General features: G+C 71.4%; 52 protein-coding genes (1 of these 52 running past the window's edge). 33 read left to right on the top strand and 19 right to left on the bottom strand.

Going from position 1 to position 56,303, the window contains the following annotated elements:
- Both CXH06_RS16235 and CXH06_RS16230 read left to right on the top strand, forming a co-directional pair.
- On the top strand, positions 1-1,262 hold the 3' portion of the coding sequence (locus CXH06_RS16235) for an aminotransferase class I/II-fold pyridoxal phosphate-dependent enzyme (RefSeq protein WP_114856242.1). The gene continues 73 nt to the left of window position 1, outside the view; only the last 1,262 of its 1,335 coding nucleotides appear in the window; its start codon lies off the left edge, out of view; the stop codon is at positions 1,260-1,262.
- 71 nt (positions 1,263-1,333) lie between these two features.
- On the top strand, positions 1,334-2,563 hold the full coding sequence (locus CXH06_RS16230) for a nucleoside permease (RefSeq protein ID WP_114856253.1): 1,230 nt from the start codon (positions 1,334-1,336) through the stop codon (positions 2,561-2,563).
- A gap of 29 nt (positions 2,564-2,592) precedes the next feature.
- On the opposite strand, the gene CXH06_RS16225 is transcribed toward CXH06_RS16230, so the two are convergent.
- The 5 genes from CXH06_RS16225 to CXH06_RS16205 all read right to left on the bottom strand — a co-directional run bounded on the left by CXH06_RS16225 (position 2,593) and on the right by CXH06_RS16205 (position 7,308).
- A complete protein-coding gene (locus CXH06_RS16225) occupies positions 2,593-3,864 on the bottom strand; it encodes a TRAP transporter large permease (protein ID WP_114856241.1) in 1,272 nt (423 codons plus the stop codon).
- Positions 3,857-4,489 (bottom strand): TRAP transporter small permease, encoded by a 633-nt coding sequence (locus CXH06_RS16220; protein WP_114856240.1) that lies wholly within the window; start codon positions 4,487-4,489, stop codon positions 3,857-3,859. Before CXH06_RS16220 ends, CXH06_RS16225 begins: the two co-directional genes overlap by 8 nt.
- Positions 4,486-5,535, bottom strand: coding sequence for a TRAP transporter substrate-binding protein (locus CXH06_RS16215; protein ID WP_157975785.1), 1,050 nt, complete (start codon positions 5,533-5,535; stop codon positions 4,486-4,488). The genes CXH06_RS16220 and CXH06_RS16215 overlap by 4 nt, the downstream gene beginning before the upstream one ends.
- Positions 5,536-5,695: 160 nt before the next feature.
- Entirely contained in the window at positions 5,696-6,541 is an 846-nt protein-coding gene (locus CXH06_RS16210; protein ID WP_114856238.1) for a sugar phosphate isomerase/epimerase, read from the bottom strand.
- A complete protein-coding gene (locus tag CXH06_RS16205; protein WP_114856237.1) occupies positions 6,538-7,308 on the bottom strand; it encodes an SDR family NAD(P)-dependent oxidoreductase in 771 nt (256 codons plus the stop codon). Before CXH06_RS16205 ends, CXH06_RS16210 begins: the two co-directional genes overlap by 4 nt.
- Before the next feature lie 428 nt (positions 7,309-7,736).
- On the opposite strand from CXH06_RS16205, the gene CXH06_RS16200 reads away from it, so the two are divergent.
- The 8 genes from CXH06_RS16200 to CXH06_RS16165 all read left to right on the top strand — a co-directional run bounded on the left by CXH06_RS16200 (position 7,737) and on the right by CXH06_RS16165 (position 14,869).
- Positions 7,737-8,489, top strand: coding sequence for a FadR/GntR family transcriptional regulator (locus CXH06_RS16200; RefSeq protein WP_114856236.1), 753 nt, complete (start codon positions 7,737-7,739; stop codon positions 8,487-8,489).
- Positions 8,486-9,364, top strand: coding sequence for a transketolase (locus CXH06_RS16195; RefSeq protein ID WP_232820398.1), 879 nt, complete (start codon positions 8,486-8,488; stop codon positions 9,362-9,364). The genes CXH06_RS16200 and CXH06_RS16195 overlap by 4 nt, the downstream gene beginning before the upstream one ends.
- Positions 9,361-10,353, top strand: coding sequence for a transketolase C-terminal domain-containing protein (locus tag CXH06_RS16190; RefSeq protein ID WP_114856234.1), 993 nt, complete (start codon positions 9,361-9,363; stop codon positions 10,351-10,353). The genes CXH06_RS16195 and CXH06_RS16190 overlap by 4 nt, the downstream gene beginning before the upstream one ends.
- A gap of 129 nt (positions 10,354-10,482) precedes the next feature.
- Complete coding sequence (locus tag CXH06_RS16185; protein WP_114856233.1) at positions 10,483-11,475, top strand: Gfo/Idh/MocA family protein; 993 nt, start codon at positions 10,483-10,485, stop codon at positions 11,473-11,475.
- Positions 11,469-12,470 carry a Gfo/Idh/MocA family protein gene (locus CXH06_RS16180; protein WP_114856232.1) on the top strand — a complete coding sequence of 334 codons (1,002 nt, stop codon included), beginning with the start codon at positions 11,469-11,471 and terminating at the stop codon, positions 12,468-12,470. Before CXH06_RS16185 ends, CXH06_RS16180 begins: the two co-directional genes overlap by 7 nt.
- 133 nt (positions 12,471-12,603) lie before the next feature.
- On the top strand, positions 12,604-13,452 hold the full coding sequence (locus tag CXH06_RS16175) for a DUF3100 domain-containing protein (protein WP_114856231.1): 849 nt from the start codon (positions 12,604-12,606) through the stop codon (positions 13,450-13,452).
- Positions 13,449-13,979 carry a hypothetical protein gene (locus CXH06_RS16170; RefSeq protein WP_114856230.1) on the top strand — a complete coding sequence of 177 codons (531 nt, stop codon included), beginning with the start codon at positions 13,449-13,451 and terminating at the stop codon, positions 13,977-13,979. The genes CXH06_RS16175 and CXH06_RS16170 overlap by 4 nt, the downstream gene beginning before the upstream one ends.
- Before the next feature lie 182 nt (positions 13,980-14,161).
- Positions 14,162-14,869: a GntR family transcriptional regulator gene (locus CXH06_RS16165; protein ID WP_114856229.1), complete on the top strand. Its 708-nt coding sequence runs from the start codon at positions 14,162-14,164 to the stop codon at positions 14,867-14,869.
- A 33-nt stretch (positions 14,870-14,902) separates the two neighbouring features.
- On the opposite strand, the gene CXH06_RS16160 is transcribed toward CXH06_RS16165, so the two are convergent.
- The gene (locus CXH06_RS16160) at positions 14,903-15,799 is read right to left on the bottom strand and encodes a hypothetical protein (protein WP_232820397.1); all 897 of its coding nucleotides are present in this window, start codon (positions 15,797-15,799) and stop codon (positions 14,903-14,905) included.
- A gap of 230 nt (positions 15,800-16,029) precedes the next feature.
- Here CXH06_RS16160 and CXH06_RS16155 point away from each other — a divergent pair, with 230 nt between their 5' ends.
- Positions 16,030-16,695, top strand: coding sequence for a DNA alkylation repair protein (locus tag CXH06_RS16155; protein ID WP_114856228.1), 666 nt, complete (start codon positions 16,030-16,032; stop codon positions 16,693-16,695).
- Positions 16,696-16,707: 12 nt separating this feature from the next.
- Here CXH06_RS16155 and CXH06_RS16150 read toward each other — a convergent pair whose 3' ends face one another.
- The 6 genes from CXH06_RS16150 to CXH06_RS16125 form a co-directional block, all read right to left on the bottom strand.
- Entirely contained in the window at positions 16,708-17,469 is a 762-nt protein-coding gene (locus CXH06_RS16150; RefSeq protein WP_114856227.1) for a triose-phosphate isomerase, read from the bottom strand.
- 273 nt (positions 17,470-17,742) lie between these two features.
- A complete protein-coding gene (locus CXH06_RS16145) occupies positions 17,743-18,213 on the bottom strand; it encodes a ribose-5-phosphate isomerase (RefSeq protein ID WP_114856226.1) in 471 nt (156 codons plus the stop codon).
- A 39-nt stretch (positions 18,214-18,252) separates the two neighbouring features.
- Positions 18,253-19,968, bottom strand: coding sequence for a dihydroxyacetone kinase family protein (locus CXH06_RS16140; RefSeq protein ID WP_114856225.1), 1,716 nt, complete (start codon positions 19,966-19,968; stop codon positions 18,253-18,255).
- A gap of 140 nt (positions 19,969-20,108) precedes the next feature.
- On the bottom strand, positions 20,109-21,590 hold the full coding sequence (locus CXH06_RS16135) for an SLC13 family permease (RefSeq protein WP_114856224.1): 1,482 nt from the start codon (positions 21,588-21,590) through the stop codon (positions 20,109-20,111).
- Between the two features lie 65 nt (positions 21,591-21,655).
- Positions 21,656-22,555: a phosphogluconate dehydrogenase C-terminal domain-containing protein gene (locus tag CXH06_RS16130; RefSeq protein WP_114856223.1), complete on the bottom strand. Its 900-nt coding sequence runs from the start codon at positions 22,553-22,555 to the stop codon at positions 21,656-21,658.
- A gap of 76 nt (positions 22,556-22,631) precedes the next feature.
- Complete coding sequence (locus CXH06_RS16125; RefSeq protein WP_114856251.1) at positions 22,632-23,447, bottom strand: sugar phosphate isomerase/epimerase; 816 nt, start codon at positions 23,445-23,447, stop codon at positions 22,632-22,634.
- A gap of 414 nt (positions 23,448-23,861) precedes the next feature.
- Here CXH06_RS16125 and CXH06_RS18735 point away from each other — a divergent pair, with 414 nt between their 5' ends.
- The 12 genes from CXH06_RS18735 (at position 23,862) to CXH06_RS16065 (ending at position 36,879) form a co-directional block, all read left to right on the top strand.
- Positions 23,862-24,638, top strand: a complete 777-nt coding sequence (locus CXH06_RS18735) for a FadR/GntR family transcriptional regulator (RefSeq protein WP_304650813.1) — start codon at positions 23,862-23,864, stop codon at positions 24,636-24,638.
- 280 nt (positions 24,639-24,918) lie between these two features.
- Complete coding sequence (locus CXH06_RS16115) at positions 24,919-25,608, top strand: GntR family transcriptional regulator (protein ID WP_114856221.1); 690 nt, start codon at positions 24,919-24,921, stop codon at positions 25,606-25,608.
- A gap of 223 nt (positions 25,609-25,831) precedes the next feature.
- Complete coding sequence (locus CXH06_RS16110) at positions 25,832-26,830, top strand: 4-hydroxythreonine-4-phosphate dehydrogenase PdxA (RefSeq protein WP_114856220.1); 999 nt, start codon at positions 25,832-25,834, stop codon at positions 26,828-26,830.
- A 227-nt stretch (positions 26,831-27,057) separates the two neighbouring features.
- Positions 27,058-28,026 (top strand): tripartite tricarboxylate transporter substrate binding protein, encoded by a 969-nt coding sequence (locus CXH06_RS16105; RefSeq protein ID WP_232820396.1) that lies wholly within the window; start codon positions 27,058-27,060, stop codon positions 28,024-28,026.
- 24 nt (positions 28,027-28,050) lie between these two features.
- The gene (locus tag CXH06_RS16100; RefSeq protein ID WP_114856218.1) at positions 28,051-28,683 is read left to right on the top strand and encodes a tripartite tricarboxylate transporter TctB family protein; all 633 of its coding nucleotides are present in this window, start codon (positions 28,051-28,053) and stop codon (positions 28,681-28,683) included.
- A 10-nt stretch (positions 28,684-28,693) separates the two neighbouring features.
- Positions 28,694-30,205: a tripartite tricarboxylate transporter permease gene (locus tag CXH06_RS16095; RefSeq protein WP_114856217.1), complete on the top strand. Its 1,512-nt coding sequence runs from the start codon at positions 28,694-28,696 to the stop codon at positions 30,203-30,205.
- A gap of 153 nt (positions 30,206-30,358) precedes the next feature.
- Positions 30,359-31,279, top strand: coding sequence for a sugar phosphate isomerase/epimerase (locus tag CXH06_RS16090; RefSeq protein ID WP_114856216.1), 921 nt, complete (start codon positions 30,359-30,361; stop codon positions 31,277-31,279).
- 48 nt (positions 31,280-31,327) lie between these two features.
- Positions 31,328-32,857, top strand: coding sequence for a GntP family permease (locus tag CXH06_RS16085; RefSeq protein ID WP_114856215.1), 1,530 nt, complete (start codon positions 31,328-31,330; stop codon positions 32,855-32,857).
- Positions 32,858-32,916: 59 nt separating this feature from the next.
- Positions 32,917-33,720, top strand: a complete 804-nt coding sequence (locus CXH06_RS16080; protein WP_114856214.1) for an SDR family NAD(P)-dependent oxidoreductase — start codon at positions 32,917-32,919, stop codon at positions 33,718-33,720.
- Positions 33,721-33,794: 74 nt separating this feature from the next.
- Positions 33,795-35,084 (top strand): alpha-hydroxy acid oxidase, encoded by a 1,290-nt coding sequence (locus CXH06_RS16075; protein WP_114856213.1) that lies wholly within the window; start codon positions 33,795-33,797, stop codon positions 35,082-35,084.
- The gene (locus CXH06_RS16070; protein ID WP_114856212.1) at positions 35,081-36,088 is read left to right on the top strand and encodes a D-isomer specific 2-hydroxyacid dehydrogenase family protein; all 1,008 of its coding nucleotides are present in this window, start codon (positions 35,081-35,083) and stop codon (positions 36,086-36,088) included. The genes CXH06_RS16075 and CXH06_RS16070 overlap by 4 nt, the downstream gene beginning before the upstream one ends.
- Positions 36,085-36,879 carry an SDR family NAD(P)-dependent oxidoreductase gene (locus CXH06_RS16065; RefSeq protein WP_114856211.1) on the top strand — a complete coding sequence of 265 codons (795 nt, stop codon included), beginning with the start codon at positions 36,085-36,087 and terminating at the stop codon, positions 36,877-36,879. The genes CXH06_RS16070 and CXH06_RS16065 overlap by 4 nt, the downstream gene beginning before the upstream one ends.
- A 96-nt stretch (positions 36,880-36,975) precedes the next feature.
- Here the strand turns inward: CXH06_RS16065 and CXH06_RS16060 are convergent, their stop codons facing one another.
- The 4 genes from CXH06_RS16060 to CXH06_RS16045 are packed head-to-tail and all read right to left on the bottom strand — an operon-like array spanning position 36,976 to position 40,618.
- Entirely contained in the window at positions 36,976-37,671 is a 696-nt protein-coding gene (locus tag CXH06_RS16060; RefSeq protein WP_114856210.1) for a GntR family transcriptional regulator, read from the bottom strand.
- A 28-nt stretch (positions 37,672-37,699) separates the two neighbouring features.
- Positions 37,700-38,977, bottom strand: a complete 1,278-nt coding sequence (locus CXH06_RS16055) for a TRAP transporter large permease (RefSeq protein ID WP_114856209.1) — start codon at positions 38,975-38,977, stop codon at positions 37,700-37,702.
- A 4-nt stretch (positions 38,978-38,981) separates the two neighbouring features.
- The gene (locus CXH06_RS16050) at positions 38,982-39,581 is read right to left on the bottom strand and encodes a TRAP transporter small permease (RefSeq protein WP_114856208.1); all 600 of its coding nucleotides are present in this window, start codon (positions 39,579-39,581) and stop codon (positions 38,982-38,984) included.
- Positions 39,582-39,583: 2 nt separating this feature from the next.
- The gene (locus CXH06_RS16045; protein WP_114856207.1) at positions 39,584-40,618 is read right to left on the bottom strand and encodes a DctP family TRAP transporter solute-binding subunit; all 1,035 of its coding nucleotides are present in this window, start codon (positions 40,616-40,618) and stop codon (positions 39,584-39,586) included.
- Positions 40,619-40,767: 149 nt separating this feature from the next.
- Here CXH06_RS16045 and CXH06_RS16040 point away from each other — a divergent pair, with 149 nt between their 5' ends.
- The 3 genes from CXH06_RS16040 to CXH06_RS16030 all read left to right on the top strand — a co-directional run bounded on the left by CXH06_RS16040 (position 40,768) and on the right by CXH06_RS16030 (position 44,758).
- Positions 40,768-41,757: a LacI family DNA-binding transcriptional regulator gene (locus CXH06_RS16040; RefSeq protein ID WP_114856206.1), complete on the top strand. Its 990-nt coding sequence runs from the start codon at positions 40,768-40,770 to the stop codon at positions 41,755-41,757.
- 269 nt (positions 41,758-42,026) lie between these two features.
- The gene (locus CXH06_RS16035) at positions 42,027-43,388 is read left to right on the top strand and encodes a sulfatase (RefSeq protein WP_114856205.1); all 1,362 of its coding nucleotides are present in this window, start codon (positions 42,027-42,029) and stop codon (positions 43,386-43,388) included.
- A complete protein-coding gene (locus CXH06_RS16030) occupies positions 43,385-44,758 on the top strand; it encodes a sugar porter family MFS transporter (RefSeq protein ID WP_114856204.1) in 1,374 nt (457 codons plus the stop codon). The genes CXH06_RS16035 and CXH06_RS16030 overlap by 4 nt, the downstream gene beginning before the upstream one ends.
- Before the next feature lie 86 nt (positions 44,759-44,844).
- Here the strand turns inward: CXH06_RS16030 and CXH06_RS16025 are convergent, their stop codons facing one another.
- Together CXH06_RS16025 and CXH06_RS16020 are read right to left on the bottom strand one after the other, a co-directional pair.
- Entirely contained in the window at positions 44,845-46,119 is a 1,275-nt protein-coding gene (locus tag CXH06_RS16025) for a nitrate/nitrite transporter (RefSeq protein WP_157975783.1), read from the bottom strand.
- 112 nt (positions 46,120-46,231) lie between these two features.
- Positions 46,232-47,218 (bottom strand): LysR family transcriptional regulator, encoded by a 987-nt coding sequence (locus CXH06_RS16020; protein WP_114856202.1) that lies wholly within the window; start codon positions 47,216-47,218, stop codon positions 46,232-46,234.
- Between the two features lie 308 nt (positions 47,219-47,526).
- On the opposite strand from CXH06_RS16020, the gene CXH06_RS16015 reads away from it, so the two are divergent.
- Genes CXH06_RS16015 through CXH06_RS16005 form a run of 3 tightly spaced genes read left to right on the top strand, consistent with a single transcriptional unit; the run spans position 47,527 to position 50,805 of the window.
- Positions 47,527-48,582 (top strand): tripartite tricarboxylate transporter substrate binding protein, encoded by a 1,056-nt coding sequence (locus CXH06_RS16015; RefSeq protein WP_114856201.1) that lies wholly within the window; start codon positions 47,527-47,529, stop codon positions 48,580-48,582.
- Positions 48,579-49,190, top strand: a complete 612-nt coding sequence (locus CXH06_RS16010) for a tripartite tricarboxylate transporter TctB family protein (RefSeq protein WP_114856200.1) — start codon at positions 48,579-48,581, stop codon at positions 49,188-49,190. The genes CXH06_RS16015 and CXH06_RS16010 overlap by 4 nt, the downstream gene beginning before the upstream one ends.
- Position 49,191: 1 nt before the next feature.
- Positions 49,192-50,805 carry a tripartite tricarboxylate transporter permease gene (locus CXH06_RS16005; protein ID WP_114856199.1) on the top strand — a complete coding sequence of 538 codons (1,614 nt, stop codon included), beginning with the start codon at positions 49,192-49,194 and terminating at the stop codon, positions 50,803-50,805.
- Between the two features lie 62 nt (positions 50,806-50,867).
- On the opposite strand, the gene CXH06_RS16000 is transcribed toward CXH06_RS16005, so the two are convergent.
- Complete coding sequence (locus CXH06_RS16000) at positions 50,868-51,629, bottom strand: SDR family NAD(P)-dependent oxidoreductase (protein ID WP_114856198.1); 762 nt, start codon at positions 51,627-51,629, stop codon at positions 50,868-50,870.
- Positions 51,630-51,716: 87 nt separating this feature from the next.
- Here CXH06_RS16000 and CXH06_RS15995 point away from each other — a divergent pair, with 87 nt between their 5' ends.
- From CXH06_RS15995 to CXH06_RS15980, 4 genes are all read left to right on the top strand, one after another.
- Complete coding sequence (locus tag CXH06_RS15995; RefSeq protein ID WP_114856197.1) at positions 51,717-52,763, top strand: zinc-binding dehydrogenase; 1,047 nt, start codon at positions 51,717-51,719, stop codon at positions 52,761-52,763.
- Positions 52,760-53,944 (top strand): L-rhamnonate dehydratase, encoded by a 1,185-nt coding sequence (gene rhmD, locus CXH06_RS15990; RefSeq protein WP_114856196.1) that lies wholly within the window; start codon positions 52,760-52,762, stop codon positions 53,942-53,944. The genes CXH06_RS15995 and rhmD overlap by 4 nt, the downstream gene beginning before the upstream one ends.
- 112 nt (positions 53,945-54,056) lie before the next feature.
- Positions 54,057-54,908 (top strand): fumarylacetoacetate hydrolase family protein, encoded by an 852-nt coding sequence (locus CXH06_RS15985; protein ID WP_114856195.1) that lies wholly within the window; start codon positions 54,057-54,059, stop codon positions 54,906-54,908.
- Positions 54,909-55,177: 269 nt separating this feature from the next.
- Positions 55,178-56,149 (top strand): 3-hydroxyacyl-CoA dehydrogenase family protein, encoded by a 972-nt coding sequence (locus tag CXH06_RS15980; protein ID WP_114856194.1) that lies wholly within the window; start codon positions 55,178-55,180, stop codon positions 56,147-56,149.
- Positions 56,150-56,303 lie beyond the last annotated feature (154 nt).

The following is a 56,303-nucleotide window of genomic DNA, read 5'->3' as shown; positions in this document are numbered from 1 at the left end:
TGGAGCGCGACGTGCTGCAGCCCGGGCAGGTCCTGCCCTCGGTGCGGGCGCTCGCCGAGCAGCTCGGCGTCAACCGCAACACGGCTGTGGCCGCGTACCGGACCCTCGCCCGTTCCGGCGTCGTCGTCGCCCGCGGACGCGCCGGCACCCAGGTGGCACAGCGGGCACGGGTCGCCCAGGAGGGCTTCTCCGCCGCCGGACCGCTGCGGGACGTGGGCACCGGCAATCCCGATCCGGCGCTGATCCCGGACCTGCGCCCCGCGCTCGCGGCCGCGGTCGGCCGCCCCGTGCTCTACGGCGAGCCGGTCATCGACCCGGCCCTCGAGCAGTGGGCGCGGGACTGGGTGACCCCCGAGGTCGCCGCCGCGGCGGAGGACATCGGTCTCACCCTGACCAGCGGCGCCGTCGACGCGGTCGAGCGGCTGCTGGCCCAGGCCCTCCAGCGGGACGACGCCGTCGCCCTCGAGGACCCCTGCTTCCTGGCCAGCATCCAGCTCTCGCGGCTGGGCGGGTACCGGACCGTGCCGGTGCCCGTGGACGCCGAGGGGATGACCGTCGACGGACTGCGTCACGCCCTGGACCAGGGGGTGCGTGCGGTGGTGAGCACCCCGCGGGCGCAGAACCCCACCGGCGCCTCCCTCTCGCCGCGGCGGGCCGCGGAGCTTCGCGAGGTCCTCGCCGAGCACCCGTACGTCCTGGTCATCCAGGACGACTACTTCTCCTTCCTCTCCCGCCGCCCGTACCACGCGATCGTCGGACCGGAGCATCGCCGCTGGGCGCTGATCCGCTCCGTCTCCAAGTTCGCCGGTCCCGACATGTGCCTGGCCGTCACCGCCTCCGACCCCGAGACCGCCTCGCGCCTCGCGCTGCGTCTGAGCCCCGGGACCACCTGGGTCAGTCACCTGCTGCAGCGGCTCACCCATGCCGTGATGACCGATCCGGAGGCCCTCGCCCTCATCGAGCGGGCCGGCGCCCACTACGCCGAGCGGGGAGAGGCCTTCGCCCAGCGGCTGGCCGCCCATGGCCTCGAGGTCCCGACCGGGGACGGCCTGAGCCTCTGGGTGCCCCTGCCCGTCCCGGCTCGGGAGGTCGCCGAGCGCCTCATGCGCCGGGGCTGGCTGGCGCGCACGGGGGAGGAGTTCCGCCTCGCTCCCTCTGCCAGCCCCTCCCAGCACCTGCGGCTGACCGTCCATGACCTCGACGAGCAGGAGGCGGAGGCCCTGGCGGCGGACCTCGCCGCGGCGGTGCGGGCGCCGAGCTGACGGGCCGTCGCGAGACGGTCCGAGGTCGCACCACTGGGCGGTGACATGGGTCACGTACTAGCATGCCGGTCATGCTCGATCCCCTGACGCGTGTGCGCCTGTCCGCGATGATGTTCCTCGAGTTCTTCGTGTGGGGAGCCTGGTTCGTCACCCTGGGCACCTACCTCGCCGCGGACCTCGGCGCCTCCGGCAGCCAGATAGCCCTGGCCTTCCTCACCCAGAGCCTGGGCGCGATCCTGGCGCCGTTCATCGTCGGCCTCATCGCCGACCGCTTCTTCGCGGCCCAGCGCATCCTCGGCGTCCTCCATCTGTTCAGCGCCGTCATGCTCTTCCTCGCCGGGCGTCAGGACGACTTCGGGGCGTTCTTCGCCTTCGCGCTGCTGGCCATGATCTCCTTCATGCCCACGCTGGCGCTGGCCAACTCGATCTCCTTCCGGCGCATGCACAGCCCTGAGAAGCAGTTCCCGGCCGTGCGCGTCTTCGGCACCATCGGCTGGATCATCGCCGGCCTGCTGATCGGCTGGCTGGGCTGGGAGACCGGCGGAGCGCTCGCGAACACCTTCGTCATGGCGGCGATCGGCTCTGCGCTGCTGGGCGTCTACGCCTTCACCCTCCCGCACACCCCGCCCTCGCCGTCGGACGGGCCCGCCACCGTGCGCGACGTCCTGGGTCTGGACGCGCTGGCCCTGCTGAAGAGCCGCTCCTACCTGGTCTTCTTCATCGCCTCGGTGCTGATCTGCATCCCGCTGGCGTTCTACTACAACTTCACCAACCTCTACCTCAACGAGATCGGCGTCTCGGGAGCCGCGGCGGTGCAGTCCCTGGGACAGGTCTCCGAGGTGCTGTTCCTGCTGATCATGCCTTTCATGCTGAAGAAGCTCGGGGTCAAGCGCACGCTGCTGATCGGCATGCTCGCCTGGGCGGTGCGCTACGTCTGCTTCGCCTTCGGCGATGCCGGATCCCTGATCTGGCTGGTGGTCCTCGGGCTGGTCCTGCACGGCGTCTGCTACGACTTCTTCTTCGTGGCCGGGCAGATCTACACCGACCGCTTCGCCCCGGCGAAGGTGCGCTCGGCCGCGCAGGGCCTGATCTCCCTGGCGACCTACGGCGTGGGCCTGCTGATCGGCTCGCTGATCTCCGGGCCGATCGTCGACGCCTTCCTCGCGGCCGACGGCACGCACCGATGGCAGATCATCTGGCTGATCCCGGCAGGCCTCGCCGTGGTGGTCACGCTGTTCTTCGCGGCGCTGTTCCGGGAGCAGAAGGAGGTCGAGGCCGCGGTGGAGGAGCCGGCGCCGTAAGCACCGGCCCCTCACCGCCGGCCCGGGCCTCACACGATGAGCAGCAGCCCCGGCAGGTAGGCGACGGCGAACACCACCAGCAGCCCCAGCCCGTAGAACGGCAGCAGCGCTCGCGCCGTCTCCAGGATCGGCACCCGGCCGATCGAGGCGGAGATGAACAGGGTGGTCCCCACCGGCGGGGTGTACAGGCCCATCGCGAGGGACACCACCATCAGGATGCCGAAGTGGACGACGTCCATCTCGATCGCGGTCGCGACCGGCAGCATCACCGGAGTGAGCAGCAGGATCGCGGGGGAGATGTCCAGGAACATGCCCACCACCAGCAGGATCAGGACCATCGCGAGGACCACGAGCCACTCCGCCTGGAGGGTGGAGGTCAACGTCTCCGCCAGCTGCTGCGGCGCCTCCTGGATGGTCAGCAGCCACGCCAGGGCCGAGGAGAACATGATCAGCAGCAGCACCACGGCGCTCGCCGAGGCGGATCCGATCAGCGCCTTCCTGAACTGCGCAAGGGTCAGGTCGCGGTAGAGCAGCACCCGCACACCGAGCGCGTACAGCACGGCGAGCACGGACACCTCGGTGACCGTGGCGATGCCGGTGAAAAGCACCACGCGGATCAGGACGATCGGGATCAGGATCGCCGGGGTCGCGAACAGCAGGTCGATGAGCAGGCGCTTCGCGGTGAACTTCGCCTTCACCCGCGGGAACCCTGCCTTCCACGCCACCAGCCAGCAGGCGATCAGCAGCAGCGCGGCGCCGAGCAGGCCCGGGCCCAGACCCGCGGTGAACACGGCGGCGACGGACGCTCCGGAGGCGGAGGCGAACAGGATCATCGGGATCGAGGGCGGAAGGATCACTCCGAGCGAGGAGGCGGAGGCGTTGACCGCGGTGGCGTAGCCGCCGCTGTATCCCAGACGCCTGGTCCAGGGGATGACGACCTTGCCGATGCCGGTGGCGTCGGCGACGGCGGAGCCGGAGATGCCGGCGAACACCGCGTTGGTCAGCACGCTGGTCATGCCCACCCCGCCGCGCAGTCGGCCGACGACCCGGGTGGCCAGCCCGATCACCTGGGCACCGAGCTTCCCGCTGAACAGCAGGTCGGCGGTGAGGATGAAGAACGGGATAGCCAGGATGGAGTAGTCCCCGACGGGGCTGAAGGACTGCTGCGCGAGGGCCTCCATGGGCAGGGAGCCCACGGCGAACAGCCCCACGATCGCCCCGGCGATGATCGCGAAGGCGACCGGGACGCCGACCAGCAGCAGCAGGATGAAGACGGCGACGGCGATGAGTGCCTCAAGCATCGTGGTCCTCCTTCGGGGAGACCTGCGTCGGGGTGCCCTCGGCGGGCACGCCGTGGCGGAGGAGGTGGACGGTGCGCGCCCCGGCCTGGAGGGCCATCACCGCGACCATCACGAGGAAGGCGCCGAAGCTGCCCAGCTGGGGCCAGCCCATGATCGGGGTGGACTGGGCCGCCATCGGGGGGATCAGGTACACCGCGAGGTAGGTGAGGTACGCCAGCAGCAGGGTCGAGAACCCCCAGATGGCGATCTGTGCCCGCTGCGCGGCGGTGCCCGTGAGCCGTCCGACCAGGACGTCGACCGCGATGTGCCCTCGACTGCCCTGGGCGACGATGGCGCCTCCCGCGATCAGCCAGGGGAACAGGTAGGTGGGGCCCTCCGCCGCGATCGGAAGGGACGCGTTGAAGAAGTAGCGCATGACCACTGCCACGGTCACCAGCGCGATGATGACCAGGGTCGCGGCGATGGCGATCCAGCCCCCGATGCGGGCGCACAGCGCATTGATCGGTTCCTCGGGACGGGCCTCGTCGTCGTGCCCCTCGGAGGTGTCGAGGGAGGCGAGGTCCTCCTCGGTGATGACCGGGTGGCGCTCGGCTCCCGGCCCGGTGGTGGGGGACGCAGAGGTCATGCTGCACTCTCCTCGTGCGCGGCGCGGAGCGCGTCCGCGGCGGCGGTGATCTGGTCGAAGAACTCCGGATGCTCCTGCTGCCAGCGCTCGTACACCGGGAGGGTGGCCTCGCGGAACAGGGAGCGGTCCGGACGCGTGACCTCGAGGATCTCCTCGAACTCGGCGTAGATCTCCTCGCTCTGCGCGTTCATCAGGCGACGCTGCTCCTGCTGCGCCTCGAGGCCGGCCTCCTCGATCACGGTGCGGATCTCGGGATCGAGGCTCTCCCAGCGGGTGGAGGACATGACGAAGGGGTTCATCTCGTACTTGTGCCCGGTCACGGCCAGGTGCTCCTGGACCTCGTGGAGCGAGGAGCTGTGGATGTTGACCACCGGGTTCTCCTGCCCGTCGACCGCGCCCTGGCGCAGTCCCAGGTACAGCTCGCCGAAGGCCATCGGGGTGGGGTTGGCGCCCAGCTCGCCGAAGATGTCGATCGTCATCGGGTCGTCGGGCGTGCGGATCTTCAGCCCGGCGACGTCGTCCGGGACCTCGATCGGATGCACGGAGTTGGTGATGTCGCGCATCCCGTTGTCCCAGAAGCCGAGCACGTGGAAGCCCTTGTCCTGGGCGAGGGCGGCGATGCTGTCCTGGATCTCGCCGTCGAGCACCTCGTAGGCGTGCTGCGAGGACTCGAACAGGAACGGCAGGCCGATCAGCGAGGCCTCGGGGACGTACGAGGAGAACGGGCCCTGGGAGTTGATCGTCATGTCCAGGGTGCCGGCGGCGACGGAGACCATCATCTCGGTGTCGCTGCCCACGGACTCCTGGCCGAGGATCTGGATCTCCACCTCGCCGTCGGACTTCTCGGCGACCAGGCGCTGGAACACCAGGGCCCCTTCGGAGCGGGGGTTCCCGGGCGCGGCGCCGTGGCCGAGGATGATGCGCACCGAGTCGGTGCGGCGGGGGCCGTCACCGCCGGCGCATGAGCTCAGTCCGGCGCCGGCGAGGCCCGCCAGGGCGACGCCGCGGAGAAGTTCGCGACGGCCCGGGGCGCGGGGAGGGGTCATGGGGTCCTCCTGAGGATCAGGGAGCGACGGTGCAATCCCTGGGTCGGGGGCGTGCCGGGCCGACGGACGTCGGCGCGGCGGGGAACGACGGTGGTCCTCCCGGCGGTCAGGAGCCGGGGAGAGACGGGTCAGGCAGCGTGCGGGGGTGCTGTGCCCGTGGTCAGCGGGTCGCGGAGCCGACGGCCCCGGTGAGCAGTGCGGAGATCTCGGCGTGGCTGCGGGCGACGTCGGCCTCGCGCTCCGCCTCGGCGATGTCGTGCGTCTCCAGCTCGAGGACATAGGTGCCGGTGAAGCCCTCGTCCTCGAGGGTCGAGAGGAGAGCGGGGAAGTCGACGTCGCCGGCGCCGAGGGAGAGATTCAGGTCCCCCGGGGTGGCGTCGCGCAGGTGGACCCGCTCGATCCGGCGCCCGAGCCGTCGAGCCCAGTCCAGCGGATCCTCCGCCGAGGCCACGACGTGCGAGACGTCGAAGAGGACGCCGTACTGCTCGGGCGTCGAGCGCGCCAGCAGCGCGTCGGCCGCGTCGACCGTGTGGACGTAGCGGCGGTGGTGCAGCACCTCGACCAGGAGGCGCACCTCGCGATCGGCGCAGAGCCGGGAGATCAGTCCGAGGTTCTCGGCGATGCGGTCGAGGTCCGCGTCGTGGTCGACCATCGGGGCGTGGTCGGCGCGGCCTGCGGGCACGATCAGCGCCGCATCGAGCGCCCCGGCCAGCTCCACCAGCGGGGCGATCACGGCGGTCAGCGCCTCGGCGGACAGCGCCGGGTCGTTGAGGTCGCCGGGATCGGCGTTCACCGCCCCGGTGCGCAGCCCGGCGGCGGTGATCGCACTCCGGTACTCCGCGACGTCGCCGTCGAAGGGGACGGGCACGTGGTCGGTGACCGCCGGGATCGCGCCGAGATCGATCTCGCGCGCGCCGGTCGCGGAGATCAGGCGCAGCGCCTCGGCCAGCGGGCGGTGACGGAAGGAGATCGTCGAGATGCCGACGCGGTCGGAGAGGGCGGTCATGAGATGTACGCGCCGCCGTTGATGGCCTGGGTGGTGCCGGTGATGTAGCCGGCGTCCTCGCTCGAGAGCCAGAGCACGAGCGCGGCGATCTCCTCGGCCGTGGCCTGGCGTCCCATCGGGATCGAGGCCGAGAGCGCCGCCTCGGACTCCGCGGTGGTGTTGCCGCGGATGTTGGTGTCGGCCGCGCCGGGCGAGATCGCGTTGACCGTGATGCCCTCCGGCGCCAACTCGCGGGCGAGCGAGCGGGTCAGGCCCAGCACGCCGGCCTTCGCGGCGGAGTACGGGGTCTTGGAGAAGACTCCGCCGCCCTGCTGCGCGGAGACCGAGGACATGTTCACGATCCGTCCGTAGCCGCCCTCGAGCATCGCCGGCAGGAAGGCGCGGCAGGTGTAGAAGGAGCCGGTGAGGTTGACGGCGATGATCTTGTCCCACAGCGCGTTGTCGACCTCGAGGAACGGGACGGGCGAGGGGATCCCGGCGATGTTCGCGAGGGCGCCGACGGGCGGGAGCTCGGAGGCGGCGATCTCCGCGGCGACCGCGTCCACGGCCGCGGAGTCGGTGACGTCGAGCGCGAATCCCGCGGCGGCGACGCCGTGCTCGGCGGTCAGCTCGGAGGCCAGGGTGCGGGCGCCCTCCCCGTCGAGATCGAGGATCGCCACAGCCCAGCCCTCGCGGGCGAAGCGGGTCGCGGTGGCGCGACCGATGCTGCGGGGACCTGCTCCGCCCGTGACGACGGCGGTGCGGATCGGGCTGGGCGGTGTGTGCATCGGGGCACTCCCCTCACGTCGGTGTGGTCGGGCCAAGAGCCCCGGAACGAACGGCGCTGACGGTAGTGAGCGCAGGAGTGGTCGGACAACCGTTCGTCCCGAGCGCTTACCCTCCCTCAGGTCATCGGTGCAGTTCAGAGGCATGAAAGGTGCCCATGATTGGTCAGACCACTGCGGCGGCGGTCGTGGGCGGCAGCCTGCACGGCGTGATGCGCAATAATGGTCGACCAATTCTGTGGCGGTGGGAACCGATGATGACCTGCACCGTTCCTGAACGGTCCGCCGAGGACGCGGGGCGTCCCGATTGCCCGCCCCCTCGCCGCGTGCTTGCATCGTCCCCACGCCGACGGCACCGCCGCGAGGGTGCGGCACCCGCCCCTCACCTCGGCCATGCACCGCCCGTTCCGATGCCGACCGAAGGAGGTCAGGTGGACGCCGAGACGCTGGAGTTCCTCGACACCCTCGTCCGTGAGGGGACCGAGGCCGAGGGCGGGACCCTGATCCCCACCGAGAGGCGGCTCGCCGAGGTCAGCGGCATGTCCCGGGCCCGGGTCCGGGAACGACTGTCCGGGCTGCAGATGCTGGGCATGCTGAAGAAGGTGCAGGGCAGCGGGAACCTCCTGGTCGCCCCCTCCTTCGACGGCGGCAGCGGCAACGTGTTCGAGCTGATGCTGCGCGCCGGCATGGTCAGCGTCGCCCAGATCGCCGAGGCGCGCGAGATGCTCGAGGTGGCGATCGCCCCGCGGGTGGTCGAGCGGGTCACGGACAAGCAGATCCACGAGCTCGAGGACCTCGTCTACGCGATGGTCGATGCCTCCGCGAACCGGGACTTCGCCGGCGGACTCACGGCCGACCACGCCTTCCACCTCGCGCTGTTCGAGATCCTCGGCAATCCGATCATGAGCTACGTCGCGGGCGGCATGAACCATGCGCTGCACGACCTTCTGCTCGAGCGTCGTCGCGTCGTGATCAGCAAGGAGATCGCGGCCAACGGCGGCCAGGTGCCGGAGATGTTCGCCAGCGACGCCGTGCACTTCGAGATCACCCGCGCCCTGCGCTCCCGCCGTCGGGAGGCGGTCGCCGCCGCGATGACTGAGCACTTCGACCGATGGCGCCGGATCTCCCGCACGACCACCCCGAAGTCAGAGACCACCCCCACCCGAGGAGAGGAACGACCGTGACGTCATCCCCGACGCCGCTCGACCCCGAGCGGATCCTGCGCATCCGCGAGGCCGCCCATCGCATCCGCCAGTACGCCCTGATCCAGGCGGAGGTGCAGGGCCAGGGCTACATCGGCCAGGCCCTCGACATCGCCGATGTCCTCGCCGTGCTGTACACGGATCAGCTGCATCTGGACCCGCTGGAGCCGGACAGCGAGGACCGCGACCGCTTCCAGCTCTCCATCGGGCACTACGCGCTCGCGCTCTACGCCGCGCTCACCGAGGCGAAGTTCCTCCCCGTGGAGGAGCTGCAGACCTACGCGAGCGACGACTCCCGCCTCCCGATGTCCTCGATGCGCACCTACACCCCCGGCGTCGAGATCTCCGGCGGCTCCCTCGGCCACGGCCTCGGGATCGCGAACGGCGTGGCGATGGGCCTGAAGCGCAAAGGGTCCGACCGCTTCGTCTACAACCTGCTCTCCGACGGAGAGCTCGGTGAGGGGTCGACCTGGGAGGCCGCGGCCGTGGCCGCCCACCACGAGCTGGACAACCTCATCGCGATCGTCGACTTCAACGATCAGCAGGCCGACGGGAAGTCCACCCAGATGCTCTCGATGGAGCCGGTCACCGACAAGTTCGAGGCCTTCGGCTGGATCGTGCGCCGCTGCGACGGGCACGACGTCGAGGCGCTGCTGTGCCACCTCATCGAGCTGCGGGAGACGGAGGACCCGCGCCCGCGGGTGCTCATCGTGGACACCACGCTCGGCAAGGGCGTCGACTTCCTCGAGGCGCGCGAGAAGCTGCACTTCATGAAGGTCGACCAGGAGGAATGGTCCGTGGCCCACGAGAAGCTGGCCGAGAGCCACCAGGTGCTGATGCAGGAGAGCGGACGATGAACCAGAGCACGATCCCCCAGAACCTCCGGTCCGGCGCGATGAGCGCGGACCTCGTCAAGGACGGTCAGCGCGCCGTCCCGGCTCCGCTCGGCCACGCCCTGGTGGACGCCGCGCGGCAGGACGAGCGCATCGTCGGCCTCTCCGCGGACCTCGCGAAGTACACCGACCTGCACATCTTCCGCGATGCCATGCCCGAGCGCTTCTACCAGATCGGCATGGCCGAGCAGGCGCTGCTCGGCGCGGCCACGGGCCTGGCCATGGATGGGTACGTCCCCTTCGCCTCGACCTACTCGGTGTTCGCCACCCGCCGCGCCTACGACTTCCTGCTGCTGGACATCGCGGAGGCGAACCTCAACGTGAACCTGGTGTGCGCGCTGCCCGGTCTGACCACCGGCTACGGCCCGTCGCACGCGGCCACGGACGACCTCGCGATCCTGCGCGGAGCCCCGAACCTCACCATCGTCGACCCGTGCGACGCGATCGACATCCAGCAGGCCGTGCCGCAGCTCGCCGCCTCCGACGGGCCCACCTATCTGCGCCTGCTGCGCGGAAAGGTGCCCGCCGTGCTCGACGAATACGGCTACACCTTCGAGCTCGGGCGGGCGAAGCTCCTGCGCGACGGCGCGGACGTCCTGTTCGTCTCCAGCGGCCTGATGACCGAGCGGGTCCTCGAGGCGGCGAAGGAGCTCGAGCGGGACGGCATCGGCGTGGCCGTGCTGCATGCCCCCACCATCAAGCCCTTCGACGAGGAGGCCCTCGTGGCCCAGCTCGGCAAGGGCCGCCTGGTCCTCACCGCCGAGAACCACTCCGTGGTGGGCGGCCTGTTCGACACGGTCGCCCGGACCGTCGCCTCCCGTGGTCTGGGGGAGAGGGTCACCTCGATCGGCCTGCCCGACGCCTTCCTCGAGGCCGGCGCCCTGCCCACCCTCGAGGATCGCTACGGCGTGAGCGTCCGGGCGATCGGCGAGACGGTGCGCGGGATGCTGTGACGATCCGTGACGGGAGCGGGGAGCCTGGTCGCCCCGGCCGATTGATTCAGCAACCACCCTTCGAAATTCCCGCCGAGGTGGCTAGGATCGACAGTGCCCCCGCTCCCTCCCCTGACTGAGAGACCCGCCATGCCCCTCGAGGACACCGCGCCGCCGCTGCGCGTCGGCGTCGTCGGCACCGGCTCCATCTCCCGGGCCCATGTGCCCGGATGGAGCGAGATCGGCGCCGAGACGCACTGCTACAGCCATGACGGGGCGGAGGACTTCGCCGTCGAGACCGGCGCGAGGGTCCACGCCACGCTCGAGGAGCTGCTGGAGGCGGTGGACGTCGTCGACGTCTGCACCCCCACCCCCGCGCACCCCGAGGTCGTCCACGCCGCCCTGGACGCCGGCAAGGACGTGATCTGCGAGAAGCCGCTGGCGCTGACCCCCGAGGACGCCCGCGCGATGCTCGAGCACGCCGAGCGCGCCGGCCGGACCCTGTACCCCGCGCACGTGGTGCGCTTCTTCCCGCAGTACGCGGCGGCGAAGCGGGCGATCGACACCGGCGCCGTCGGTGCCCTCGCGGTGCTGCGCTTCGAGCGCACCGGCTCGCTGCCGGACCGCTCCTGGTTCGCCGACGAGGAGCTCTCCGGCGGGATCGTCATGGACCAGATGATCCACGACATCGACCAGGCGATCTGGCTCGCGGGCCCCGTGGAGCGCGTCTACGCCCAGCAGTCGATCGCCGCCGGCACTGCCACCGTGCGCACGGCTCACGCCGTCCTCACCCACCGCTCCGGGGCGATCAGCCACTGCCGCGGATTCTGGGGACCGGTCGGCACCGACTTCCGCTACACCTTCGATCTCGCCGGGGACGGCGGACGTCTCCAGTACGACTCCGCCGGGGACGTCGGCATCACCTTCGACGAGGTCGCCGCCGCCCGCCAGAGCCGCGGCGACGGCTTCCTGCCCGACGTCGCCACCTTGGCCGACCCCTACGCCGCGGAGATCGTCGAGTTCGCCGGCGCGCTCGCCGGCGGCGCCCCCGCCCGGGTCGACGCGGCCGACGGCGTGGTCGCCGTCGAGGTCTCCCGCGCGGCCCAGGAATCCCTGCGCACCGGACGGAGCATCGCATGCTGACTGAGACCACTCCCGCCGCACCTCTCCGGGTCGCGCTCATGAGCTGCGCGCACACCCACGCGACCTCCTATGCCACCGCCCTCGACGCCCGGCCCGACGTCGACCTCGTCGTCGCCGATCCCGACGCCTTCGGCGACGTGGTGGCCGCGCGGATCGTCGGCTCCTACGCGGAGGCCTGGGAGGCGTGGCCCGAGGGCCCCGACGCCATCGTGGTCACCAGCGCCAACGCGCACCACCGGGAGCTCGTGCTGGAGGCCGCCCGCCGCGGCGTGCACGTGCTGTGCGAGAAGCCGCTGGCCACCACCGTCGCCGACGCCGAGGCGATGGTCGCCGCCTGCCGTGAGGCCGGCGTGGTGCTCATGACCGCCTTCCCGGTGCACTTCTCCCCGGCGGTTGAGGCGATGCGCACCGCGGTCGCCGACGGCACGCTCGGCGAGATCGTCGGCCTCACCGGCACCAACAACGGCATGCTGCCGCTGGCCCGCGACTGGTTCACGGACGTCGAGCTGGCCGGCGGCGGCTCCCTCGTGGACCACACCGTGCACCTCGCCGAGATCCTCGATGCCATGTTCGGCGAGCCGCTCACCGTCCATGCCGTGACGAACCGGATCCTCTACGCCGACCGGGCCGGCGAGGGCGCCGAGACCGGGGGACTGGTCACCCTGACCTACGGCTCCGGGCTGGTCGCCACCATCGACTGCTCCTGGTCCCAGCCGGCGGATGCCCCCACCTGGGGAGGGCTGCGCCTGCAGGCGCTCGGCACCGGCGGCCAGCTGCAGGTCGACGCCTTCTCCCAGCACGTCGGAGGCCCCGGGCAGTGGGTCGCCTACGGCGTGGACACCGACGCCCTGCTGCTGGACGCCTTCCTCGCCGCTGTGCGCGACGGGCAGGCGGTCGAGCCCACGGGCGACGTGGGCCTGCGGACCGTGCGGGTCGTCGCCGCCGCCCAGGAGTCCGTGCGCACGGGGCAGCCGGTGGCGCTCTCCAGCATCTGACGGCGGCCGCGCACGCCCGGGTGCGCGATTTCCGGGATCAGGACCAGGGGGATTATCCTCCGGGGAGCTTTCCGCGCCGACGCACCTCCCGTCGAGCGCGACGGGTGCGTCGGCCCGTCCCCGAGGAGGTCCCATGGAGACCGCACGAGGTCTGGCCCAGCTGTGGCCGCTGCACCTCGCCGTCCTGATCATCGGTGTGGTCTGCCAGCTCATCGGGGTCCGCGCGATCCCGATCGGCATCGGCACCATCCTGCTGCTGCCGATGCTGTTCGCCTTCGCCCTGGCGCTGGTGCTGAACCCGAACGTCGTCAGAGCCGCGACCGCCATCATGCCGGTCCGCCGCGCCGCCGCCGCGAGCCCCCTGATCGTCGTCGCGATCATGCCCTTCATCGCGCGGTTCGGGGCGGACATCGGCCCCGGGATCGAGCTGGTCATCCGCTCCGGCCCGGCGCTGCTGCTGCAGGAGATCGGCAACCTCGGCACCATCCTGCTGGCCTTCCCGATCGCGGTGTGGGTGCTGAGGATGGGCCGTGAGTCCATCGGTGCCGTCCACTCGATCGCCCGCGAGCCCAACATCGCGATCATCGCCGACCGCTACGGGCTGCGCAGCCCCGAGGGCACCGGCGTGCTCGGCGTCTACGTCATGGGCACCCTGTTCGGGACCTTCATCTTCGCGGTCATCGCCTCGCTGCTCTCGACCGCGGGGGTGTTCAGCGTCGAGGCGCTGGCCATGGCGTGCGGCGTCGGCTCCGGGTCGATGATGGCCGCCTGCTCCGGCGCGCTCGCCGCGGCGGAGCCCGGGGCCGCGGAGACGATCACGGCGCTCGCCGGCTCCTCGAACCTGCTCACCTACGCCACCGGCATGTACGTGAGCCTCTTCGTGGCACTGCCGCTGGTGGAGTGGATGTACCGCCGTGCCCGCCCCGAGGACCCGGGCAGCGCCCGGGGCCGCACCGCCCGCCGGGAAGGAGCCGCCCGATGACCGCCGCCGACGCCACCTCCCAGGAGCCCGCCGACGACCTCGCCGGCCTCGAGTCCTCGGGACCCGATGAACGGAGGATCGCGCTGGGCCCCACCTTGCGGGACCTCGCGATCATCTCCCTGATCTCGGTGCCGATCCAGGCGATCGCGACCGAGCTGTCCGTGCCGGACATCGTGATCGGGCTCGCCGTCCTCTACGGCATGGCCGTGCTGGGGCTGCTGCTGACCCGGTACGTGCCCCTGCGCCTGCCCTCGGTCGCCTGGATCTCGCTGGTCGCCGTGCTGTTCACCCTGCCGATGCTGCCCTGGGCCGGGGTGATCTTCCCGCTCGTCGAGGGGATCGACTTCCTCGCCCTGGCGGTGCCGCCGCTGGCCTATGCGGGCTTCGCCATCAGCTCGCTGGAGATCGGCGTGCTCAAGCGCTCCGGATGGAAGATCCTGCTCATCGCGATCCTCGTGTTCGCGGGGACCTACGTGGGCTCGGCCGTGGTCGCCGAGATCTCCCTGCGTCTGACCGGGGCGCTCTGAGCGCGCGGCAGGGCGCGCGGCGCGGCGACCGGGCTGCGGGGGCCCGGGGCCGTACCTGCGCCGGCTGACACGGCGCGAACCCGCCCCCGTGCCGGAGCGGCCGGGTATCCTATCGGAAAACGGATCAACGTCGCCGTGGGTCTCCCGAACGGCGGAACGGGACGACCGAAGGGAACCACCTCATGGCCATCCGACGACAGGTCCTGCGCGACGAGGTCGAAGAGCTCATCCTGCAGCGACTCCTCGAGGCGCACTGGGCGCCCGGCTCGCGCCTCAGCATCGACGGGCTCGCCCGTGACCTGGAGGTCTCGCCCACGCCGGTGCGCGAGGCGATGGTCTCCCTCGAGCGCTCGGGCCTGGTGGAGTACGTGGCCCTGCGCGGCTACGTGGTGGCGCCGATGCTCGACGACGCGCAGATCACGGAGCTGCTCGAGGCCCGCAAGGTGATCGAGCTGGCCGTCCTGGATCGCGCCTTCGAGGACTTCGACGACTTCCTCGCCGACCTCGAGGCGGCCCATTCCCACCACGAGGACGTGCTGGTGCGGATCGAGGCGATGGGCGAGCCGGACTACGCCCTGCTGCGTGAGCACTTCCAGGCCGATTCCGCCTTCCACCAGACCCTCTACCGCCACGCCGACAACCGCTACCTGGCGCAGATGTTCGAGAGCCTGAGCACCCACACCCATCGCATGCGTCAGACCTGGGAGGGCGGCCCGGTGCACCTCGACGCGCGCGAGGCGCTCCAGGAGCATGCCCTCATCCTCGAGAAGGTGCGCCGTCACCACCACGACGCGGCGATGACCGCCCTGTCCGACCATCTCGACGCGGTCCTCTCGCGCTCCCTCCAGGCAGGCCGGGACGCGGCCGCGGAGCTCGGCGAGGCGCACTGACCGGCGCGGGCTCCGCGCGGGGGCCCGTGCGGCTCAGCGGTCCAGGAGCGGGTGGTCCTCGTCCTCCGGGAAGCGGCTGCGGAGGAACTCGGAGTGCACGTCGAGGGTGCGCGTGACCCCGGCGACGAGGTCGTTCTCGAGCCGCTCGACGCGGTCGCCGAGCACCGCCAGCTGCTGGTCGATGCTCCGCAGGTTCGCATAGGCCTGGTCCCGCGCCCCGCCGGTATGGGGCCCGAGGAAGCCCACGGTGTCCTCCAGCGCGCCCACCAGGTCCGGGACGTAGCGCTCGGCCATGCCGTCGAGCATCTGCAGATCCGCATCGGAGGAACGGCGGGACTGCAGGGATCCGGAGGCGACCAGGGCGTCGATCTTCTGGAGCAGGGCCTCCGCCCGGTCCAGCACCGGCGCCACGGCAGGATCCGGGCGGTGGCGCCGCATCCGCGCCAGCCGCTTGCGCTGCTGGGTGGAGGTGCGGGCGATCGTCTCCAGGGTGCTGCGGGTGCCGCTGGGCATCTCGCCGGCGGCGGGCACCCGCACCGTGCGCGGGGCCCGGTTGCGCAGCAGGAGGCCCAGGCCCCCGCCGGCGACGACACCCACGCCCAGCCCGGCCAGCAGGGGAGCGAGCAGACCCGCGCCGCCGATCAGGCTGCTCACCCCGAGCACCATGAAGACGCTGATGCCGAGGCCCCCGCCGAGGATCGAGGGCACCCAGACCGTGAGGAACCGGCCGCGTCGCCGCGGCGTGGTGACCTGGGTGGAGCGCGGGGCGTGGACGGTGCCCTCGAGCGGATCGTGACGGGGCCCCCAGGAGGGGCGCTGCGCGGAGGGGGCCCTCCAGGGCGGCGGGCCGCCCGGGGGCGTGCCGAACCGCGGCGGGGTGCTGCCCCGTCGCATCGGCTGCTGCCGATTCTGATGGCTCTGCGCGTTCACGGGTCCCTGCAGACGTCTCGGCGGATGGTGCGGAGGTCGTCGGCGTCGGCGGGGTGCCGGAGGCGGGGGAGCGCCCCGAGCCGGCGTCCCCGTCGTCGTCGGCTCCCAGGCTATCGCGCCCGCCCGGGATCGGGCTGGGGGAAAACCCCCGGAGTCGAGGGTCACGACGAGCGGGCGCCCGCCCCGCCCCGGACCGTTCCGGGGCGCGGGCGGCGCAGTACGCTCGTCGCATGACGTCGACGGCGAGGTCCCTCCGGGACGAGCTGCGCGCCGCCGCGGACCCGGCGGCCTTCCCGAACCGGCACTACCGGGGCGGGGCGGACGTGCTCGGGGTGCGGATGGGGACGCTGTTCGAGATCGCGAAGCGTCACCGCGACATGTCCCTGGGCGAGGTGGGCCGGCTGCTGGACGAGCCCGCCTACGAAGTGCGGCTGTCCGGATTCTGCGTGCTCGACTGGCAGGTCCGTCCTCCGCGCCTGTCCGAGGAGGCCCGTGAGGAGCGCTTCCGCCTCTATCTCGACCGGCATGATGCGATCGACTCCTGGGACATGGTGGACCGCGCGGCGCCGCGCGTGGTGGGCGGCTTCCTGCGCGACCGCTCGCGGGATCCGCTGTTCGAGCTCGCGGCCTCGCCCGATCCCCTGCGGCGCCGGACGGCGATGACCGCCCCGCTGGCGTACACCCGGCCGGCGCACCCCGCGGGGATCGCCGACCTGCTGCGGCTCGCCGCGCTGCTCGCCCAGGACCCGGACCCGCTGGTCTCGAAGCCCGTCGGGACCGCGCTCAAGCACGCCGGCGGCGTGGCGCCCGAGGAGGTCCGGACATTCCTCGCGCGGCAGGGAGAGAGCCTTCCGGCGCCGGTGCGCCGCCAGGCCCGCGCCAAGCTGCCCGACTGACCCCCGCCGGGATCAGGCCGCGGCGTGCGCGGCCGCGATCCGCAGCAGCTCGAGGTAACCCTCCAGCTTCCAGGCGGTGCGGCCGACGAACAGCCCGGTCACGTGCTCGATGCCGAGCAGGTCCGCGGCGTTGTCGAGGTTCACCGAGCCGCCGTAGAGCAGGCCCGCGACCCGGCCGGAGTACTCCTCGCCCAGGGCCGCGAAGGGGTCGACGAGCTCGGCGACGGTGGCGGGCCGACCCTTCTCGCCGATCGCCCAGATCGGCTCGTAGGCGATGACCACGCGGGCCAGCTCCTCCTCGCCGAGCCCCGCGAGCGCCCCGGCGGCCTGCTCGAGGATGAAGGCCGAGGAACCGCCGGACTCCTTGACCTCGGCGCTCTCCCCGATGCACAGCAGCGGGGTGAGCCCGTGGCGCAGCGCCGCGGCGACCTTGAGGCGCGTGGTCTCCACGGTCTCGCCGAAGTGCTCCCGACGCTCCGAGTGGCCGATCTCGACCACCTGGGCGCCGGCGTCCTTCGCCTGCGGGACCGAGACCTCGCCGGTCCACGCGCCCGCGTCCTCCCAGTGCGCGTTCTGCACCCCGAGCAGCACGGGCGAGTCCTCGCCGAGGACGCCCCGCACCGTGGTGGTGGCGGTGAAGGACGGGATGACGAAGGGCTGCACACCGGCGGGCGCGGAGCCGGCCAGGTGGTCGCGCAGGCCGCCGGCCCACTCCTCGGCCTCGGCGAGGGTCTTGGTCATCTTCCAGCTGGTGCCCACCCACAGGGTGCTCATACGGGGATCCTTCCGGGACGTGAGAGAGAACGGGGCCGCGCCGCCACCGGCAGCCACCGAGACGTGTGGTCGGGTGGAGCCCCCGGAGAAGGGGACGTTCCCCGACCACACCGCGGCAGAGCGGGCCGCCGGCGGGTTCGGTCGGATGAGGCCCCCTGCAGAGGGGACGTTCCCCGACCCACCCTGGGCGAGGGGGAAAGGGAGGGGCCTGCCGGCGAGCCCGCCGCGGCCACGGCGAGCCCGCCGCGGCCGGCTCGCGCCGGCCCGGCCGGATCAGGACTGCTCGAGGGACCCGTCGTAGGCGCAGATCGCATCGACCTTCGCCGCGGAGGAGGAGGCCGGATCGAACTCGAGGTCCAGCCACACCTTGAGCAGCTCCTTCGCGGCCTCGAGGCCGATGACGCGCTGGCCCATGCACAGCACCTGCGCGTTGTTCGACAGCACCGAGCGCTGCACCGAGTACAGATCGTGCGCCGTCACCGCGCGCACGCCCGAGACCTTGTTCGCCGCGATCGCGACACCCAGACCGGTGCCGCAGACCAGCAGCGCGCGATCGGCCTCGCCCGCGGCGACCTTCTCCGCCGCCGCGACCGCGACGTTCGGGTAGTACGTGCCGTCATCGGCCGAGCCGACGCCCACGTCGACCACCGACTCGACGCGGTCATCCGCCTCGAGCAGCGCCTTGAACTCTTCCTTGTAGCCGTAGCCGGCGTTGTCGCCGCCGACGATGATCTTCAGTGCCATGAGCTTCTCCTTGCGGTGAGAGGGGTGGTGGGTGCGTCGTCAGGCGAGGTGCTGCCCGAGCTCCTTCATGAGGATCGAGAAGGAGATCGCCCCGGGGTCGGGGGTGCCCAGCGACTTGTCGCCCAGCACGCGGGAGCGTCCCATCCGGGCGGTGATCTCGGCGGTGGCGTCGGCCGCCTCGCGGGCGACCTGGGCCGCGGCGGTGATCGCCGCCGCGGCGTCGTCGCCGGTGAAGGACTCGGCCAGGGCTGCGCGGAAGGGGATGGCGGCGTCGACCATGGTCTTGTCGCCCTGCTGGGCGCCGCCCAGGCGGAGCACGGCGTCGATCCCCGCGTCGAGGGCCTCGACGACGGTGGCGGGGGAGGAGCCGGCATCGTCGGCGAAGACGCCGCCGGCCGCGGTGAGGGCAGCGCCCCACAGCGCCCCGGAGGTGCCGCCGGCGGACTCGGCCCAGGCATCGCCCGCGCGGAGCAGCACGGTGCGGGCGCCCGCACCGTCCTCGAGCGCCGCCCGGCCGGCGGCCGCGGCGCCCTTGGAGCCGTAGGCCATGCCCTGGCCGTGGTCGCCGTCGCCCGCGATCGCGTCGATGCGGCCCAGCTCGGCCTCCTCGCGCGCGCAGACGCTCTCGAACAGGTCCAGCACGGTGCCGATCCGCGCGGCGACCTCGCGGGACTCCGCGGTGGCCTCCGGGGTGGTGTCCGCTCCGGCGACCCAGAAGTCCTCGCGGCGCGGGCGCTCGACCTGCGGCATCGCCCCGCGGTGGTAGGCGGGGGTGTCCACGGGTGCGAGCCAGTGCTGCTCGAGCTCCTCGTCGAGGAACACCAGGGTCAGCGACAGCCCGGCCATGTCGAGGCTGGTGATGAACTCGCCCACCTCGGGGCGCACCGGCGTGATGCCCGCGGCCTCGAGCAGCTCGGCGACCTTCGCGTAGACGACGAAGAGCTCCTCGTGCTTGACCGTGCCCAGGCCGTTGAGGATGACCGCGGCGCGGCCGGCGTAGCCGCCCTCGGTCCGTGCGGGCTGCTCGGCGAGGATGCCCTCGACGAGGAGGCGGGCGATCTCGGAGGCGGTGCCGATGGGCTCGTCGCGCACGCCGGGCTCGCCGTGGATGCCCAGGCCCACGCCCATCTGGCCCTCGGGCACATGGAACAGCGCCTCGGAGGCGCCGGGCAGGGTGCAGCCGTCGAAGGCGACGCCGAAGGAGCGGGTGGCGTCATTGGCCTTCCACGCGATCCGCTCCGCCTCGTCGAGAGCCGCGCCGGCCTCGATCGCGGCGCCGGCGATCTTGAACACCGGCAGGTCACCGGCGATGCCGCGGCGGTCGCGGTGGTTCTCCGGGGTGTTCGAGACGATGTCGTCGCTGACCTTGATGATCCGCACGTCGATGCCCTCGGCACGCAGCTTCTCGGCCGCCGCGCCGAAGTGCAGCACGTCGCCCGCGTAGTTCCCGAAGCCGAGCACCACACCGCCGCCGTTCTCGGCGTTGCGGGCCACCGAGTAGACCTGCGAGGCCGAGGGGGAGGCGAACACATTGCCGCAGGGGGCGCCGTGCGCCATGCCGGGGCCCACCCAGCCGGCGAAGGCCGGGTAGTGGCCGGAACCGCCGCCGATCACGAGGGCGGGCTGGCCCTCCGGGGTCTCGGTGGCGCGCACGACGCCGCCGTGCACGGTGGCGACGTGGCCGGGGTGGGAGAGGGCGAGTCCGGTGACCGCCTCCGCGGCGAAGTCGGCCGGATCGTTGAAGAGATACGTCATCGGTGAGATTCCTCCAGGCGCTCGGTCGGGGGGCCGACGACGCGCAGTCGTTGCCGAACCTGACGGGGCGAGTGCCCCACGGCTCGAATAATCCTATAGGAATGTGGGTGCTGTGGACAGGGGGCGGTCGATCGCGCCGCTCAGATCACCAACCACACGAGGCTGAGGATGATCATCGAGGTGAACCCCAGGATCGTGGTCAGCACGGTCCAGGTGCGCAGGCCGTCGGCCACCGAGAGCCCGAGGAACTTGGTGGCGATCCAGAACCCCGAGTCGTTGATGTGGGACAGGGAGACCGAGCCCAGGCCGATGGCCAGGATGATCAGCGCCACCTGGAGCGAGGAGTAGTCCCCGGCCAGCACCGTGCTCTGGACGATCCCGGCCGCCGAGAGCGTCGCGACCGTCCCCGAGCCCTGCGCGACCTTGAAGGCCAGGGCCATGAGGAAGGCGAGCAGCAGGATCGGGACGCCGGCGCCGATCAGGAGGCCGGAGACGGCATCGCCCACGCCGGTCTCGGTGAGCACCTTGGCGAACACGCCGCCCGCGCCGGTGACGAGGATGACGAGAGCGGCCGGGCCCAGGGAGCCGTCCATGAGCTCGCTCATCTGCTGCCGGCCCCAGCCGTGCATGATCCCCAGCAGGTACATCGCCGCGAGCGTCGCGACCAGGAGCGCGAAGCCGGGCGCGCCGATGAAGGAGACCACGTTCGCGGCGGTGGAGCCCTCCTCGAACAGGACGCTGCCGATGGTGCCGCTGGCGATCATCAGGATGGGCAGCAGGATCACGGCGATGACCAGGCCCGCGGAGGGGCGGGTCGCAGTCGGCGCGTCCGTGACGGCGGTCGCCGTCCCGCCGGCCGCGCCGCTGCCGGAGGCCGGGCCGTCGCCGGAGGTCGCGGTGTCGGCCCGGGAGCCGGTGTCGCCGCCGGAGATGTCCGTGCCGCCGAAGCTCGCTGCGCCCGCGAGGGCGTACTTCTGCTGCACCTCGGGGGAGAGGAGGAAGGTGGGCCGGGAGGTGACCCGCTTGCCGGCGACGTAGACCAGAACGCCCATCGGGATCGCGAGGGCGATGCCCAGGACGGTCACCAGGCCCATGAGGTCCTCGCCCAGGAGGGTGGTGGAGCCGACCACGCCGGGATGCGGGGGCACGGTGTTGTGGATGAACACCATGAACACGGCCACCGGCATGCCGATCGCGACCGGTCCGCGATGGCCGGCCGCCTTCGCGAAGGCGAAGATGATCGGCACCAGGATGATGAAGGCGACGTCGAAGAAGATCGGGATCGCGATCAGCCCGGAGGCGATCAGCAGCGCCTGGGACAGGCGCTTCTCGCCCAGCACCTCCGCGGCGCGGTGGGCGATGATCTCGGCTCCGCCGGTCTTCTCGATGATGCCGCCCAGCATCGCGCCCAGTCCCACCAGCAGCGCGACGGACCCGAGGGTCCCGCCCATCCCCTCGATGACCAGCGGGATGATGTCCTGGATCGCGATGCCGCCGGCGAGGGCGGTGAGCACCGAGACGAAGAGCAGGGAGAGGAACGCCGGCCACTTCAGCACGATGACGGTGACCAGCAGGACGACGATCGCGCCGACGGCGATCAGGGTGAGGACGAGAGGATCCATCGTTGGGCCTTTCGTAGGCCCGGGGCGGCCGCCGTCGGCCGCCCCGGGGAGTCAGGGGTGGGGCCTCAGCGCTCGATCTTGTCGAGGTCGAGCATCTGGGCGAGGACCTTGTCGAGCTCCGCGTCGTCCCAGATCTTGGTCCAGTCCGGCGAGATGATCGACTCGCGGCCGTAGTCCATGGCGCGCAGGCACGCGTCGGAGAACGGGTTGGAGCCGCGCAGGGCGTTGGTCAGAGAGATGAAGATGTGGCCGTAGAACAGGGCCTTGACGGCCGGCTCCGGGATGCCCACCTCGTTGACGGCGTGGTCCATCGAGTCCTTGAGGAACTGGCCGATCATGCAGCCGGTGGTCTCGACCAGCGTGGGCTCGAGCTGCGCGAGCTGCTTGACGGTGACCCAGTGGACGTCGATGACCGGGGCGTAGATCGCGCGGATCACCGCGGCGGTGCGCTCGCGGATCTGCTCGTCCTCGCCCTCGTAGGCCGCGACGACCTCCTGGGGGGCGGCGATGCCGCCGAAGGTGTCCGCCCACTCCTCCTTGGTGGTGCGCTCGAGGAAGACCGAGGGGTGCGCGGGGTGCGCGACGGCCTGGTGGACGCCCTCGCGCTCGGTGAGCAGGCCGGCGTAGGCGGCGGCGGGGTCGAGGGTCAGCAGCACCGAGCCGTCCTTCATCAGCGGCACGGCCTGCGCGGAGATCTTCCCGAGGATGACGTCGGGCACGGCGAGGATGACGACGTCCGCGCTCGCGGCGGCCTCCTCGAGGGTGCTGACCTCGCGGCCCAGCTCCTTCAGCCGCTCCTGGCCGGCCTCCGAGGCCTCCACGTAGAAGATCGGGGCGTCGGTGAGGTTGAGGTTGTTGGAGACGCGGGTGCCCATCTTCCCGGCGGCGCCGACGACGGCGACGCTGATCGACGGGTCCAGCTCGACGGTCTTGCCGAACAGGGGGTTGAGCTCCTTGTTGCTCATGGGGTGACTCCTTCGTGTCGTGGCCCGGGGGCCGGGAGGGGGTCGGCCGGACGCGGCCGACGGCTTCGGTGGGTTCTCAGGCGCGATGGGCCTCGCGCCAGCGGCGCAGGGCGTCGAGGGTGCGGTCGGTCCAGGCGCGCTCGGCGGCGAGGGTGGTCTCGAGGTCCCCCTGCCAGGGCAGCCAGTGCTCGACGATCGCGCTGGGGGAGCGGGTGCCGTCCCCGTAGACGGCCTCGAGCTCGTGCTCGAGGTCCAGCAGGCCCTCGCCCAGCGGGGCGCCGGAGTAGGTGAAGCCCACCCAGCCCTCCTGGCGGGCGAAGGCGAAGTCCTTGACGTGCAGGTTCGCGGTCCGCGGGGCGCAGGCGTCGATGACCTGGTCGGGGTGCTCGAGGGCGGAGACGCAGTTGGCGGGGTCCAGGCACACGCCCACCCGGGGGGAGTCCACCTGTTCGATGACCCCGAGCAGCGTCGCGGTGGGCACCTGCTCGTAGGTTTCCAGCGCCAGGGTGATGCCGGCGTCCTCGAGGCGGGGGAGGAGGGTGCGCAGGGTGTCGACCACGGCCCGGGTGCCGCCGGCGATCTCCTGGGTCTGGATCATCGAGCGCAGGGTCTCGGCGCCGAGGGCCTCGGCGATCCCGAGGTAGCGGGTGAGATGGTCGCGGCCGACGGTCCGGGTGCCGAGCTCGAGCGCGATCCCCTGCTGCTCGGCCCGTGTGCGCAGCGTACGCAGGCCCGCGGCGTCCTCGGCCTCGATCCGGGGGTCGTCGCAGATCTGGAACACCTCGCAGCCCAGCTCCGCGGCGCGGTCGATCATGCCGGCGATCCCCAGGGGCCGGGGGTTGCGGTCCTGGAACTCCCAGAACAGGGCGTAGGTGCCGATGCCGATCTTCATGCGGTCCTCCATGCGCGGTTCACTCCGTCGTGCGGGTCGCGGTTGCTGCGACGGCCGGGGCGACGGGGCCGACGGGCGGGGGACGTTCCCCGCACCGGCCGCTGCTCCGGACGTGGGGCCGAGAGTAGACTCGATCCCTCCAACTGGTCAACCGGTTGGCCAGTTATGCGGGAGGTCGGGCTCCGCGTGCTGGTCGCGCCTGTGGATCGGCGGGATGTGAGGACCTGACCACTCCCGATGACAGGCGCGACGCGAGGAGCGCGTGCGCCGCCCGGCGATCCGACCGGAAGGGCGTCTCGACGGGGCCCCGGCTCGTGGCGCCACGGTCGGATGTGCCGGTATCGGCGGCCGGAGCGGCACGATCGACCTCCGGAACGACGGGCTGAGCGATCGCCCCCGGTACTGTGTGACGCTGTGAGCATCCCGCCCCCGCCCTCCGCCGGTCCTGTCGCCGACGACGGCTCCGCGCCGCGCTTCGGGCCGGGCCGCGTCGTGCCCGAGGGACTGAGCCGCTCTCCGAGCAGCGCGGTCACCTACCGCCTGCTCGACCTCCTGCTGGGAGAGTCGATGCGTCCGGGCGACCGTCTGCCCGGGGAGCGCGCCCTCGCCGAGGAGCTCGGCGTGGGGCGCAGCGCGGTGCGCGAGGCGATCTCCGCGCTCGAGGTGCTCGGCGTGGTCGAGACTCGTGCCGGATCCGGCACCTACCTGCGCTCGAACACCTCGGAGCTGCTGCCCAGCACGCTCTCCTGGTCCCTGCTCATGGATCAGGAGCGCACCGCCGAGCTGACCGTGGTGCGCAACGCGCTCGAGCGCTCGGCCGCGCGGAGCGCGGCGCTGGGCGCGACCGAGGAGCAGCGTGCCAAGCTCATGGACCTGGTCGCCCAGCAGCGGGCGGCGGCCGACGACGCCGAGGGGTACGTCGCCGCCGATGTCGCCTTCCATCGCGAGCTCGCCCTGATGGCCGGCAACTCCCTGCTGGGAGAGCTGCTCGCCACGACCCGCTCCCTGCTGCGGGTCTGGTTCGACCGCGCCGTGGACAACCGCGAGGACATCGACCGCGCGATCGCGGAGCACGACGAGATCGCCCGGGCCATCGGTGACGGGGACGCCGCCGCGGCTGCCGAGGCGATGGAGCGGCACATGACCACCGCCACCGAGCGCATCCTCCGCGCGAGCTCCGCGACCGACTGACGGGTCGCGACCGGGCGGAGTCGCTCGGAGCATCACCGCGTTCCTCAGAATCTGTGCCCTGTTTCGGATATCGACCGGGAGGGGAGCATTGCGGTGCGCCGCGCCCGCCGTTTCCGAGGGCGCAGAATCACGGAGGGCGGTGTTCTCGAGCGGAGTCCCGTTGCCCGCATGTCGGACGCGCGGGAACGCGCTGTCCCTTCCTATAGGATGATGCGCAATAGGATCGAGGCATCGGCGTCTCGAGAGGCTGTGCGCCGGACGCCAGAAATGGAGCGTCAGGATGGTTGTGCGGCGACAGGTCCTCCGCGCCGAGGTCGAGGAACTGATCCTCCAGCGTCTGTTGGAGAGCAGATGGAAGCCGGGCTCCCGGATCAGCATCGACGGTGTCGCCCGGGACCTCGAGGTCTCCCCGACACCGGTCCGCGAAGCGATGGTCGCCCTCGAGCGCTCGGGGTTGGTCGAGTACGTGGCGCTGCGCGGATACGTGGTCGCCCCGGTGCTCGAACCCGCCCAGATGGCCGAGCTGCTGGACGCGCGCCGGGCGGTCGAGGCCGCTGCGCTCGAGCGGGCCTTCGAGGACGTCGACGCCCTGGTGGAGAACCTGGAGGCGGCGCACGCCGTGCACGGGGACGTGATCGCGCAGATCCGAGAATCAGGGGAGGTCACGTACGAGTTGCTGCAGGAGCACTTCCGGGCTGACTGGGGTTTCCACGAGGTCATCTTCGACCTGGCGGACAATCGGTATCTCACCCGGATGGTCGAGACGCTCCGCGGCCACACCCATCGCATGCGACAGACCTGGGCGGGCGGCCCACCGGCCCTCGACATCCACGAGGCCTACGAGGAGCACGGCCGCATCCTCGACAAGGTGCGCCAGCACCACCATGACGGTGCGCTGGACGCTCTGGCTCGGCACCTTGACGAGGTTCTCCAACGCTCGACGGCGGTCCCCGACGTCTCGATCGAGTAGGCGACGACATGGTCCCGGTCGGTGGTCCGCTGCTCGCCGGACCGACCGCACCCTCGAGCGGCTCGACGGCCGCTCGGTCCCCTCTGATTCCGTCCTCTCCTTCTGCGCTTGACATCCTGCGAGGCGTGCCGGAGGATAATCCAGGATCCTATTGGATAGTGAGTGGATCATTCGGGGCCTGAGCCCCTCCCAATGTTGGGACCGACCACGGAAGAGGACAACGATGCCCGCCACCGCCCCCCGTATTGCTCTGACCTTCGGCGACTTCTCGGGGATCGGTCCCGAGCTCGCCGTCCGCCTGCTCGCAGAGCCGGGAAATCTCGACAAGGCACAGGTTCTGGCCCTGGTCTCCCAGAGCGAGTTCGATCGTGCCTGCGCTGCGGCGGGAGTGACGGTGCCGACGGCGGACGTCCCCACCACCGGAGCGGTGCATCTGGTCGGCTCGTCGCGCCAGGACATCGATGTGCCGGTCGCCGAGGTGTCCGTCGCCGCCGGAACCCGCGTCATGGAGGATCTCGAGAAGGCGTTGGCGATGTTCAAGGACGGGCAGGTCGACTCGATCATGTTCCTCCCGCTGAACAAGACATCGCTCCACCGTGCGGGAATGCATGAGGAGGATGAGCTGCGCTGGTTCGCCAAGGAGCTCGGCTTCGACGCCTTCACCAGCGAGCTGAACTTCGTCCCGGGACTGACCACCTCGCGCGTCACCTCGCACGTCCCGATCTCCGAGGTCGCCCGGCACATCAGCGCCGACCGCGTGCGTCAGGCCGTTCGCCTGCTCCACCGGGTCGTGCTGGGCACCGGGGTCGAGCACCCCCGGATCGCTGTCGCGGCACTGAATCCCCATGCCGGCGAGAACGGCCAGTTCGGCCGCGAGGAGATCGACCACATCGCCCCCGGTGTTGAACTCGCCCGCGAGGTCGATGGCATCGATGTGAAGGGACCGTTCCCGAGCGACACCTTGTTCATCAAGGCGCGCGACGGCCAGTTCGACGGCGTGGTGACCATGTACCACGATCAGGGTCAGATCGCCGTGAAGCTCATGGGCTTCGACCAGGGCGTGACGGTCCAGGGTGGCCTGCCGGTGCCGATCGCCACGCCGGCTCACGGGACGGCCTACGAGATCGTGGGCAAGAACATCGCGCATCTCGGCCCGAGCCAGCGCGCGTTCGACATCTCCGTCGGTCTCGGAGCCCAGACTGCCGAGTCGCGAGCATCGTGACCCGCGGCTCCGCCGCGCCGGGCTTCGACTGACGGGACCTGCCGCGGAGCACGTGCGGGGGAGCGTGGACGCACCGCGTCCCCAGAGCTCCGCCCGGATCGCACCACCGAAACGCATCCACCGAAGAAGACCTGCGCCGATGTCGCGGTGAGGACTCGCCGCGCACGGCACCGCCACCACCTACGCGTCGACCATCGACGGTCGACCGTCTCAACGAGGAGATGACCATGAAACGACGTTCCCTTCTTGCTGCCGGAGCACTCGGCACGCTCGGCATGACGCTCGCCGCCTGCGGCGAGAGCGGCGGATCCGGCGAGGACGGAGAGTTCGATCCGGGCAATCGAGTGACCATGATCGTGCCGTTCTCCGCGGGCGGCGGGTCCGATATCGCCGGGCGCGCCATCGCCGCCGGGCTCGAGGAGGTCACCGGCTCGACGGTCACCGTGGAGAACCGCGTGGGCGGCTCTGGCGCGGTGGGCTACTCCGACCTGAGGAACTCCGAGGGGGACGGATCGGTCCTGCTCGCCTCCGAGACGGCGCTCAACACTCTGCCGATCGTCCAGGACGTCGACTTCACGTACGAGTCGTTCACCCCGATCATGAAGGCGGGCGAGGACTTCAACATCGTCGTCGTCGCCGCGGACTCGCCCTACCAGTCGATCTCCGATGTCATCGACGCCGCCAAGTCCGAGCAGCTCACCGCGGCGGTCTCCGGATCCACGGGCCCCGACCACATCGCGTGGAGCCTCATCGAGCAGGAGCAGGACATCACCCTGGAGCGAGTGACCTTCGAGTCGAGCTCCGAGGTGCTGGCCGCCCTGATGGGCGGGCACGTCCAGGTCGCGGCCTCCAACCCCGGCGAGCTCACCGGTCAGCTCGAATCGGGCGACATCCGGGCGCTGTGCGCCCTCGCTCCCGAGCGCTACGAGTACGAGCTGCTCGCCGATATCCCCACGGGCGCCGAAGAAGGCGTGAACGTGACCTTCGCCCAGTGGCGCGGTTTCATCGCTCCCGGCGGCATCGAGGATGCCGCACGGGAGTACTGGATCGAGAAGGCCAAGGAGTACGAGAAGACCGAGGCCTTCAGCGAGTTCATCGAGTCCAACATGCTCCAGCCCGTGACGGCGTACGGGGACGAGTTCGTCTCCTACCTCGAGCAGTACTCCGCCGACGTCGAGTCCGCGCTCGGAAACTGACGTCGTCTCGAGACGGGAGTGGGAATGACTGAGTCCACGATCGGGGTGACGCCTCGACGCACGAAGCCCAAGACCAGCGATGTCGTTGGCACGGGGATCCTGGCTGTGCTGGGCCTCGTGGCAGTGATCATGGGGCTCGGCTACGGGTTCCTCGGTGAGGACGGGCAGATCGGGCCCGGGTTCATGCCCGTGACGACCGGTGCCTTCATCGTCATCGCCTCGCTCACCGAGATCGCTCGTCTCTATCTCGCGCGGGACGGGCACGCTTCGGCAGGGCTCGGCGGCCTGGCCGACGAGCTCTCCGCCGAGGCGGCGGCCGTCCAGAAGTCCGCGCATGGCGAATCCGCTGACGACACCGCGTCGACGCCCGCCGAGGAGAAGGGCGAGGAGCTCGACACCTTCGGTCGCACTGCCAAGCAGCGCGCCCGCACGGTCCCTCTGATCTTCGCCGTCCTGCTTGCCGCCCTCCTGCTCACGCAGCTGATCGGCATGCTGCTCGCCCTGGCGACGATGATGCTCGCCCTCCTCCTCGTCATCGAGAGGAAGCCCGTCCTGCCCTCCGTGCTGGCATCCGCTGCCGTGCTGGTGGCGGCCTATCTGATCTTCGTCCAGATGCTCGGGGTCCCCCTGCCCCAGGGCCTGCTCGGAATCCTGTGAGGAGTCCTCGATGATCGACAATCTGATGCTCGGGATCGAGACCGCGGTCAGCCCGGAGAATCTCCTCTGGTGCGCCGTGGGCGTGGTCCTCGGGACCCTGATCGGCCTGATGCCGGGCCTCGGCTCCGCGACCGGTGTGGCCATCCTGCTGCCGGTGACCCTGACCATGGAGCCGGTGACCGCCCTCATCATGCTGGCGGGGATCTACTACGGCAGCCAATACGGAGCCTCGACGAGCTCCATCCTGATCTCGACACCCGGCGACTCGTCGTCGGTGGTGCTGACGCTCGACGGTTATCGCATGGCGAGGAACGGACGCGCCGGCGCCGCTCTGGCGATCTCCGCCATCTCCTCCTTCATCGCGGCGATCATCTCGCTGATGGTGCTGCTGGCTCTGGCTGCACCGGTGGCGTCGTGGGCCCTCAACTTCGGGCCCCCCGAGACGCTCGCGATCATCCTGCTGGGGATGGCGACGATCGTGACCTTCGCGGGCGAGAACATGCTGCGCGGGATCATCATGGCGGCCGCCGGGCTGCTGCTCGCGATGATCGGCACGGCATCGGGATTCACCACGGCCCGCTTCACGTTCGGCAGCATGAACCTGCTCAGCGGACTGGAGTTCGTCGCCGTGATGATCGGGATCTTCGCCATCGGCGAGGTCGTCCATCAGATCCACCGCGGCGGCGAGAAGCCGATCCGGGCGCGTCTGCGCGACCTGATGCTGACGAAGGACGAAGCCAAGCGGATTCTCCCGCCTGCCCTGCGGGGGACTTTCCTGGGCACCGCCCTCGGCGTCCTGCCGGGCGCCGGTGCCACGCTCGCCTCGTTCATGTCCTACGGGCTCGAAGGGCGCGTCAGCAAGCATCGCAAGGAACTGGGCAGCGGGGCCGTCGAAGGGGTCGCGGCACCGGAGGCGTCCAACAACGCCGCCGCGAACTCGAGCTTCATCCCCACCCTTGCGCTCGGCATTCCCGGGTCAGGCACGACGGCCATCCTCCTGGGGGCGTTCGTGATCTTCGGACTGCAGCCCGGCCCGATGCTCTTCGAGCAGCAGCCGGACCTGGTGTGGGGTCTGCTGGTCTCCTTCTTCTTCGGGAATCTGCTGCTGCTGGTGCTGAACCTTCCGCTGGCACCTGTCTTCGCCCAGGTGCTGCGGATCCCGTACAGCTACCTGTACCCGATCATCATCGTCCTCAGCATGGTCGGTGCCTACGCGGTGGGCAACAGCATGTTCGCCGTGTGGGTCGTGTTCTTCGCCGGTGCCCTCGGCTATTTCATGAAGCGCTACGGGTTCCCGGCGGCTCCGCTGGTGCTGGGCCTGGTGCTCGGCCCGATGCTCGAGCGCAGCCTGGTGCAGACCTCCTCGATGGGACACGGGAACCTGCTGATCGTCTTCGAGCGGCCGCTCTCCGCGTTCTTCATGGTGCTCGCGATCCTGGCCTTCGTCGGTCCGCCGCTCCTGGGCGTGATCAACCGCCGACGCGAGCGCTCCCGCCAGGAGAAGGCCGCGACGCCGGCGTGACGTCTCCGTCGTGACCGCTCTCGGCGGTGGCGGGGGTGCCGGTGCACCTTCGCCGCCGCCGCCCCCATCGGACGCCCCGCGGCGATGGCTTCCCAGACGGCCGATTGATCCTATAGGATCGAGGTACGGACGGACCCCTACGGAAGGACAGAGATGTTCACGGCGGAGAACTGGCCCATCGGGGCGAACATGCTGTCGTTTGGCAATCGGACCTCGGACGGCACCCCCACGCTGGAGGCCTCCTCCTCCGTCTGGGCGTCGCAGCTGCGCAAGGTCAAGGCCCTCGGCGTCGACCAGATCGATCCCACCGACGCCTGGCTGCCGCTCGCCAAGCTCAGCGACGAGCGGGTCGAGGAGTTCCGCCGGGTGCTGGACGGCGAGGGCATGTCGCTCTCCTCGATCTCCATGACCCGCAACTCGGTGGTCGACGTCGAGCACGGCGAGGAGAACCTCGCCGATGCGCTGCGCTTCATCGAGCTCGCCCCGAGCTTCGGCGTGGGCGTGGTGAACACCGGCTTCATGCAGGCCATCACCGAGAAGCAGGCCAAGGCCATCTGGTTCTGGCTCGAGGACGGCCACCACGACGACCCGGCGCTGCGCGACCTCGCGATCGAGCGCGTGCGCCTCCTCGGCGACGCCGCGGCGGCGCAGGGCATCCAGCTCAGCCTCGAGATGTACGAGGACACCTACGTGGGCACCGCGGATGAGGCCGTGTCCTTCGTCCAGGACGTCGACCACCAGGCCGTGGGCCTGAACCCGGACCTCGGCAACCTCGTGCGTCTGCACCGCGAGGTCGAGCCGTGGCCGGAGATGTTCGAGAAGGTCCTGCCGCACGCGAACTTCTGGCACATCAAGAACTACACGCGCGACTATGATCCCGCCACCGGCGCGTACGCCACCGCCCCGATGCCCCTGAAGACCGGGTACATCAACTACCGCCAGGTGATCGAGCGCGCCCTGGAGCTGGGCTACAGCGGACCCTTCTGCTGCGAGCACTACGGCTCCGATTCCCTCGGCGTCATCGCCGAGAACGTCCAGTACGTCCGGCAGGTGCTGACCTCCGCGCTCGCCTGAGCGCGCGGGGTCGCGCCCCGCCCCGTCCCGAAGAACGAAGGAGTTCTGATGGATCCGACACTGCTCGTCGCCCTCGTGGTCGGCATCGCGCTGATCATCGTCATCGTCCTGAGGACGCGCCTGGACGCGTTCTCCGGCCTGCTCATCGCCTCGGTGGTGATCGGACTGATCGCCGGGCAGTCGCTGCCCGGCATCGTCGGATCCATCAAGACCGGTTTCGGCAACACCCTGGCCTCGATCGGCATCGTCATCGGACTGGGCGTGGCCATCGGCAAGATCCTCGAGGTCTCCGGTGCCGCCCGGTCCATCGCCGTGGCCTTCCTCCGCCTGTTCGGCAAGGGGCGGGAGCCCTGGGCCATGACCAGCATCGGCGCGCTGATCTCGGTCCCGGTCTTCTGCGACTCGGGCTACGTGATCATGAACCCGCTGGCCCGCGCCATCGCCCGCGTGAAGCGGTACGGCTACGCGACCCTGGGCATCGCCCTCGCCGGCGGCATGGTCATCACGCACCACTTCGTGCCGCCCACACCGGGACCGCTCGGCGTGGCCGGCATCCTCGGGGCGAGCGTGGGCTCGGTGATCATGGTCGGGCTGGTCTTCACGGTCCTCATGATCCCGGTGGTCACGCTCTACGCGAAGTGGATCGGTCCCCGGGTGGAGCCGCTCATCGGCGCCGAGGTCCAGGAGGCCGTCTACGGCGATGTGCGGGCCGACCGCTCCCCGGCGGCCGTGGCCGCCGACGGCGGAGGGCGCACAGGCGCCGGCGGCTCCGCCGGTGCCGACGCCCAGGCCGGCTCCGACTCCGTCGACCTGGAGAGCCTCACGCAGGAGAGCCCCGAGCTGGGGGAGCGCCCGGAGGGAGCCGCGCCGCATCGGGTGGGACCCGTGCTGGGCCTGCTGCCGCTGGTGGTCCCGATCGTGCTGATCGTGATGAACACGGTCGTCTCCGCGCTCGACATGGACGCCCAGGGCACCGCCCTCCCCGCGGACTACGTGCCCTCCACCTGGGCGGGCCCGTTCGTGTTCCTCGGCGACCCGGTGATCGCCCTGCTGATCGGTCTGGTGCTCGCGGTCTATCTGCTGCTCCCGCGCTGGACGCCGCGGAAGACCAGCCATCGCTGGCTGGCCGACGCGGCGGCGGACGCCGGCCTGATCCTGCTGATCACCGGCGCCGGCGGTGGGCTGGGCCAGGTGCTGCGCGACACCGGGATCGGCGACGCCCTCGCCGAGACCATCGGCGCCCTGCCCCTGCCGTCCTTCCTGCTGCCCTTCCTCATCGCTTCGATCGTGCGCATCGCCCAGGGCTCGGGCACGGTCTCGATGATCACCGCCGCTTCGGTCACGGCGCCCGTGATGGCGACCATCGGTCTGGACCCGCTGGTCGCCGTGATGGCCTGCGTTTCCGGTGCGATGGTCTGCAGCTACTTCAACGACTCCTACTTCTGGGTGGTCACCCGCTTCCTCGGTCTCGAGGGAACGGCGGCCCTCAAGGCCCACTCCGGGATGACCACCGTCATGTGGGCCGCATCCATCCCGATGCTGTTTGTCCTGAGCCTCGTGCTCGGGGCGAGCGGCTGAGCAGCGGACCGCACCCGCGGCCCCGCACCCCTGCTGACCCCTATCGAACGGAGAGCATCATGTCCCTCGAGATCCGCACCATCCAGCCCTTCCCCGCCCAGCGGACCGCCGTCGTCACCGGCGCCGGCGCCGAGCGCGGCATCGGCCGGCGCGTCGCCCGCAAGCTCCTGGCCGAGGGCTGGAGCGTGGCTGCGGCCGACATCGACGGCGCCGCCGCCGAGGCCTTCGCGGCCGAGGTCACCGCCGAGCTGCCCGCCGACAGCGGCCAGAAGGTGATCGGCGTCGGCGTCGACATCTCCGACCAGGCCGCCGTCGACGCCGCCTTCGCGCGGATCGACGCCGAGATGCCCCCGGTCATCGCCCTGGTGAACCTCGCCGGCATCCCCAGCCCCCACTCGATCTTCGAGATCACCTCCGAGATCTGGGACCGGGTCATGGACGTCAACGGCAAGGGCACCCTGCTGATGACGCAGGCCGCGGCCCGTCGGATGATCGACGGCGGCGCCGGCGGGCGCATCGTCAACACCTCGTCGATCACCGCTCTCGACGGCGGCGGCACCTTCTCCAAGACCGGCTACGCGGCGGCGAAGGCGGCGGTGCAGGGGCTCACCCGCGGCACCGCCCGCGAGCTCGGGACGCACGGCATCACCGCCAATGTCATCCTGCCCGGCCCGATCGACACCGACATCATGGGCGGCACCCTCACCGACGACCGCAAGGAGGGCATGAGCGCGAACATCCCGCTGCAGCGCGTGGGCCAGCCCGAGGAGGTCGCCGGCCTGATCAACTTCCTGGTCAGCGAGGACTCCAGCTACGTCAACGGCACCTCGATCAGCGTCGACGGCGGCAAGCACATGCACTGAGCCCGACCGGCCCCGGGGCGCCGCCCCGGGGCCCTGCCGCCGCCGCGCCCCGATCCGATCACGAAGGAGCACCTGTGCCCGACTCCCCTCTCTCCGGCGCCCTCGAATTCGCGAGGATGCTCGCGGCCGGCGGCTTCCGCCTGGATCCCCTCGACGCCGCCCCCTCCATCGAGGACGTGCGGCAGCTCGCGCGGAAGCGCCTGCCCACCATGGCCTTCGACATCATCGACGGGGCCTCCAACCACGAGCTCACCGCCGACGCGAACGTCCGCGACCTGGCCGAGGTGACCTTCCGGCCCCGCTGGATGACGGACATCTCCCGGATCGACACCTCCACCACCGTGGACGGCATGGAGCTCGAGCGCCCCTACATCATGGGACCGCTGGGTCTGCAGCGCATGATCGGCGGCGAGGGGGAGATGGGCGCGGTGCGCGCCGCGGGGCGGGCGAACATCCCCTTCACCATCTCCACCGCCTCGAACTGGGCGATGGAGGAGCTCGCCGAGCAGGCCACCGGGCCGATCTGGTACCAGCTGTACATGTACAAGAGCCAGACCATCGTCGCGGACCTCATCGCCCGGGCACGGGCCATCGGCGCCGAGGTGCTGGTGGTGACCGTGGACGTCCCCCTGAACGGGAAGCGGTACCGCGATCACCGCAACGGCATGTCCATCCCCCCGAAGATCACCCCGCGCAACGCGGTCCAGGCCATCCGGCACCTGGACTGGACCCGCGCGATCATGAGGCCCCCGGCGATCGGGTTCCGCAATCTCAAGGACCAGATCCAGGGCGACAACGCCGTCTCGCATCAGGAGTTCGTCGCGAAGTACCTCGCGAACCTCTCGCTCACCTGGGAGGACATCCGCGAGGTGAGGCGGCAGTGGGACGGTCCGGTGTACATCAAGGGCATCCTCACCCCGGAGGACGCGCGGCGTGCCCGCGCCGCCGGCGCGCAGGGCATCTACGTCTCCAACCACGGAGGCCGCCAGCTGGACTCCTCGCCCAGCACCATCAGCGCCCTGCCCGAGATCGTCGACGCGGTGGGGGAGGAGATGACGGTCGTCTTCGACTCCGGCATCCGCACCGGTGACGACATCGCCAAGGCGCTCGCCGTCGGCGCCGACCTCGTCTCGATCGGCCGGGCCTGGGGCTACGGCAACGCCGCCTACGGGGAGCGGGGCGTGACGCACGTGCTGGACATCCTCGACGGCGAGCTCGAGCTGGCCATGGGACAGCTGGGCGCCACCAGCATCGACGCCCTGGATCGCAGCGTGGTGCAGTACCCCGAGGCCTGGCACGGCGCCGGCATGCACCGCGAACCCGAGCCCGCCCACCTGTCGATGCACGAGGGGACCGCCCGATGAGCGCCTCCTGGACCCTCGCCGTCACCGCCGACTACTCCGAGGACGACGGCTCGACCATCTACGGCGACATCGGCCTGCGCACCCTCGCCGAGCACGGCATCGCCTGGTCCCGCGTGGGCACCGAGGACGGGGTGCTGCGCCCCGGCGAGCTCGAGGGCTTCGACGCGGTGCTGCTGCTCAGCGGAGCCCGCCTGGGCCGTGAGCAGCTCGAGGGGGTCACGACGCTGCGGCACGTGGCCCGCTTCGGCGCCGGCTTCGACTCCGTGGACCTCGACGCCTGCGATGAGCGCGGGATCACCGTCACCAACGCCCCCACCGGGCTGCGGGTCCCGATGGCGCACACCGCGCTGACCTTCCTCTTCGCCCTGGCCCACTCCCTGCTGCCGAAGGATCGCCTGGTGCGGGAGGCGGACTGGGGCCGCAAGGCGCAGTACCGCGGGCCCGGCCTGGACTCCGCGACCGTCGGGATGATCGGGCTGGGCGGGATCGGCCGCGAGACCGTGCGCCAGCTGCGCGCTCTGGACCTCGAGGTCATCGCGTGGAACCGCTCGCCTCGGCCCGAGTTCTGCGCCGAGGCGGGCATCGAGCAGCTCCCCTTCGACGAGGTGATCGCGCGCAGCGACTACCTCATCGTCACCGTCGCCGCGAACCAGGGCACCCGCCACCTCATCGGCGCCCGTGAGCTCGCGATGATGAAGGACACCGCCTTCCTCATCAACATCGCCCGCGGCGCCGTGGTCGACGAGCCAGCCCTGGTCACAGCGCTCCAGGAGGGAACGCTCGCCGGCGCCGGCCTGGACGTGTTCGAGGTGGAGCCGCTGCCCGCCCACAGCCCCCTGATCGAGCTGGAGAACGTGATCCTGACCCCGCACTCCCTGTGCTGGACCGCGGACTTCGCCCGCGCCACCGGGGCCGAGGTGCTCGGGGAGGTGATCGCGATGGCGAGCGGGCAGCGACCGCGCAACATCGTGAACACCCCGGGCGGGGCCGGGGAGACGTCATGACCGAACGCTCCGCGGCCGACGAGGCCCGCATCGCCGCGCTCACCGCCGTCGTCACCGGCGCCGCCTCGCCCCGCGGCCTGGGGCGCGGGGTGGCCCTGCGCCTGGCCGCCGAGGGTCGCCCGCTCGCCCTGCTGGACCTCGACGCCGAGGGGCTCGAGGAGGCCGCCGAGCAGGCGCGCGCCGCCGGCGCCCCGCAGGTCCTCACCGCGAGGGTCGACGTGGCCGACGCCGCCTCGGTCGATGCCGCGATCAGCGGGCTCGAGGAGGACCCGCAGCTGCCCGCCGTGGGCGCCCTGGTGTGCTGCGCGGGCATCGCCGATCCCACCCCGTTCCTGGAGCTGACCGGGGAGAGCTTCCTGCGGACGCTCTCGATCAACACCCTGGGCACCTTCCACCTCGCCCAGCGCGTGCTGCCGGGGATGCTCGAGCAGGGTCTGGGCCGGATCGTGGCGATGAGCTCGACCGCCGCGCAGGACGGCGGCGGGAACTTCTCGACCTCCGCCTACGCCGCGTCCAAGGCCGGGGTCGAGGGCCTGATCCGGGGCCTGGCCAAGGAGGTCGCCGGCACCGGCGTCACCACCGCCGCGATCGCCCCGGCCAATATCGACACCGACATCATGGGCGGGCGCCTCGAGGGGGAGCGGCGCGAGGAGTTCGTCGCCCGCACCCCGGTGGGGCGGCTCGGCACGGTCCAGGAGCTCGGCGAGCTGGTCGCCTTCCTCGTCGGCCCGTACGGCGGTTTCACCACCGGCGCCACCTACAACCTCAACGGCGGCCTGCGCGTCGGGTGATCGACGTGCTGTGAGCTTGCGAACGGTAGGAGGTCAGCCAGCAGGCGCAGCCTGACCGCGCCCCGCCGCCCCGTCGCGGCAGCGCGCGGCGGCCGCTCAGCGCAGGCGGGCGCGCGTGACGCGTGGGACGGACGACGCCGCGGCGTCGTCGGCCGCGAAGCTGCTCGAGAGCCGGGAGAAGGACCCCATCAGGTGCGCGCGCATCGCCGCCTCGGCGGCCTCCGGGTCGCAGGCCGCGACGGCCTCGAGGATCGCGGTGTGCTCCTCCTGTGTGGTGAGCCCCTCGGCATCGACCTGGTGGAGCCGGAAGACGTGCACGTGTGCGTGCAGCTGCTCGAAGGTGGTGGGCAGCAGGGGATTGCCCGCCGCCTCCATCAGGTGCTGGTGGAAGCGGCGGTCGTGCTGCGCCCGCCGCGCCTGCACCGCCCGCTCGCTGCCGTGGAGCGCGGCGAGGACCTCGAGCTCCTCGCGCAGGCGGGGCGCGGGATTGCTGAGGCGCTCGGTGGCGGCCTCGCGGGCGGCCCAGGGCTCCAGCAGCAGCCGCATCTCGAACAGTGCCACCAGGGCGTCGTGATCGATGAGCCTGGTGACCTCGTACCCGCGGGGCGCCGCACGGACCACCAGACGGTCGCCCTCGAGGCGGTGCAGGGCCTCGCGCACCGGGGTCTGGGAGACGCCGAGCCGCGAGGACTCCTCGAGGATCGAGATCCGCGCCCCGGGTTCGAGATCGTGCTGGACGATCCGGGTGCGCAGGGCCTCGTAGACGTTCTCCGGGGGATCCGACGCGGTCACTGCGGTCCTTCCTCGAGGGGTGGGGCGGTCAGCCGCCGAGCAGTCGGGGCAGCGCGGTGCTGAGGGCGGGCACGAAGGTGATCAGGGCCAGCACTGCGAGCATCGGCCCGAAGAAGGGCAGCACGCCCCGGATCACGCGGGTCACCGGCACCTTCGTCACCGAGGAGAGCACGAACAGCACCAGCCCCACGGGCGGGGTGAGCAGTCCGATCATCAGGTTGAAGATCATCATCACCGCGAAGTGCGTGGGGTCGATCCCGTGGACGTCGGCGATCGGCGCCAGGACCGGCACCAGGATGAGGATCGCGGCGGTGGGCTCGAGCACGGCGCCGACGACCAGCAGCACGATGTTCACCAGCAGCAGGAAGACCAGCGGGCGGTCCGTGATCTGCAGGATCAGCTCGCTCATCACCTGCGGGGCCTGCTCCCGGGCGAGCACCCATCCGAACAGGGAGGCGCTGGTGACGATGATCAGCACGCTGCCGGTGGTCTCCACCGTCGAGGCGGCGATCCGGCCCAGCGACTTCCCGGTGAGGGTGCGGTAGCACAGCGCGAGAATCGCGACGTAGGCGACGCCGAGGGCCGAGGCCTCGGTGGGCGTGACGATGCCGGAGAGGATCCCGCCGAGGATGATGATCGCGGCGCCGGCGACGGGGAGCGCCTTGGCCACGTCCGTGATCCGTCGGCGCATCGGCGGCTTCTCCAGCCGCAGGTGGTCGAGCTTCCGGGTCTGGACCCACACCATGAGGCAGAGCACCGCCACCAGCACGAGAGCCGGGACGATCCCCGCCATGAACAGCGAGCTCACCGAGAGCCCGGCGGTGACCGCGTAGATGATCGCGGGGATCGACGGGGGGATCATCGGGGCGATGAGCGAGGCGGCGCCGGTGATGCCGAGCGCGAAGCCCTCGGGGTAGCCGCGCTGCTTCATGGCCGGCACCTGGATGCGGCCCATCGCCGCGGCATCGGAGATCGCCGCGCCGCTCATCCAGGAGAAGCCGAAGCTGGTGGCGATGTTGACGTAGCCCAGCGAGCCGCGGACATGTCCGATCGCGCTGGTCGCGGCGTTGAACAGGCGGTCGGTGGCGCCCGAGACGTTGGCGAGGTTGCCCAGCAGGATGAACATCGGCACCGCGAGGATCGCGAAGTCGAAGACGCCCGAGGCGGTCTGTTGAGCGGCCAGTGCCGCCGTCGCCGTGTCGTCGAGGATGATGTAGACGATCGAGGGGATGAGCAGCGCGATCCACACCGGGACGCGCAGCGCGAGCAGGATCAGCAGCGCGCCGAACATGATCAGCAGGACCACGGGATCACAGCCCTTCCATCGCGGCGGTCTTCTCGACCGCATCGGGGATCTCCGCGGGGTGGCGGAGATACAGGACGATGTTCAGCGCCGTGTGGCCGAGGATCATCAGGTACCCCACGAGCACCGCGCCGTACAGCAGCGGCATCGGCAGACCGGTCGCGGTCATCGTGAGCGCCCGGGTGAGCACCATGAGCGAGATCGCGGCCCACACCATGTAGGCGCTGGCCGCCACGACCAGCAGCATCGCAATGATCTGCGAGGCCGTCGCGAGGCGCCGGGGCAGATAGACCGCGAGGATGTCCACGGCGATGTGCGCATTGCGGGAGGCCACGAAACCGGCGCCCACGAAGGTCAGCCACACCACCAGCAGGCGCGCGATCTCCTCGCTCCACGGCAGCGGCATGTTCAGCACGTAGCGGGTGAAGATCTGGAACAGGATGACGCCGAAGACGGCGACCAGCAGGCCTCCGGAGACGTAGCGCTCGAGGTCCACCAAGCGGGCGTAGGCCCACCACTTCTGCTCGTAGTGGTCGCGCTCGATGTACGCCTCCAGCGGCGGGGACTGGCCGTCGTGGGTGCCGGGGACGGGCTTGGGGGAGGACATGCTCACTGGACCGACTCCTGGATCTCGAGGTAGAGGTCGCCCCACGGCACCGTGTCCGGGAACTCCTCGGCGATGAGCTCCTGGAAGGCGGCGACGTCGACCTCGTCGTTGACCTCGATGACGTCCTCGTCCCGCCACTGCTGCAGCGTCTCCTGCTCGGCCTCGACGATGCAGTCGCGGGTGGCCACGCGCGCCTTCTCCATGGCCTCCTCGACCCCCTCCCGCTCCGCGGTGCTCAGGGAGTCCATGAAGCGCTCGGAGGAGATGATGTTGACGGCCTGGACCATGTGCCCGGTGAGGTTCAGGTAGTCCTGGACCTCGTAGAACTTCTGCACGTCGATGGTGGGGATGGGGTTCTCCTGGGCGTCGATCGCCCCCTGCTGGAGCCCGAGGTAGGCCTCGGAGAGCGCCATCGGGGTGGCGCTGCCCTGCATGATCCCGAAGCTCGTGATGTACAGCGGGGCGTCGGGGGTGCGGATCTTCAGGCCGACGAGATCCTCCGGCTCGGTGATCTCGACGTTCGAGGTGATGTGGCGGGTGCCGTAGTACCAGGTGCTGGTCACCCGCAGGCCGGTCTCGGCGGCCATCTCGTCGTACACCTCCTCCATGATCTCGCCGGTGGTGGCCTCGTCGAACTGCTCGACGTCGGTGAAGAGGAAGGGGGCGTCCAGCACGGCGGCGTCCTCGTACCAGATGCCGAGGAAGGAGGGGCCGACGACCCCCAGCTCGAGGCCGCCGGTGGCGATCTGCTCCGTGGTCTCGCCCTCACCGCCGATCTGGCCGGCGGGGTAGGTCTCCACGGCGAAGCCGTCGTCCGCGAGCTCGGAGCGCAGCGTCGCGGCGCCGCAGGTCTCGACCGGATGGCTGGGGTCGTACTGATGGGCGAAGCGGAGGACGCGGGCGTCGGGATCGACGGACCGCGCCTCGATCTGACTGGTGTCGACCGGCTCCCAGAGCCCGCACCCGGCCAGGGCGAGGACGGACAGCACGGCGGCGACCAGGGTGGCAGGCCGGCGCGAACGGCGGGGTGACGTCATCGTCACGGTCCTTTCCATACGAAGTGGGGACAACGTATAGAAACGTGGGCTCCGACACAAGAGGGGGCCAGTGCTCCGGTCCGGCGTCGGCGTCGGCGGGGTGCTGTGGTCGGCGGTCGGGGCTGGTCGCCGGGCGATATGGTCGACCCATGAAGAGGATCACCCTCGCTGACGTCGCAGCGCACGCCGGGGTCTCCCGGACCGCGGCGTCTCTGGCGGTGCGGGGGACGGGCCGTCTCAGCGAGGACACGCGCCGACGGATCAAAGCGTCGATGGACGAGCTCGGCTACACCTATCACCGCGGCGCTGCGAGCCTGCGGACGCAGTCGACGTCGCTGGTGGGACTGGTGGTCACCGATCTGAGCAATCCGTTCTTCGCCGAGATGGCGCTCGGCTTCGAGGCGACGCTCTCCGAGGCGGACATGGTCACGATCATCTCGAGCACCCGCGACAGCGCGGCGCGGTTTACGCGCCTCGGCCGCGCCCTGCTCGAGCATCCGGTCGAGGCGCTCGTGTACGTCCCCGTCACCGGGGGTCCGGAGGATCCGTTCCCGGGGGAGCGGACGCCGGCGCTCGCGGCGACCCGGGACCCCGGGACCGAGGTGCCCTTCCTCGGTGTCGACGACCGGCTGGGGGGTTATGTCGCCGCGAGGCATCTGCTCGAGGTCCATGGTCGGCGCCGCGTCGTCTACCTCGGCGGCCCGGAGGGTGCCGGGGTCCGCGGGCTGCGCCTCGAAGGAGTGCGCCGAGCCGTCGACGAGACGGACGGCGCTGAGCTGATCGTCCAGGTTCCGGGGGTGACGAGCGTGGCCTCCGGCGAGGCCATCGTGCGTCGATATCTCGAGACGGGGCATGACGCGGACGCCGTCATCTGTCACAGCGACCTGGTGGCCTTCGCGGCCTGCCGGGGTTTGCGGGAGAGGGGGGCGAGGGTTCCCGAGGACGTCTCCGTGGTCGGATTCGACGGGCTGGACCTCGGGCGAGTCTTCGACCCTCCGCTGACCTCGGTGTCCGCGGATCCCGCGGGGATCGGACGTCGATGTGCGCAGTGGGTGCTCGCCTCGCTCCGCGGCGAGGACGTCCCGGTGCGCACGCTCGTGGAGCCCGAGCTCATCGTGCGCCGATCGTGCGGCTGCTGAGGCCGGTCTCCGTCCCCTCCGGCCCTGCGTCGCTCCGTCCGCTCAGCCCTCGTCGGTGATCCGCACTTGACGGTCCCAGATACCCGACCTACGGTGGTGCATCGATTCAGCACTGGTGCGAAGATCGCTGCTGCATCGATGCAGCATCGGGCGCACGCGCCGGGGAAGCCCGCCGCCCTCCCTGTCGATCGATCGGGTGGCACAGGTGTCCGTGCTGTATCGATACATCACTCACGTCCGCCGGCACGGCCCGCCACGGAAGGCTCCGTATGTCCCAGGATCCACGACCAGACGTCGTCCTCATCCACTGCCATGACCTCGGTCGCTGGCTGCCCACCTACGGGATGTCGCGCGTCCCCGCACCCCACCTGTCCGCCTTCGCGGACGAGGCGATCGTCTTCGAGAACGCCCACGCCACCGCCCCCCTCTGCTCCCCGGCACGGGCGTCGCTCTTCACCGGGATGACCCCGTATCGGCACGGCGTGCAGGGACTGACGCACAACGCCTGGCGGTACCGGGAGGACGTCCTCACCGCGCCCGAGCGCATCAGGCCGCTCGGATACCGCTCCGCCCTCATCGGCCTGCAGCACGAGAACGTGGATCCCACCGTGCTCGGATTCGACGAGGTCCCGGGGCAGGGATTCCTTCCCCGGGCCGGACAGGTCGTCGACGCCGCCTCGGGCTGGTTGGACACCCTCGACCCGCTGCCGTCGCGAGACCCCCTGCTGCTGACCATCGGAACCTGGGAGGTGCACCGTCCCTGGCCCGCCGAGGACTACGTCCATGCCGACCCCTCGGACGTCGACGTGCCCGCCTATCTCCCCGACACCGCAGAGACGCGCGAGGACATCGCGGCGTTCTACGGCTCCATCGCCCAGTTCGATGCCGCCTTCGGACGCCTCATGGAGAAGATCGACCGGACGATGGACCCGGCGAGCACGATGGTCATCGTCACCACCGATCACGGTGCCGCCTTCCCGCGCGCCAAGAGCACCCTCTACGACGCGGGGACCGGCGTCGCCTTCCTGGTGCGACCGCCCGGGTCGTGGGACGTCGAGCCGCACCGGGTCGACCGCCTCGTCAGCCATCTCGACCTCACGCCGACCCTGATCGACCTGGCCGGGGGAGACATCCCGGACTGCCTGGAAGGTCGGAGCCTGCTCCCTCTGCTGCGCGGGCAGGATCCGGGCGGCGACGACGGCCGGATCGTCGTGACCTCCAAGACCCACCATGACGCCTACGACCCCAAGCGCGCCGCACGCACCCGAGACCTCGTGTACATCCGCAACTACGCGGAGGGGCCGCTCCTCGAGCTCGCGGCCGACCTCGAGGGGAGCATCACCCGTCGGGGCATGGGCGATGACCACCTCGCGCCCCGCCCCGCGGAGGAGCTCTACGACAGGTCGACGGACCCGGACGAGCTGACCTCCGTGCTCGATGATCCCGCGTACGGCGAGGACCGCCGACGACTCTCCGCGGCGCTCGATGCCTGGATCGCGATGACCGGTGACCCCGTCGGCGACGGCCCGGTCGCTGCGGCGCCGGCACGGACCCGCGCCGGGGACGGACTCCCTCCGGTGCCTGCCCTCGACCGAACCGCTGCCCGGACGACGAAGGATCTGACCTCATGATGTCGACATCTCCGCGCAACGGGCTCCTCGGACGTGCCCTCTTCTTCGGTGCCCTCGCCGAGCTGCTCTTCGGATACGACCTCGGGATCGCCGGGATCGCCCTGCTCTCGATCTCGGAGCAGTGGGAGATGAGCCCCGCGGTCTCGGGCTTCGTGGTGAGCTCGCTCCTGCTCGGGGCGACGATCGGCGTCGCCGTCGCCGGTCGCCTCGCCGACCGCTTCGGCCGCCGCCCCATCCTCATGCTGATCAGCGCGTTCTTCATCGTCGGCGGCATCCTCGCCGCCGTCGCCCCCGACGTGTCCCTGCTGATCCTCGGCCGGTTCATCATGGGCCTGGGCGTGGGAGGCTCCGCCAGCGTCGTGACCATCTACCTGGTGGAGATCGCCCCGACCAGGCATCGCGGGAAGATCGGCTCCCTGGGGCAGGTGATGGTCGTCCTCGGCATCCTGCTGGCATACATCGTCGGGTACGCCCTGCAGCCGTCCGACGCCTGGCGGTGGATGATCGGCCTGTCGGTGGTCCCCGGAGCGATCCTGGCCGTCGGCCTGGTCTCCATGCCGGAGAGCCCCCGATGGTTCGTCTCCCACGGGAGGCCGGGCGACGCACGACGATCCCTCGAGCGGCTCAGCCATCCCGACGTGGACGGCGAGCTCGCGGAGCTCGAGGCGGCGCATCACCGCAGCCCCGACCGCCAGGTCTCCCTCGGCGAGGTCCTGCGGCGGATGTTCTCGCCCGGTCTGCGACGCAACAGCATCGCCGCGTGCATCCTCGCCGCTCTCGTCCAGTTCACCGGGGCGAACTCGATCATCTACTACGCCCCGGCCGCGCTGATCGATGCCGGGTTCTCCGAGGGGGCCGCGGTCACGGCCAATGTCAGCGTCGGTGTCGTCAACGTCCTGTTCACGCTGCTGGGCCTGTTCCTGGTGGACCGCCTGCCGCGGCGCGCCCTGCTGACGGTCGGGATGTGCGGGATGACCACGGCGATGATCTACCTGGCAGCGGTCAGCCAGCTGGGGCCGGAGCAGTCCGCCGTGACGGGCTTCCTGACGCTCGGCGGGATGCTGCTGTTCCTCGCCTCCTTCGCCATGTCGTGGGGGATCCTGGTGCGCGTGGTCGTCTCGGAGCTCTTCCCCTCGGCCATCCGGGGAACGGCCACGGGCCTCGCCCTGCTCCTGAACTGGGTCGCCAACTTCGTCGTGGGACAGACTTTCCCGTCGCTCCTCGCCGTCAGCGCGACGCTGAGCTTCGGCCTCTTCGCCGTGATCGGCGTCTGTGCGCTCGTCTTCATCCGTCGGGTGCTCCCCGAGACCGGAGCGGGAAGCACCCTGGAGGAGGTCGCCTCCGACGAGCCCGTTCACGCTCGAGCCTGATCCGCGCCCGGGCCTGAGGAGGTCCTGCGTCCCGGAGTCCTGCGCCGCATCGCGTCACCGGGGCGCAGGGCTCCGGCCCTCCGGGGCTACCCCCGCGACGGGGACGTGTCGGTCATCGCGGACCGGCCCGGGCGCCGCCACGTGGTCAGCAGCAGTCCGAGCGCGGCGCCGCCCATGAGGATCCCCATGCTGGACAGGGCCAGGCGGTAGTCGCCCAGGTCCGCCTGCCCGTCGGGCGCCCGGAGATCGAGGATCACGCCGATCAGCAGCACGGCCAGCAGCGAGGAGGAGTAGCCGCCGATGTTCACCATGCCGGTCGCGGTGCCGATCGCGCGGCGCGGCACGGAGGTGCGGGCGAGGTCGAAGCCCACCGAGCAGGTCGCCGAGCCCACCGCGAGCGCCGCGATCAGCGGCATCAGCTGCCAGGCCGAGAGCTGGCCGGGCGCGAGCAGCGTCCCCACCCAGGCGAGGGACAGGATGCCGCCGGCGATCCACCCGAGCCGCGCGCGGTGCGCCGGGAAGCGCCCCGTGATCACCCCGATCAGGGGCCCGAGCGCCACCATGATCACGACATTGACGGTGAGCAGTGCTCCGATCTCCGCGGGACGGAGGCCCAGGCCGTTGGTCATGTAGGGCACGCCCCACATGAACAGGAAGGAGTTCACGCTCAGCAGCGTCAGCGCGTGGAGGAAGAAGCCGGACCACGCTCCGCGCGAGGTGAAGGCGTCCCGCAGCACCTGGCCGGCGCGCGCCGGCGGCGGGGGGACGGCCCCCGGCTCGCCCGGCGGCTCGTCCTGCACCACCGCGATCACCAGCAGCATGCTGACCAGCAGCAGGCCCGCCAGCGAGGCCCAGGCGGCGGTCCAGCCGACCCCCACCAGCAGGGCGAGGAAGGGGACCGCGGCGACCGCCTGGCCGAACTGGCCGATCATCGTCGCCAGCTGCGTGAAGACGGGCACCTGCGCGGTGGGGAACCAGGTCGCGATCAGCCGCACCACGCTGATCAGGGTGGCGGCGTCGCCGACGCCGGTGAGCATCCGGGCGCTGAGCGCGGTGGGGACGTTCGTGGCCAGGGCCAGCAGCACCTGGCCGGCGGCCATGGTCACCGCTCCCAGCACCAGCATCCGGCGCGGACCGATCCGGTCCAGCAGCAGCCCGGCGGGGATCTGGGCGGCCGCGTAGGTGCCCAGCTGGACCACGCCGAACAGGCTCAGCGCCGCGCCGTCCACCCCGAAGCGCACGGAGGCCTCGACGCTCGCCACTCCGAAGGAGGCTCGTCCGGAGACCGCGCACAGGTAGGCGAGGACCGCGACCGCCCACACCAGGTGGGCGCGGGTCACGCGGGGACGCTGTCGGGTCACGGGCTGCTCCTTGTCGCCTCGTCGGAGGACGGGCTCGGCGTGCCGGCGGGACGGGCCCGGTCCGGGACGCCGCTCCGCTGGGCCTATAGGATCTATGGCCTGGTCAGCGGCGTCAAGCGGGGCGGGCGGCGTCTCGTCGGTCGGGCGGTGCCGGGCGGACGCCGGGAGGGGGCGTCGCCTCGAGGATCGCCTGGAAGACGACGTCGACGCTCGGGGAGGGGGCGGCGCGGCGGTCGCGGGTGACGGCGACCCGTCGGCCCTCCGCCAGGGTGCCCACCGGGACCACCGCCATCCCCGAGGTGTCGGCGACCGCGGCGGCCAGGGCGTTCAGGACGCCGACGCCCAGCCCTTCCCGAGCGAGGTTCACGACCGTCTGCGGCTGCTCCGTCTGCCAGGCCACGGGGATCTCGAGCCCCCACGCCCGCAGGGCGCTGCCCGTGTCCGGATCGACCGCCTCCCCGGGCTGGGCCACCGCGATCAGCGGATGCTCGGCGATCCGCCGCGGGTCGATGCCCTCCTCGGCGGCCCGTCGGCGCGCCGCGTCGTCCTCGCCCAGCACCGGATGCCCGGGCGGCGCGAGGGCCGCGTAGCGCTCCGTCCAGAGGTGCACGCTCTGGAGGTCGTCGGGCGGGGGATCGCCCGCCGAGGAGTGGATCGCGAGGTGGTAGCGCCCCGAGACGATGCCGGAGACCAGGTCCTGCGTGGTGTGCTCGGTCAGCTCGATGCGGAGCGCGGGGTGGGCGGCGTGCACCGCCGCCAGCACGGCGGGCAGGAAGCCGGCGCTGACGCTGGGATGGCAGCCGATCACCACCCGACCGCGGAGCGTGCCGGAGTGCAGCTCCACCGCCTCGGTGCCGCGCTCGAGCGCCTCGAGCACGGCCCGGGCGTGGGGGAGGAAGGTGGTGCCCAGCTCGGTGGGCCGGACCGGGCGATGGCTGCGGTCCACGAGCGTCCCGCCCAGGGCCCGCTCGAGCGCGGCGACGTGCGTGCTGACCCGGGACTGCGAGCGGTGCAGGGCCCGTGCGGCCCCGGAGAAGCTGCCGTGGTCGACGACCGCGACGAAGGTCTCCAGCCAGTCCGTCTGGTCGACGCGGGGCATGGGCGTCCTCCTCGGGGTCGGCGGGCCGGGTCGGGTGGGGTCACGATCCGGTGTCGACGGGGGTCCGGTCGACGGCGGCGGCGCAGGTCATGCGCCGATGTGACCCACCTTACCAATATCGCATATAGGATTTCCGGATCCCGGATCGATCCCTCCTCGATGCCGCGCCGCGCCGTTGCTAGCGTGCTGAGCACCTCGATGCCGACCGCTCCGGTCCTCGGCACCCCGGTCCGCACATCGCCGTGCGGGCGGCCCGTGCGCAGCGAGGCGCACCTCCTCCCGACCCTCACGATGAAGTGGAGTCAGCCATGACGCGAACCGCCCGTCCCGCCCGTACCCGTTCCCTCCTCCGGGGGCTCGCCGGCACCGCCGCGCTCGCCCTGGTCGCCGCCGGATGCTCCGGTGGCGGAGGGTCCGCGGAGTCCGTCGACGACGATGCCGTCCAGGCCTGCAACGACATCAACACCGAGTACCCCAGCGGTCCCATCGAGCTGATCGTCCCCTGGGCCGCGGGCGGCGGCACCGACGGCGTGGCCCGCCTCATCGGCGACCAGCTCTCCGGCCAGATCGGCACCAGCATCAACGTCGTCAACCGCACCGGCGGCTCCGGGGTGGTCGGCCATCAGGCGATGGTCGACGCCGCCCCCGACGGACAGACCGTCGGCCTGGTCACGGTCGAGATCGGGATGATGCACCACCAGGGCCTGACCGACATCAGCGGCGAGGACCTCACCGCCATCTCGCAGATGAACGAGGACGGCGCCGGCATCACCGTCGCCGCCGACGCCGAGTGGGAGAACGCCGAGGAGCTGCTGACCCACATCGAGGAGAACCCGGGCGAGGTCACCGCCTCCGGCACCGGGCAGGGCGGCATCTGGCACCTGGCCCTGCTGGGCATGCTCATCGACAACGACATCCCCGTGGACGCCGTGAACTTCGTGCCCTCCGAGGGCGCCGCACCGGCCCTGCAGGAGCTCGTGGCCGGCGGCGTCGACATGACCACCAACGCCCTGGGCGAGTCCAAGACGATGCTCGACTCCGAGCGGGCGAAGGCGCTGGCCGTCATGGGCACCGAGCGCGATCCCGCCTTCCCCGACGTCGAGACACTCCAGGAGCAGACCGGCTCCGACTACTCGATGACCGTGTGGCGCGGCATCGCCGGGCCGCTCGAGATGGACCCGACCGTCGTCGAGGAGCTCGAGTGCCACCTGGGCCTCATCGCGGAGTCGGAGGAGTACAACCAGTTCATGACCGACTCCGGCCTGGGCGTGAAGTACGCCGGCGCCGAGGACTTCCAGACCCTCATGCGCGAGGACGACGCGGCCAAGGGCGAGGTCATGGAGGAAGCAGGGCTCGCGGAGTGACCGCCCAGGACACCTCGAGCGCGGCGGGAGCGCTGCGCGGGAACCTCGTGATCGGCGCCGTCACCGTGGCGGTCGGCGCGGTCGTGATCCCCTACGGCGCCTCGATGCCCTTCATCCGCGAGGGCATCCCGGGGCCGGGTCTGTTCCCCATGATGATCGGCGGCCTGCTGGTCCTGTTCGGTGCGCTGCTGGCCCTGACCAGCGTGCTCGCCGCCCGTCGCGAGCGACGGCATCGTGACGCGCTGGCCGCGGCCCACGCCGGCGAGGAGTCCGTCCCGGCCGCCGACGCGGCCGCCCCGGCCGAGGGCGCCGCCCCGGAGCCCGCGGTGATCTCCTCGGTGATCGACACCGACGTCGGCTCCGACGGCCCTCGGCGCTGGGTCAACGGCGCGATCCTCATGGGCGGCATCGTCTTCTTCGTGCTGTTCGCCGAGATCCTCGGCTTCCCGCTCACCATGGCGCTCCTGGTCACCGCGATCGTGTGGTCGCTGCGCGCGCGGTGGTGGGTGGCCGTCCTGACCGGCGCGGCGACCTCGCTCGCCCTGTGGGCCATGTTCGAGCAGGTCCTGATGGTCCAGCTTCCCGACGGCATCCTGCGGGGGTTCTGACATGATCGAGAACTTCCAGGGAGCCCTCACGCTCGTCGCCGATCCCACCACGATCCTCGTGGTGCTCCTGGCCGGGGTGTTCGGCCTGGTCATCGGCTCGCTGCCGGGGATGACGGCGACCCTCGCCGCCGCTCTGCTGGTGCCCTTCACCTTCTTCCTCGAGCCGGTGCCGGCGATCGCGGCGATCATCACCATGTCGGCGATGACGATCTTCGCCGGGGACATCCCCAGCGCCCTGCTGCGCATCCCCGGCACCCCCTCGAGTGCGGCCTACACCGAGGACGCCTTCGCGCTCACCCGCCGTGGCAAGGGCGCGCTGGGCCTCGGGGTCTCCCTCGTGGCCTCGGTGATCGGCGGCCTCGTCGGCTCCGTGGTGCTCATCTTCGTCTCCCCGGTCCTGGGCGAGTTCGCGCTGCGCTTCACCAGCTACGAGTACTTCTGGGTGGCCGTGCTGGGGCTGACCGCCGCGGTCATCGTCTCCCGGGGCTCGCAGCTCAAGGGCGGCATCGCGCTCATGGCGGGGCTCCTGATCTCCACCGTGGGCCTCGACGTCACCCTGGGGCACCCCCGCTTCACCTTCGGGGAGGAGCAGCTGTACCGGGGCGTCGACTTCATCGCGGCGATGATCGGCCTGTTCGGCCTCTCGGAGGTGCTGCGCGCGGTCACCGCCCGCAAGGGCGAGTCGATGCCGATCCCGAGGGTCGACGGGGCCGGCGCGATCCGCCCCACCTTCCGCGCCGTCTGGCGGAACAGGGGCAGGATCGCCACCGGCTCCGGCATCGGCGGCGTGGTCGGCGCGCTGCCCGGCGCCGGGGCGGACATCGCGGCCTGGATCGCGTACGCCGTCACCCGCGCCACCAGCCGGATCCGGCCGGGGGGAGCGAGCACGGGGGCCGAGGGCGCCGAGGAGGCCCGCGACGCCGAGGACGATCGGCGGGTGGAGGCGATCTCCGGCGCCGCCAGCGCGAACAACGCGGGCATCGCCTCCGCGTACGTGCCCACGCTCGCCTTCGGCATCCCCGGGGACACGATCACCGCGATCCTCATCGGCGTGCTGCTGGTCAAGGGCATCACGCCCGGACCGGATCTCTTCCTCTACCAGACGGACACGCTGTACGCGCTCTACCTGCTGTTCATCGTGGCGAACCTGCTGCTGCTGCCGCTGGGCTTCCTGCTGATCAGGGCCTCGGGCTTCGTGCTGCGGATCCCGCGCTCGGTGCTCATGGGCCTGATCGTGGCGATCTCGATCTGCGGCGCCTTCGCCATCAACAACGGCTACCTCGAGGTGGGCCTCATGGTCGCCTTCGGGATCCTCGGCTACCTCTTCGAGAAGGGCGGCATCCCGCTCGCGCCGGTGGTGCTCGGCATCGTCCTGGGGCCGATCGTGGAGCGGAACTTCATGCAGTCGGTGATCAAGACCAACTGGGATCTCACCCAGTTCTTCACCCGGCCGATCAGCGCGGTGCTCATCGTGCTGGTGGTGCTGGCGATCGCCTCGGCCCCGCTGACGGGCTGGCTGGGGCGGCGCTCGGCGCGGGCCGCCGAGCTGCGGGCCGCCGGGGCGGGCGGCCCCGGGGCCGCGGACGGGCCGGACGCTCCCGGCCCGCTCCCGTGAGCGCCGCGACGCCCCCGGAGGCCGGTCCCCGGGGGCGGAGGGCCCGTCCGGGCCCCACGCGCTCAGGAGCGCACGCGCAGCGTGGTCATCCCGCCGTCGATCGGCAGCAGCACACCCGTGGTGGAGCCGTTGCGGGGGGAGGCGAGGTAGCAGTGCGCCTCGGCGACCTCCTCGGGCTCGACCAGCCGGCCGTGGGGCTGGCGGGCGTTCAGCGCCCGGCGCTCCGCCTCGGGATCCTCGGCCTTCTCCAGCAGCCGCCCCACCCACGGGGTGTTGGCGGTGCCGGGCACGACGGCGTTGACGCGGATCCCCTCGGGGACGAAGTCCGCGGCCATGGCCAGCGTCATCGACTGCACCGCCCCCTTCGAGGCCGAGTACAGCACCCGCTCGGGCAGGCCCAGCATGGAGGCGATCGAGGCGGTGTTGACCACCACGGCGTGCTCCGAGCGCCGCAGATGGGGCAGCGCCGCGCGGGTCACGCGAGCCACCGAGACCACGTTCACGTCCAGCACCCGCGCCCACTCGGCGTCGTCGTTGGCGTCGACCTGGCCCTGGGCGCCGATCCCGGCGTTGTTGATGACGATGTCCAGCCCGCCGAGCTCGTCGGCGGCGCGATCGACCGCGGCGGTCACGGCGGCGGTGTCGGTGACGTCGACCCGGATCTGCAGCGCGCCCTCGGGGGCGCCGGTCGGGTCGAGGTCCAGGGCCGCGGTGCGTGCGCCGCGCGCATGCAGCGCCCGGATCGTCGCGGCGCCGATGCCGGCGCCTCCGCCGGTGACGAGCGCGCGCAGTCCCGCGAACTCCGCTTCCTGGGTGACGGTCATGGGGATCCTCCTCGTCGAGTGATGGCCGCCCCAGGATAGGTGAATCATCCGATGTCCCACGATCCGTCCCACTGTGAAGGAGCACCCGTGCGTGCACTCGTCCTGGCCGACTACCACCGCCTCGACCTCGTGGAGCGCCCTCGGCCCGAGCCGGGCCCCGGCGAGGTCCTCCTGCGCGTCGCCGCCACCGGCATCTGCGGCTCCGACGTCCACGGGTACACGGGCGAGAACGGCCGCCGCGTCCCCGGGCAGGTCATGGGCCACGAATCCTCCGGGACCATCGCCGCGCTGGGCGAGGGGGTGGACGGGTCCGCCCTGCCCGTCGGCGCCCCGGCGACCTTCAACCCGGTGATCGTGCCCGAGGAGCAGGCCCAGCGCTATCGCGGCCGCGAGCAGCACTGCCCGGACAAGACCGTCATCGGCGTGGCCGCCGGATACCAGGCCTCCTTCGCGGAGCACCTGCTGGTCCCGGCCCGCAACGTGGTGCTGCTGGGCGCGGCGATGCCCCTGCATCTCGGTGCGCTCATCGAGCCTCTCGCCGTGGCCCTGCACGCCGTCCGCGTCGGCGGGGCGCGGGCCGGGCAGCGCGCCCTGGTGGTCGGCGGCGGGCCGATCGGGCAGAGCGTCGTGCTCGCCCTGCGCAGCGCCGGGGTCACCGACATCGTCCTCTCCGAGCCCTCCGCCGCCCGCCGCGAGCTGGTCGCCGCGCTGGGCGCGCGCGCCGTCGGCCCCGAGGACGGTCCCCTCGCCGAGCAGGTCCGGGCGGTCCTCGGCGCCCCGGCGGACCTCGCGATCGACGCCGTCGGCCTCAGCGCCACCCTCGAGGGCGCCCTGGCCTCGACGGCGCTCGGCGGGACGGTGGTCCTGGTGGGGATGGGCAGCCCGAGGGTCGAGCTGCCGGCCTTCGCGATCAGCACCGAGGAGCGGGCGGTGCTGGGCTCCTTCACCTACTCCGCCGAGGACTTCCGCGATGCGGCCGCCTGGGTCTCCGCCCACCCCGGGCAGGTCATGCCGCTGGTCAGCGACATCGTCCCGCCCGAGCGGGCGCAGGAGTCCTTCGCCGCGCTCGCCGCGGGGGAGGGGCCGGCCGGGAAGATCCTGGTGCGCTTCGACGAGCAGGGGGCGGCGGCATGAGCGCCCATCAGCGCACCATCGCCCATGTCCGGGCCTACACGGTGACCGGCGGCGGCGCCGACTACCACGACCAGGGCGCCGACCACTGGATCGACGACCACATCGCCACCCCGATGTCGATCTACCCCGAGTACGCCGCCTCCCGGCAGTCCTTCGGGCTCAACGTGCTGGGCACCCTGATGGTGGAGGTCGAGGCCGACGACGGCACCGTCGGCTTCGCCGTGTCCACCGGCGGCGAGCCGGCCGCCTGGATCGTCGAGAAGCACCTGGCCCGCTTCCTCGAGGGCGCGAAGGTCACCGACATCGAGCGGATCTGGGACCAGATGTACCGCTCGACCCTGTTCTACGGGCGGCGCGGCATCGTGCTGAACACCATCAGCGCCGTCGACCTCGCGCTCTACGACCTGCTGGGACGGCTGCGTCAGGAACCGGTGTACGCGCTGCTGGGCGGGCCGGTGCGGGATGAGCTGACCATGTACGCCACCGGTGCGCGCCCGGACGTCGCGCAGCAGCTGGGGTTCATCGGCGGCAAGATGCCGCTGCACCACGGCCCGGCCGACGGCGAGGAGGGGATGGAGGCGAACATCGCCCTGCTCGCGGACATGCGCGAGCGGGTGGGCGAGGACTTCTGGCTCATGTACGACTGCTGGATGTCGCTGGACGTCGACTATGCCACCCGCCTCGCGCACCGCGCCCACGAGCACGGCCTGCGCTGGCTCGAGGAGGCGCTGATCCCCGACGACTACTGGGGCTACGAGCAGCTGCGGCGCAACGCCCCGGCGGATCTGCTCATCACCACCGGTGAGCACGAGGCCACCCGCTGGGGGTTCCGTCAGCTGCTCGAGCGGGGTGCGGCGGACATCATCCAGCCCGACGTGGGCTGGTGCGGCGGCATCACCGAGCTGCTGAAGATCTCCGCGCTCGCCGACGCGCACGGCACGATGGTCGTCCCGCACGGGTCCAGCGTGTACTCGTACCACTTCGTCATCACCCGCACGAACAGCCCGTTCAGCGAGTTCCTCATGATGCATCCGAGCGCGGAGGAGATCGTCCCGATGTTCTCCCCGATGCTCCTCGGCGAGCCGGTGCCCGAGAACGGGAGGATCCGCGTACCGGACACACCGGGCTTCGGCGTCGAGTTCAACCCCGAGATCCCCACCCACCGCCCGTACACCCACTGACCCCGGCAGACATCGGAGGTATCGCTCCGCGGTCCGGCCCCCGGGCGCCGCCCGGGTCCTGGCACAGTGGGACGGCCACCTCGATGCCGGCACCCCCTTCGAAGGAGAGACCATGGAACTGCGACGACTCGGCCCGATCGGCCAGGAGCGGCCCGCCCTCGTCAGCGACGGCACCACCTATCGCCTCGACGGCCTGACGGACGACATCACCGGGGCCTTCCTCGCAGGCGGCGGCCTCGAGCGGGCCGCCGCCGCGCTCGCCGCCGGCGAGCTGCCCGTCTGGGAGGACGCCGGGGCGGAGCGCATCGGCGCCCCGATCGCCCGTCCCGAGGCCGTGATCTGCATCGGCCAGAACTACGCCGCCCACGCCGCGGAGTCCGGGGCGGAGCCGCCCGCCACCCCCATCGTGTTCTTCAAGCACCCCAACACCGTGGTGGGGCCCCATGACGAGGTCCCGATCCCGCCGCGCGCGACCAAGGTGGACTGGGAGGTCGAGCTGGGCGTGGTGATCGGCCGGCGCGCCGCGTACCTCGCGGACGAGCAGGAGGCCCTCGAAGTCATCGCCGGCTACGTCACCAGCCACGACGTCTCCGAGCGGGACTTCCAGATCGCCGAGTCCGGGGGGCAGTGGTCCAAGGGCAAGTGCGCGGAGAACTTCAACCCGGTGGGCCCGGCGCTGGTGCCGGCCGCCGAGGTCGCGCCCCAGGCGCTGCGTCTGTGGTCGAGCGTGAACGGCGAAGCCCGCCAGGACTCCACCACCGCGGACATGATCTTCTCCGTCGCGCAGCTGGTCCACCACCTCTCGCAGTACATGGTGCTCTCGCCCGGTGACCTCATCAACACCGGCACCCCGCAGGGGGTGGCCCTCTCCGGGCGCTTCCCGTATCTCGCGGACGGCGACGTCGTCGAGCTCGGCATCGAGGGGCTCGGTGCGCAGCGGCAGGTGTTCGTCCAGCGCAGCTGACCTGCACCGGCTCGGCGGAACCCCCGCACAGCGCCCCGGCGGCCCCTCGTGGTCGCCGGGGCGCTGTGCGTCGAGGCGCACCCTTCCGCGGGGCGGCCTCGGGAGGGCAGGGTGATGGGGGACACCCCGCTCCTCTGGTCAATATCCAATAGGATCGCTATCCTCAAGGCATCATCACGAGCTCGCCGCGGGTCCCCGGGACCTCGACGGGCCGCGGCACAGGCGCCCTCCTCGCGGGCGGCGCATCGCTCGGACGAAGGAGTTCCCTCATGACCATCTCCACCGTGACCATCGTCGGCGCCGGATACATGGGCGGAGGCATCGCCCAGGTCCTCGCCATCGCCGGCTTCGACGTGACCATCGCCGATGTCAGCATCGACACCGCGAACGCCTCCCTCGAGCGCCTGCAGAAGGAGGCGCGCGACTTCGAGGAGCAGGGCCTGTTCGCCCCCGGCAGCGCGGACCTCGTCGCGAAGAACATCTCCGCCGGCAAGTCCATCGAGGATGCCGTCGCGGACGTCGACTTCATCGAGGAGGCCGTCTTCGAGCGGCTCGACGTCAAGCGCGGCGTGCTGGGGACGATCTCCCAGCACGCCCGTCCCGACGCGATCATCGGCACCAACACCTCGACCATCCCGGTCAAGGAGCTCGAGAGCGCGGTGACGAACCCCGAGCGGTTCCTCACCGTCCACTTCTCGAACCCCGCCCCCTTCATCCCGGGCGTGGAGCTCGTCGCCGGCGAGGCCACCGCGCCGGAGGCCGTCGCCGCCGTCAAGGAGCTGCTGGCCGCCTCCGGCAACCAGGGCGCCCAGGTCGCCGACACCCCGGGCATGGTCCTCAACCGCCTCCAGTACGTGCTGCTCAAGGAGGCCACCGCGATCGTGGAGGAGGGCGTGGCCACCGCCGAGGACGTGGACACCATCGTCCGCACCACCTTCGGCTTCCGCCTGGGCTTCTTCGGGCCCTTCGCGATCGCCGACCAGGCCGGCCTGGACGTCTACGCGAACTGCTTCGTGACCTTCGAGGACGCCTTCGGCGACCGTCTGGCCACGCCGGAGCTGCTCACCGAGTCCGTCGCCGCGGACCGCAAGGGCGTCAAGAACGGCAAGGGTCTGCTGGGCGACTACGACGAGACCACCAGCGCCGAGCTGATCGCCTACCGCAACAAGGCCTACGCCAAGATGTCGCAGCTGCTCGCCGAGCTCGGCCCGGCCCCGAAGGCCGCCCCCACGGCCGAGTGACCGCCGGCGCGCCGCGCATCCCGCGGCGCGCCCTCCCGTCGGCCCTCGCGCCGTCGGCCCCGCACCATCCATCCCCTCAACCCTGTCGGGTCCATCCCGTCGGCCGGGCACTGCTGCCCGGGGTCCCCGTGCAGCGCTCGGGACCCGGGCAGCA

It is taken from the genome of Brachybacterium sp. YJGR34 (assembly GCF_003347015.1).
GTDB lineage: Bacteria > Actinomycetota > Actinomycetes > Actinomycetales > Dermabacteraceae > Brachybacterium.
This window is presented reverse-complemented; position numbering and strand designations above follow the sequence as displayed.

Bases quoted from the DNA above. Each gene is read 5' to 3' on its own strand.
- CXH06_RS16230 (WP_114856253.1), top strand. From the start codon at position 1,334: ATGCTCGATCCCCTGACGCGTGTGCGCCTGTCCGCGATGATGTTCCTC.
- CXH06_RS16225 (WP_114856241.1), bottom strand. From the start codon at position 3,864: ATGCTTGAGGCACTCATCGCCGTCGCCGTCTTCATCCTGCTGCTGCTG.
- CXH06_RS16220 (WP_114856240.1), bottom strand. From the start codon at position 4,489: ATGACCTCTGCGTCCCCCACCACCGGGCCGGGAGCCGAGCGCCACCCG.
- CXH06_RS16215 (WP_157975785.1), bottom strand. From the start codon at position 5,535: ATGACCCCTCCCCGCGCCCCGGGCCGTCGCGAACTTCTCCGCGGCGTC.
- CXH06_RS16210 (WP_114856238.1), bottom strand. From the start codon at position 6,541: ATGACCGCCCTCTCCGACCGCGTCGGCATCTCGACGATCTCCTTCCGT.
- CXH06_RS16205 (WP_114856237.1), bottom strand. From the start codon at position 7,308: ATGCACACACCGCCCAGCCCGATCCGCACCGCCGTCGTCACGGGCGGA.
- CXH06_RS16190 (WP_114856234.1), top strand. From the start codon at position 9,361: ATGAACCAGAGCACGATCCCCCAGAACCTCCGGTCCGGCGCGATGAGC.
- CXH06_RS16185 (WP_114856233.1), top strand. From the start codon at position 10,483: ATGCCCCTCGAGGACACCGCGCCGCCGCTGCGCGTCGGCGTCGTCGGC.
- CXH06_RS16180 (WP_114856232.1), top strand. From the start codon at position 11,469: ATGCTGACTGAGACCACTCCCGCCGCACCTCTCCGGGTCGCGCTCATG.
- CXH06_RS16175 (WP_114856231.1), top strand. From the start codon at position 12,604: ATGGAGACCGCACGAGGTCTGGCCCAGCTGTGGCCGCTGCACCTCGCC.
- CXH06_RS16170 (WP_114856230.1), top strand. From the start codon at position 13,449: ATGACCGCCGCCGACGCCACCTCCCAGGAGCCCGCCGACGACCTCGCC.
- CXH06_RS16165 (WP_114856229.1), top strand. From the start codon at position 14,162: ATGGCCATCCGACGACAGGTCCTGCGCGACGAGGTCGAAGAGCTCATC.
- CXH06_RS16155 (WP_114856228.1), top strand. From the start codon at position 16,030: ATGACGTCGACGGCGAGGTCCCTCCGGGACGAGCTGCGCGCCGCCGCG.
- CXH06_RS16150 (WP_114856227.1), bottom strand. From the start codon at position 17,469: ATGAGCACCCTGTGGGTGGGCACCAGCTGGAAGATGACCAAGACCCTC.
- CXH06_RS16145 (WP_114856226.1), bottom strand. From the start codon at position 18,213: ATGGCACTGAAGATCATCGTCGGCGGCGACAACGCCGGCTACGGCTAC.
- CXH06_RS16140 (WP_114856225.1), bottom strand. From the start codon at position 19,968: ATGACGTATCTCTTCAACGATCCGGCCGACTTCGCCGCGGAGGCGGTC.
- CXH06_RS16135 (WP_114856224.1), bottom strand. From the start codon at position 21,590: ATGGATCCTCTCGTCCTCACCCTGATCGCCGTCGGCGCGATCGTCGTC.
- CXH06_RS16130 (WP_114856223.1), bottom strand. From the start codon at position 22,555: ATGAGCAACAAGGAGCTCAACCCCCTGTTCGGCAAGACCGTCGAGCTG.
- CXH06_RS16125 (WP_114856251.1), bottom strand. From the start codon at position 23,447: ATGAAGATCGGCATCGGCACCTACGCCCTGTTCTGGGAGTTCCAGGAC.
- CXH06_RS16115 (WP_114856221.1), top strand. From the start codon at position 24,919: ATGGTTGTGCGGCGACAGGTCCTCCGCGCCGAGGTCGAGGAACTGATC.
- CXH06_RS16110 (WP_114856220.1), top strand. From the start codon at position 25,832: ATGCCCGCCACCGCCCCCCGTATTGCTCTGACCTTCGGCGACTTCTCG.
- CXH06_RS16105 (WP_232820396.1), top strand. From the start codon at position 27,058: ATGAAACGACGTTCCCTTCTTGCTGCCGGAGCACTCGGCACGCTCGGC.
- CXH06_RS16100 (WP_114856218.1), top strand. From the start codon at position 28,051: ATGACTGAGTCCACGATCGGGGTGACGCCTCGACGCACGAAGCCCAAG.
- CXH06_RS16095 (WP_114856217.1), top strand. From the start codon at position 28,694: ATGATCGACAATCTGATGCTCGGGATCGAGACCGCGGTCAGCCCGGAG.
- CXH06_RS16090 (WP_114856216.1), top strand. From the start codon at position 30,359: ATGTTCACGGCGGAGAACTGGCCCATCGGGGCGAACATGCTGTCGTTT.
- CXH06_RS16085 (WP_114856215.1), top strand. From the start codon at position 31,328: ATGGATCCGACACTGCTCGTCGCCCTCGTGGTCGGCATCGCGCTGATC.
- CXH06_RS16080 (WP_114856214.1), top strand. From the start codon at position 32,917: ATGTCCCTCGAGATCCGCACCATCCAGCCCTTCCCCGCCCAGCGGACC.
- CXH06_RS16070 (WP_114856212.1), top strand. From the start codon at position 35,081: ATGAGCGCCTCCTGGACCCTCGCCGTCACCGCCGACTACTCCGAGGAC.
- CXH06_RS16065 (WP_114856211.1), top strand. From the start codon at position 36,085: ATGACCGAACGCTCCGCGGCCGACGAGGCCCGCATCGCCGCGCTCACC.
- CXH06_RS16050 (WP_114856208.1), bottom strand. From the start codon at position 39,581: ATGTCCTCCCCCAAGCCCGTCCCCGGCACCCACGACGGCCAGTCCCCG.
- CXH06_RS16045 (WP_114856207.1), bottom strand. From the start codon at position 40,618: ATGACGTCACCCCGCCGTTCGCGCCGGCCTGCCACCCTGGTCGCCGCC.
- CXH06_RS16040 (WP_114856206.1), top strand. From the start codon at position 40,768: ATGAAGAGGATCACCCTCGCTGACGTCGCAGCGCACGCCGGGGTCTCC.
- CXH06_RS16035 (WP_114856205.1), top strand. From the start codon at position 42,027: ATGTCCCAGGATCCACGACCAGACGTCGTCCTCATCCACTGCCATGAC.
- CXH06_RS16030 (WP_114856204.1), top strand. From the start codon at position 43,385: ATGATGTCGACATCTCCGCGCAACGGGCTCCTCGGACGTGCCCTCTTC.
- CXH06_RS16020 (WP_114856202.1), bottom strand. From the start codon at position 47,218: ATGCCCCGCGTCGACCAGACGGACTGGCTGGAGACCTTCGTCGCGGTC.
- CXH06_RS16015 (WP_114856201.1), top strand. From the start codon at position 47,527: ATGACGCGAACCGCCCGTCCCGCCCGTACCCGTTCCCTCCTCCGGGGG.
- CXH06_RS16005 (WP_114856199.1), top strand. From the start codon at position 49,192: ATGATCGAGAACTTCCAGGGAGCCCTCACGCTCGTCGCCGATCCCACC.
- CXH06_RS16000 (WP_114856198.1), bottom strand. From the start codon at position 51,629: ATGACCGTCACCCAGGAAGCGGAGTTCGCGGGACTGCGCGCGCTCGTC.
- rhmD (WP_114856196.1), top strand. From the start codon at position 52,760: ATGAGCGCCCATCAGCGCACCATCGCCCATGTCCGGGCCTACACGGTG.
- CXH06_RS15985 (WP_114856195.1), top strand. From the start codon at position 54,057: ATGGAACTGCGACGACTCGGCCCGATCGGCCAGGAGCGGCCCGCCCTC.
- CXH06_RS15980 (WP_114856194.1), top strand. From the start codon at position 55,178: ATGACCATCTCCACCGTGACCATCGTCGGCGCCGGATACATGGGCGGA.